53 protein-coding genes, 17 tRNA genes, 3 rRNA genes, 4 pseudogenes and 1 riboswitch (2 of these 78 only partly in view) are annotated in these 56354 nt (G+C 44.0%); of the genes and pseudogenes, 17 read left to right on the top strand and 60 right to left on the bottom strand.

Going from position 1 to position 56354, the window contains the following annotated elements; all coding sequences use genetic code 11:
- Positions 1–829, top strand: the 3' portion of a protein-coding gene (locus KXZ66_RS05005) for an RluA family pseudouridine synthase (RefSeq protein ID WP_124048251.1). The gene continues 80 nt to the left of window position 1, outside the view; the window shows 829 of its 909 coding nt (coding positions 81–909); its start codon lies beyond the left edge, outside the window; the stop codon is at positions 827–829.
- 29 nt (positions 830–858) lie between these two features.
- Here KXZ66_RS05005 and srtA read toward each other — a convergent pair whose 3' ends face one another.
- Both srtA and yhcR read right to left on the bottom strand, forming a co-directional pair.
- Complete coding sequence (srtA, locus tag KXZ66_RS05000) at positions 859–1455, bottom strand: sortase SrtA (protein WP_141949374.1); 597 nt, start codon at positions 1453–1455, stop codon at positions 859–861.
- A complete protein-coding gene (gene yhcR / locus KXZ66_RS04995; RefSeq protein WP_219144834.1) occupies positions 1452–5108 on the bottom strand; it encodes a sortase-dependent nonspecific endonuclease YhcR in 3657 nt (1218 codons plus the stop codon). The genes srtA and yhcR overlap by 4 nt, the downstream gene beginning before the upstream one ends.
- An 82-nt stretch (positions 5109–5190) precedes the next feature.
- Between yhcR and KXZ66_RS04990 the strand changes: the two genes are divergently transcribed.
- Positions 5191–5844, top strand: a complete 654-nt coding sequence (locus KXZ66_RS04990; RefSeq protein WP_120027925.1) for a spore coat protein — start codon at positions 5191–5193, stop codon at positions 5842–5844.
- On the opposite strand, the gene KXZ66_RS04985 is transcribed toward KXZ66_RS04990, so the two are convergent.
- Together KXZ66_RS04985 and KXZ66_RS04980 are read right to left on the bottom strand one after the other, a co-directional pair.
- Positions 5776–6744 (bottom strand): hypothetical protein, encoded by a 969-nt coding sequence (locus tag KXZ66_RS04985; protein WP_141949372.1) that lies wholly within the window; start codon positions 6742–6744, stop codon positions 5776–5778. The genes KXZ66_RS04990 and KXZ66_RS04985 overlap by 69 nt on opposite strands.
- Before the next feature lie 120 nt (positions 6745–6864).
- Complete coding sequence (locus KXZ66_RS04980) at positions 6865–7440, bottom strand: YhcN/YlaJ family sporulation lipoprotein (protein WP_219144833.1); 576 nt, start codon at positions 7438–7440, stop codon at positions 6865–6867.
- 149 nt (positions 7441–7589) lie between these two features.
- Here KXZ66_RS04980 and KXZ66_RS04975 point away from each other — a divergent pair, with 149 nt between their 5' ends.
- The 3 genes from KXZ66_RS04975 to KXZ66_RS04965 all read left to right on the top strand — a co-directional run bounded on the left by KXZ66_RS04975 (position 7590) and on the right by KXZ66_RS04965 (position 9292).
- Complete coding sequence (locus KXZ66_RS04975) at positions 7590–8036, top strand: hypothetical protein (protein WP_021479685.1); 447 nt, start codon at positions 7590–7592, stop codon at positions 8034–8036.
- Between the two features lie 382 nt (positions 8037–8418).
- Positions 8419–8736: a PadR family transcriptional regulator gene (locus KXZ66_RS04970; protein ID WP_021479686.1), complete on the top strand. Its 318-nt coding sequence runs from the start codon at positions 8419–8421 to the stop codon at positions 8734–8736.
- Complete coding sequence (locus KXZ66_RS04965; protein WP_041851042.1) at positions 8723–9292, top strand: DUF2812 domain-containing protein; 570 nt, start codon at positions 8723–8725, stop codon at positions 9290–9292. The genes KXZ66_RS04970 and KXZ66_RS04965 overlap by 14 nt, the downstream gene beginning before the upstream one ends.
- 104 nt (positions 9293–9396) lie before the next feature.
- On the opposite strand, the pseudogene KXZ66_RS22530 reads toward KXZ66_RS04965, so the two are convergent.
- Together KXZ66_RS22530 and tcyP are read right to left on the bottom strand one after the other, a co-directional pair.
- A pseudogene (locus KXZ66_RS22530) lies at positions 9397–9498 on the bottom strand (hypothetical protein); the annotation flags it as partial.
- Positions 9499–9588: 90 nt separating this feature from the next.
- Positions 9589–10980: an L-cystine transporter TcyP gene (gene tcyP, locus KXZ66_RS04955; RefSeq protein WP_141949371.1), complete on the bottom strand. Its 1392-nt coding sequence runs from the start codon at positions 10978–10980 to the stop codon at positions 9589–9591.
- A gap of 172 nt (positions 10981–11152) precedes the next feature.
- Between tcyP and dgcK the strand changes: the two genes are divergently transcribed.
- On the top strand, positions 11153–12232 hold the full coding sequence (dgcK, locus tag KXZ66_RS04950) for a diguanylate cyclase DgcK (RefSeq protein WP_021479688.1): 1080 nt from the start codon (positions 11153–11155) through the stop codon (positions 12230–12232).
- 2 nt (positions 12233–12234) lie between these two features.
- Here dgcK and KXZ66_RS04945 read toward each other — a convergent pair whose 3' ends face one another.
- The gene (locus KXZ66_RS04945; RefSeq protein ID WP_085186401.1) at positions 12235–13065 is read right to left on the bottom strand and encodes a MetQ/NlpA family ABC transporter substrate-binding protein; all 831 of its coding nucleotides are present in this window, start codon (positions 13063–13065) and stop codon (positions 12235–12237) included.
- A 435-nt stretch (positions 13066–13500) separates the two neighbouring features.
- Between KXZ66_RS04945 and cspB the strand changes: the two genes are divergently transcribed.
- Complete coding sequence (gene cspB, locus KXZ66_RS04940) at positions 13501–13704, top strand: cold shock-like protein CspB (protein WP_003224086.1); 204 nt, start codon at positions 13501–13503, stop codon at positions 13702–13704.
- Positions 13705–13795: 91 nt separating this feature from the next.
- Here the strand turns inward: cspB and KXZ66_RS04935 are convergent, their stop codons facing one another.
- The 19 genes from KXZ66_RS04935 to queG form a co-directional block, all read right to left on the bottom strand.
- Positions 13796–14737: an ABC transporter permease gene (locus tag KXZ66_RS04935; protein ID WP_024572924.1), complete on the bottom strand. Its 942-nt coding sequence runs from the start codon at positions 14735–14737 to the stop codon at positions 13796–13798.
- The gene (locus tag KXZ66_RS04930) at positions 14730–15647 is read right to left on the bottom strand and encodes an ABC transporter ATP-binding protein (protein ID WP_038829223.1); all 918 of its coding nucleotides are present in this window, start codon (positions 15645–15647) and stop codon (positions 14730–14732) included. The genes KXZ66_RS04935 and KXZ66_RS04930 overlap by 8 nt, the downstream gene beginning before the upstream one ends.
- Positions 15648–15663: 16 nt before the next feature.
- Complete coding sequence (locus tag KXZ66_RS04925; RefSeq protein WP_015252494.1) at positions 15664–16362, bottom strand: ABC transporter ATP-binding protein; 699 nt, start codon at positions 16360–16362, stop codon at positions 15664–15666.
- Position 16363: 1 nt separating this feature from the next.
- A complete protein-coding gene (locus KXZ66_RS04920) occupies positions 16364–16729 on the bottom strand; it encodes a GntR family transcriptional regulator (RefSeq protein WP_219144832.1) in 366 nt (121 codons plus the stop codon).
- A gap of 2 nt (positions 16730–16731) precedes the next feature.
- Positions 16732–17493: a hypothetical protein gene (locus KXZ66_RS04915; RefSeq protein WP_038829220.1), complete on the bottom strand. Its 762-nt coding sequence runs from the start codon at positions 17491–17493 to the stop codon at positions 16732–16734.
- 4 nt (positions 17494–17497) lie between these two features.
- Positions 17498–17653 carry a hypothetical protein gene (locus tag KXZ66_RS04910; RefSeq protein WP_003233426.1) on the bottom strand — a complete coding sequence of 52 codons (156 nt, stop codon included), beginning with the start codon at positions 17651–17653 and terminating at the stop codon, positions 17498–17500.
- On the bottom strand, positions 17653–18027 hold the full coding sequence (locus KXZ66_RS04905; protein ID WP_003233427.1) for a hypothetical protein: 375 nt from the start codon (positions 18025–18027) through the stop codon (positions 17653–17655). The genes KXZ66_RS04910 and KXZ66_RS04905 overlap by 1 nt, the downstream gene beginning before the upstream one ends.
- A gap of 12 nt (positions 18028–18039) precedes the next feature.
- Positions 18040–18570: an NAD(P)H-dependent oxidoreductase gene (locus KXZ66_RS04900; protein WP_003233428.1), complete on the bottom strand. Its 531-nt coding sequence runs from the start codon at positions 18568–18570 to the stop codon at positions 18040–18042.
- Between the two features lie 22 nt (positions 18571–18592).
- Entirely contained in the window at positions 18593–20191 is a 1599-nt protein-coding gene (locus tag KXZ66_RS04895; RefSeq protein WP_003233429.1) for an MFS transporter, read from the bottom strand.
- Between the two features lie 40 nt (positions 20192–20231).
- Complete coding sequence (locus KXZ66_RS04890) at positions 20232–20897, bottom strand: biotin/lipoyl-containing protein (RefSeq protein ID WP_014476241.1); 666 nt, start codon at positions 20895–20897, stop codon at positions 20232–20234.
- A gap of 35 nt (positions 20898–20932) precedes the next feature.
- Positions 20933–21397, bottom strand: coding sequence for a MarR family transcriptional regulator (locus tag KXZ66_RS04885; RefSeq protein WP_003233431.1), 465 nt, complete (start codon positions 21395–21397; stop codon positions 20933–20935).
- Between the two features lie 159 nt (positions 21398–21556).
- Positions 21557–22735 (bottom strand): sporulation protein YhbH, encoded by a 1179-nt coding sequence (yhbH, locus tag KXZ66_RS04880; protein WP_003233432.1) that lies wholly within the window; start codon positions 22733–22735, stop codon positions 21557–21559.
- A gap of 179 nt (positions 22736–22914) precedes the next feature.
- Positions 22915–24810 carry a serine/threonine protein kinase PrkA gene (gene prkA, locus KXZ66_RS04875; protein WP_003239626.1) on the bottom strand — a complete coding sequence of 632 codons (1896 nt, stop codon included), beginning with the start codon at positions 24808–24810 and terminating at the stop codon, positions 22915–22917.
- Positions 24811–25158: 348 nt separating this feature from the next.
- Positions 25159–25866 (bottom strand): hypothetical protein, encoded by a 708-nt coding sequence (locus tag KXZ66_RS04870; protein ID WP_124073070.1) that lies wholly within the window; start codon positions 25864–25866, stop codon positions 25159–25161.
- Between the two features lie 11 nt (positions 25867–25877).
- Positions 25878–26591, bottom strand: a complete 714-nt coding sequence (locus tag KXZ66_RS04865) for a bactofilin family protein (RefSeq protein ID WP_021479697.1) — start codon at positions 26589–26591, stop codon at positions 25878–25880.
- The gene (locus KXZ66_RS04860; RefSeq protein ID WP_003245603.1) at positions 26582–27223 is read right to left on the bottom strand and encodes a YhbD family protein; all 642 of its coding nucleotides are present in this window, start codon (positions 27221–27223) and stop codon (positions 26582–26584) included. The genes KXZ66_RS04865 and KXZ66_RS04860 overlap by 10 nt, the downstream gene beginning before the upstream one ends.
- 125 nt (positions 27224–27348) lie before the next feature.
- Positions 27349–27831: a tRNA (uridine(34)/cytosine(34)/5-carboxymethylaminomethyluridine(34)-2'-O)-methyltransferase TrmL gene (gene trmL / locus KXZ66_RS04855; RefSeq protein ID WP_010886453.1), complete on the bottom strand. Its 483-nt coding sequence runs from the start codon at positions 27829–27831 to the stop codon at positions 27349–27351.
- A 37-nt stretch (positions 27832–27868) separates the two neighbouring features.
- A complete protein-coding gene (locus KXZ66_RS04850) occupies positions 27869–28804 on the bottom strand; it encodes an amidase domain-containing protein (protein ID WP_010886452.1) in 936 nt (311 codons plus the stop codon).
- A 66-nt stretch (positions 28805–28870) separates the two neighbouring features.
- Positions 28871–30031, bottom strand: coding sequence for a tRNA epoxyqueuosine(34) reductase QueG (queG, locus tag KXZ66_RS04845; protein WP_151870318.1), 1161 nt, complete (start codon positions 30029–30031; stop codon positions 28871–28873).
- Positions 30032–30113: 82 nt separating this feature from the next.
- Between queG and KXZ66_RS04840 the strand changes: the two genes are divergently transcribed.
- On the top strand, positions 30114–30737 hold the full coding sequence (locus KXZ66_RS04840) for a B3/B4 domain-containing protein (RefSeq protein ID WP_003233449.1): 624 nt from the start codon (positions 30114–30116) through the stop codon (positions 30735–30737).
- Positions 30738–30827: 90 nt separating this feature from the next.
- Here the strand turns inward: KXZ66_RS04840 and KXZ66_RS04835 are convergent.
- Positions 30828–30901 (bottom strand) — tRNA-Gly (locus KXZ66_RS04835).
- Positions 30902–31094: 193 nt separating this feature from the next.
- On the opposite strand from KXZ66_RS04835, the gene KXZ66_RS04830 reads away from it, so the two are divergent.
- Positions 31095–31295: a helix-turn-helix transcriptional regulator gene (locus KXZ66_RS04830; RefSeq protein ID WP_009966860.1), complete on the top strand. Its 201-nt coding sequence runs from the start codon at positions 31095–31097 to the stop codon at positions 31293–31295.
- Between the two features lies 1 nt (position 31296).
- Positions 31297–31770, top strand: a complete 474-nt coding sequence (locus tag KXZ66_RS04825) for a hypothetical protein (RefSeq protein WP_141949365.1) — start codon at positions 31297–31299, stop codon at positions 31768–31770.
- Between the two features lie 17 nt (positions 31771–31787).
- Here the strand turns inward: KXZ66_RS04825 and rpsN are convergent, their stop codons facing one another.
- The 6 genes and pseudogenes from rpsN to KXZ66_RS04795 all read right to left on the bottom strand — a co-directional run bounded on the left by rpsN (position 31788) and on the right by KXZ66_RS04795 (position 36571).
- Positions 31788–32057, bottom strand: coding sequence for a 30S ribosomal protein S14 (rpsN, locus tag KXZ66_RS04820; RefSeq protein WP_003233455.1), 270 nt, complete (start codon positions 32055–32057; stop codon positions 31788–31790).
- Between the two features lie 111 nt (positions 32058–32168).
- A pseudogene (locus KXZ66_RS04815) lies at positions 32169–32704 on the bottom strand (hypothetical protein).
- Positions 32705–32807: 103 nt separating this feature from the next.
- Positions 32808–33938: an FMNH2-dependent alkanesulfonate monooxygenase gene (gene ssuD / locus KXZ66_RS04810; protein WP_101169432.1), complete on the bottom strand. Its 1131-nt coding sequence runs from the start codon at positions 33936–33938 to the stop codon at positions 32808–32810.
- Between the two features lie 22 nt (positions 33939–33960).
- Positions 33961–34791: an ABC transporter permease gene (locus KXZ66_RS04805; protein ID WP_010886451.1), complete on the bottom strand. Its 831-nt coding sequence runs from the start codon at positions 34789–34791 to the stop codon at positions 33961–33963.
- The gene (locus KXZ66_RS04800; RefSeq protein ID WP_038828317.1) at positions 34788–35786 is read right to left on the bottom strand and encodes an aliphatic sulfonate ABC transporter substrate-binding protein; all 999 of its coding nucleotides are present in this window, start codon (positions 35784–35786) and stop codon (positions 34788–34790) included. The genes KXZ66_RS04805 and KXZ66_RS04800 overlap by 4 nt, the downstream gene beginning before the upstream one ends.
- 17 nt (positions 35787–35803) lie before the next feature.
- Complete coding sequence (locus KXZ66_RS04795; RefSeq protein ID WP_021479704.1) at positions 35804–36571, bottom strand: ABC transporter ATP-binding protein; 768 nt, start codon at positions 36569–36571, stop codon at positions 35804–35806.
- A 407-nt stretch (positions 36572–36978) separates the two neighbouring features.
- On the opposite strand from KXZ66_RS04795, the gene katA reads away from it, so the two are divergent.
- Positions 36979–38430: a catalase KatA gene (gene katA / locus KXZ66_RS04790; protein WP_014476225.1), complete on the top strand. Its 1452-nt coding sequence runs from the start codon at positions 36979–36981 to the stop codon at positions 38428–38430.
- 26 nt (positions 38431–38456) lie between these two features.
- Here the strand turns inward: katA and senS are convergent, their stop codons facing one another.
- Positions 38457–38654: a transcriptional regulator SenS gene (senS, locus tag KXZ66_RS04785; protein ID WP_003245192.1), complete on the bottom strand. Its 198-nt coding sequence runs from the start codon at positions 38652–38654 to the stop codon at positions 38457–38459.
- Between the two features lie 312 nt (positions 38655–38966).
- Between senS and KXZ66_RS04780 the strand changes: the two are divergent.
- Positions 38967–39137: pseudogene (locus KXZ66_RS04780) on the top strand (BBE domain-containing protein); the annotation flags it as partial.
- Between the two features lie 37 nt (positions 39138–39174).
- On the opposite strand, the gene thiC reads toward KXZ66_RS04780, so the two are convergent.
- Both thiC and KXZ66_RS04770 read right to left on the bottom strand, forming a co-directional pair.
- On the bottom strand, positions 39175–40947 hold the full coding sequence (thiC, locus tag KXZ66_RS04775; RefSeq protein WP_017697515.1) for a phosphomethylpyrimidine synthase ThiC: 1773 nt from the start codon (positions 40945–40947) through the stop codon (positions 39175–39177).
- A gap of 132 nt (positions 40948–41079) precedes the next feature.
- Positions 41080–41187: riboswitch (TPP riboswitch) on the bottom strand.
- 69 nt (positions 41188–41256) lie between these two features.
- Positions 41257–41949, bottom strand: a complete 693-nt coding sequence (locus KXZ66_RS04770) for a Type 1 glutamine amidotransferase-like domain-containing protein (RefSeq protein WP_032725255.1) — start codon at positions 41947–41949, stop codon at positions 41257–41259.
- Positions 41950–41990: 41 nt separating this feature from the next.
- Here KXZ66_RS04770 and KXZ66_RS04765 point away from each other — a divergent pair, with 41 nt between their 5' ends.
- Complete coding sequence (locus KXZ66_RS04765) at positions 41991–42263, top strand: spore coat protein (protein ID WP_014479230.1); 273 nt, start codon at positions 41991–41993, stop codon at positions 42261–42263.
- An 88-nt stretch (positions 42264–42351) separates the two neighbouring features.
- On the opposite strand, the gene KXZ66_RS04760 is transcribed toward KXZ66_RS04765, so the two are convergent.
- Positions 42352–42555, bottom strand: a complete 204-nt coding sequence (locus tag KXZ66_RS04760; RefSeq protein ID WP_014479229.1) for a hypothetical protein — start codon at positions 42553–42555, stop codon at positions 42352–42354.
- Between the two features lie 141 nt (positions 42556–42696).
- On the opposite strand from KXZ66_RS04760, the pseudogene spo0M reads away from it, so the two are divergent.
- A pseudogene (gene spo0M / locus KXZ66_RS04755) lies at positions 42697–43457 on the top strand (sporulation control protein Spo0M).
- 78 nt (positions 43458–43535) lie between these two features.
- Here the strand turns inward: spo0M and KXZ66_RS04750 are convergent.
- From KXZ66_RS04750 to KXZ66_RS04655, 20 genes are all read right to left on the bottom strand, one after another.
- Positions 43536–43617: transfer RNA gene (locus KXZ66_RS04750), tRNA-Leu, on the bottom strand.
- A gap of 264 nt (positions 43618–43881) precedes the next feature.
- Positions 43882–43970: transfer RNA gene (locus KXZ66_RS04745), tRNA-Leu, on the bottom strand.
- Between the two features lie 7 nt (positions 43971–43977).
- A tRNA-Cys gene (locus tag KXZ66_RS04740) sits at positions 43978–44048 on the bottom strand.
- A gap of 5 nt (positions 44049–44053) precedes the next feature.
- Positions 44054–44128 (bottom strand) — tRNA-Gly (locus tag KXZ66_RS04735).
- Between the two features lie 49 nt (positions 44129–44177).
- Positions 44178–44249, bottom strand: a tRNA-Gln gene (locus KXZ66_RS04730).
- Between the two features lie 9 nt (positions 44250–44258).
- A tRNA-His gene (locus KXZ66_RS04725) sits at positions 44259–44334 on the bottom strand.
- A 24-nt stretch (positions 44335–44358) separates the two neighbouring features.
- Positions 44359–44432 (bottom strand) — tRNA-Trp (locus tag KXZ66_RS04720).
- A 5-nt stretch (positions 44433–44437) separates the two neighbouring features.
- Positions 44438–44522 (bottom strand) — tRNA-Tyr (locus KXZ66_RS04715).
- A gap of 22 nt (positions 44523–44544) precedes the next feature.
- A tRNA-Thr gene (locus KXZ66_RS04710) sits at positions 44545–44617 on the bottom strand.
- Between the two features lie 5 nt (positions 44618–44622).
- Positions 44623–44698, bottom strand: a tRNA-Phe gene (locus tag KXZ66_RS04705).
- Between the two features lie 12 nt (positions 44699–44710).
- Positions 44711–44787 (bottom strand) — tRNA-Asp (locus KXZ66_RS04700).
- 11 nt (positions 44788–44798) lie between these two features.
- Positions 44799–44875 (bottom strand) — tRNA-Met (locus tag KXZ66_RS04695).
- A 9-nt stretch (positions 44876–44884) separates the two neighbouring features.
- Positions 44885–44960, bottom strand: a tRNA-Val gene (locus KXZ66_RS04690).
- Between the two features lie 9 nt (positions 44961–44969).
- A tRNA-Glu gene (locus KXZ66_RS04685) sits at positions 44970–45041 on the bottom strand.
- 34 nt (positions 45042–45075) lie between these two features.
- A tRNA-Ser gene (locus tag KXZ66_RS04680) sits at positions 45076–45167 on the bottom strand.
- Positions 45168–45172: 5 nt separating this feature from the next.
- Positions 45173–45247 (bottom strand) — tRNA-Asn (locus KXZ66_RS04675).
- A 9-nt stretch (positions 45248–45256) separates the two neighbouring features.
- Positions 45257–45372, bottom strand: a 5S ribosomal RNA gene (gene rrf, locus KXZ66_RS04670).
- A 112-nt stretch (positions 45373–45484) separates the two neighbouring features.
- Positions 45485–48406, bottom strand: a 23S ribosomal RNA gene (locus KXZ66_RS04665).
- 170 nt (positions 48407–48576) lie between these two features.
- Positions 48577–50122: ribosomal RNA gene (locus KXZ66_RS04660) — 16S ribosomal RNA — on the bottom strand.
- The 16S, 23S and 5S rRNA genes sit together here with 16 tRNA genes alongside, the layout of an rRNA operon.
- Positions 50123–50416: 294 nt before the next feature.
- The gene (locus tag KXZ66_RS04655) at positions 50417–51301 is read right to left on the bottom strand and encodes a nucleotidyltransferase-like protein (RefSeq protein WP_003243727.1); all 885 of its coding nucleotides are present in this window, start codon (positions 51299–51301) and stop codon (positions 50417–50419) included.
- A gap of 207 nt (positions 51302–51508) precedes the next feature.
- On the opposite strand from KXZ66_RS04655, the gene KXZ66_RS04650 reads away from it, so the two are divergent.
- Positions 51509–51862 carry a YgzB family protein gene (locus KXZ66_RS04650; RefSeq protein WP_014113119.1) on the top strand — a complete coding sequence of 118 codons (354 nt, stop codon included), beginning with the start codon at positions 51509–51511 and terminating at the stop codon, positions 51860–51862.
- 34 nt (positions 51863–51896) lie between these two features.
- Here the strand turns inward: KXZ66_RS04650 and perR are convergent, their stop codons facing one another.
- Together perR and bcp are read right to left on the bottom strand one after the other, a co-directional pair.
- Positions 51897–52334, bottom strand: a complete 438-nt coding sequence (perR, locus tag KXZ66_RS04645) for a peroxide-responsive transcriptional repressor PerR (RefSeq protein WP_003223285.1) — start codon at positions 52332–52334, stop codon at positions 51897–51899.
- A gap of 122 nt (positions 52335–52456) precedes the next feature.
- Positions 52457–52930: a thioredoxin-dependent thiol peroxidase gene (gene bcp, locus KXZ66_RS04640; RefSeq protein ID WP_003233532.1), complete on the bottom strand. Its 474-nt coding sequence runs from the start codon at positions 52928–52930 to the stop codon at positions 52457–52459.
- A gap of 152 nt (positions 52931–53082) precedes the next feature.
- On the opposite strand from bcp, the gene KXZ66_RS04635 reads away from it, so the two are divergent.
- Together KXZ66_RS04635 and KXZ66_RS04630 are read left to right on the top strand one after the other, a co-directional pair.
- On the top strand, positions 53083–54372 hold the full coding sequence (locus KXZ66_RS04635) for a glutamate-1-semialdehyde 2,1-aminomutase (protein WP_015715541.1): 1290 nt from the start codon (positions 53083–53085) through the stop codon (positions 54370–54372).
- A 219-nt stretch (positions 54373–54591) separates the two neighbouring features.
- Positions 54592–55653 carry an aromatic acid exporter family protein gene (locus KXZ66_RS04630; RefSeq protein WP_003233537.1) on the top strand — a complete coding sequence of 354 codons (1062 nt, stop codon included), beginning with the start codon at positions 54592–54594 and terminating at the stop codon, positions 55651–55653.
- Between the two features lie 77 nt (positions 55654–55730).
- On the opposite strand, the gene KXZ66_RS04625 is transcribed toward KXZ66_RS04630, so the two are convergent.
- A protein-coding gene (locus KXZ66_RS04625; protein WP_009966836.1) for an ABC transporter ATP-binding protein crosses the window boundary here: on the bottom strand, positions 55731–56354 show its 3' portion. 1119 nt of this gene lie beyond the right edge of the window; the window shows 624 of its 1743 coding nt (coding positions 1120–1743); its start codon lies off the right edge, out of view; it ends in the stop codon at positions 55731–55733.

The following is a 56354-nucleotide window of genomic DNA, read 5'->3' as shown; positions in this document are numbered from 1 at the left end:
AGCGCTCAAAGCTTCTAAACCAGTGATACAAGACTGGATGTCCCATCAACAGATAAAGGTCAATCACGAATCCGTCTTAAACAATATGATTGTAAAAAAGGGAGACCGTGTGTTCATTGATCTTCAGGAAAGTGAAGCATCTTCGGTCATTCCGGAGTATGGCGAGCTTGATATTTTATATGAGGACAATCATATGCTCATCGTCAATAAACCCGCTGGCATCGCGACGCATCCGAATGAGGATGGGCAAACCGGCACACTGGCTAATTTGATCGCTTATCATTATCAGATAAATGGTGAAACATGTAAGGTGCGCCACGTCCATCGTCTTGATCAGGATACATCTGGCGCTATCGTTTTTGCCAAGCATCGTTTGGCACACGCCATCTTAGACCAGCAGTTAGAGAAAAAGACGCTGAAGCGTACGTATACCGCCATCGCTGAAGGTAAGCTACGGACGAAAAAAGGGACAATTAATTCACCAATCGGCAGAGACCGTTCACACCCGACAAGACGCCGGGTTTCACCAGGCGGGCAAACAGCTGTCACTCATTTCAAGGTAATGGCCAGCAATGCGAAAGAACGGCTGTCACTCGTTGAATTAGAGCTGGAAACAGGCAGAACACACCAAATCCGTGTTCATCTGGCGAGCCTCGGCCATCCGTTGACAGGAGACTCGCTTTACGGAGGCGGGAGCAAGCTGCTAAACAGGCAGGCACTGCACGCCAATAAAGTACAAGCGGTTCATCCGATAACAGACGAGCTCATAGTTGCTGAAGCCCCTTTCCCTGCTGATATGAAAAACCTTTGCCACACATATTTTTCATGAAGAAAAGCCGCAGGCACTGCCTCGGCTTTTTAAGTCACTCGTTTTCCATATATAATATAGCGCTTCGGGGCATTTCCGACGTATGAAAACGGATAACAGGTCGTCAGAATCAGCTCTTCCTTTTCATGCTGGAGCGTGATAATAGATGTGTCATCCTTATCGACAATTTTTGTTTTTACAATTTCATATCTGAATTCTCCATATGACAGGAGAATGCGGAGCCGATCCCCCTTTTTCAGCTCTCCCGTCCGGCGAAACACGGTATCCCGATGCCCCGACAGCACAATTTGTCCGTTTTCATCAGGATAATAGCTGTCCTTGTAATGCCCGACACCTTTTTCTAAATCATCAGCATCGGTGCCCTCCACGATCGGAAGCTCTGCATTGATTTTCGGTATTTCCAAAATGCCGCTCGCTTGGCCGGTCTCAGGCTTAAATGATGCTTTGTTCTTTGCTTGATCTGTGCTATTTTTCGTCCCCAAAAGTTCCTGCGGCTTTTCAGCCGCCAGTTTTGCTTCTTTTAATGTCTGTTCCGTTTTCATATTCGTATCGATCAATTTAAAGCCTCCATAGCCTGCGATCACTAGGCCGGCAGCAATGATGAATAGTGGAATAATTTTTTTCACGTTCTGGAGGCGCTCCTTTTTCTTCTGACATATAGATAAGTTCCTGACAATGTCACCGCCGCACCGATTATCATAAAGTTATAGTAGTTTGCTGATGTATCTGGAAGCGGATGCTCAGACCCGCTTTCCCCGCCCTCGTTTCGTAACGGCAATGTGCTGATGCTATTAGCAGTATCAGCGTTTTTTGTGTTGTTGATTGGTATTTCATTGAATCTCGAAATGGCTGAAGGCGGCAGCTGATGAACCGGTGCTGTTCCCGGAGTTTCTTTTATATCAGGCAAATCTTCACCTGGCCTTGGATCCTCTTTAATCGGATCCTCCGTCACCGGATCATCTCCAGGCTCTTCCGTAATAGGGTCTTCTGTTACAGGGTCTTCAATATCACTGGCTTCAGCAAGCTTAATTCTTCCCTCTTTTGTATACGCAATTGGCTCATCAAAACTTTTCACGTACTCAACTGTCGCTTCCAAATCCTCAGGCCCTGTCACCGGATTTTTTCCCAGCAGTCCGATTGGCTGATATTTGGTCCCTGTCGCCGTCGCCATAAAGTTGTTGACAGTCAATGTATATGTGGCATCGGGCTGGATCTCGGTGCCATCTGCCATTTTTAAATCAACTGCTTTTCCGGTTTCTTTATCCCACGTATACGTAAACCCGCTGATGCTGTAGTCAGGCCCAAAAACCGGCGAGATTTGAGCATTGATAATCTCTCTTAAATCTTTTCCTTTAATCTCAAGCTTCGTTAACACATTTCCAAATGGCTGAATATTGTAAAGATCTCCCCACGTAATTGGGCCCTTCTTCAGCGCTTCACGTATGCCGCCGCCATTCATAAGGGCAAAATCCGTTTTCATGGCAGTTCTCATACCATCCGCAATCAGGTTTCCAAGAGGTGTATCGCCGTCATTTGAATACCCCCCTTCCATATCAACAGCGGCTTCGCCGACTACCTCGCTGATAATCGGTTCCGCAATTGTTTCGTATTTCTTTAAAATGTCTGACGCGCTGACATCCGGTTCGATTTTACTTTGATCAACATATACGATTTCCGCGGACTTTTTGACAATGTCTTTTGTCGTTTTATCGATCTCTACATCAACGACACCTATCGCTTTTCCATATTCAAACGCTTGAACAATCAGTTTTCCATTCACTTCACCGTTAACAACCTGATGATTATGCGCGGCAAAAATCACGTCAATTTCAGAATCTGTTTTGTTTGCAAGATCAGCGGACTCACCGGTAATGGCGTTGCCGTTTTGTTCAGCTGACATATGTGCGAGAACCGCGATGGCCTTCACGCCTTTTTTCTTCAGCTCTTTGGCCGCCTTATTCACCGCTGTTGCTTCATCTGTAAACTTGATATTTTTTATTCCTTCAGGCATAACCATGCCAGCTGCCGACTGTGTGACAACTCCGATAAAAGCAACGGGTACGCCCTCCACATTTATGATGTCATAAGCCGGCAAAAAGGGCTCTCCAGTTGATTTCATTTTACAATTGGCACATACAAGGGGAAAGTTCTGTCCATCATAACCGCTTGTGCCTTTCGGATGATCACCGCCATTTAAGATCCTCAGCAGTTCATCCGTGCCTTCATCAAATTCGTGGTTTCCCACGGTTCCGACATCAAATCCGATGTCCTCCATCAGTTCTACAGTCGGTTCATCCTGAAGAAGAGAGGAAACTGGAGAGCTTCCGCCGATCATATCTCCTGCGTGCACAATCAGCGAGTTTTTCTTTTCAGCCTTTTTTTCTTTTAAATATGCGGCGGCATAATCCATGCGTCCAAACGTGCCGTCTACAGTTCCATTTCCATCAAGATCAAGCTCATATTGCTGATCAATTTTGCCATGCAAATCATTCATGCTGAGAATTCTAAGCGGCACATGTTCTTGAGGTGCCGTTTGCCTTTTTTTATATCCCGCGCTCTCCGCTTCACTTGCTGAAGCGAAGAAAATTCTGTTTTCCACAGCTACCTTCTTCCAGTCAGCTGGCTGCACATATGTTTTATTCGACGAATCCCCTACATATCTTGTCAAGCCTTTCCTTTGCTCTCTGGCTCTGAATTCAAACGGCATTTCCATGAGCGGATCGTTTTCATTCCAGATTCCTTTTTGGTCTTTTTTTGCAGTGGCTACTGCGGCCTGAAACTGCTGGTAATCCTCTTCATTGTCAACCGGCCAAATAAAATACGTCGGAGCATATCCATTTTTCACAAGCTCTAAGTTCACGTTTGATCCTGATTCGGTTATGACTTGTCCGAGAAGTCTGCCATAGCTGTCCTTGGCTTCACTTCCGACCTTGACAGTAATTTTATCACCTGGGGACAGAACCGTTTTTAGATAGTCAGATGCTTTTTTGCCAAATCTTAATTGATTTTCATCTGCGTCATTTTTTGGTGTGTGATATGTTTCGGGTGTATCTACATTTACAAACCGGATTTTTGTCGTGCCAAGCACCGGAGATTTGAGATGAATGGTATCGCCGTCAACGACCCGGTCAACAATCCCTTCATATTCTCCCTCCGCAGACGGAGGTGCAGGCTGCTCTTCAAGCAGCTTCAGGTCAGCCGATTTTCGCGGAAGCAGCTGAAAGGTTTGGTATCTGCTTAACACACCGGTAAAGTCATACCATTTGCCCTCATCAAGCTCGTCTATCACCCCTGTTTCATTCATAACCCGGAGCGTCATTGCATGATGGTCGTCATCAATCATTGTTACATTGTAACCGCCGCCGGCAGGAGAACTTGGAATTGAGGAAACAAAAGCGGTTAGTTTCACAAGGCGTCCTTCATACTGATCACCTAGGCTGCCGTTAATAAGTTCATTGATTGTTAAGTGTTTGGGGGCGGGGAGGGATTGATTTGACTGGTTGATTTTGATGCCTGATGAGCTTGGAACGATTTCTTTCAGCCCCTGGTAAGACGTGATTTTCCCTGTCACCGTGACATCCATACCCTCTTTTAATTCGGGAAATTGTTCAGGGGATGGCGAATAAATGTTAATGCCTCCGGTTTCATCTTGCAAAAAGGTCGACAGCTTCCCGCCTCCGATTGCGTTTTGATCAGCTGTAATGATCCCTTTTATCGTTACTTCTTCATTCAGCCTTCCCCGTGCTTCATTTATGGTCACTGGCTGTTCAGCCGGCGGAGTTTTCGTGTCATCGGTTACGTTCATCGACTGAACGTTTTTAAGTCCTGTCGTGTTAAAGTAATTTTCAAGCTTTCCTTGAACCGTTATCTTTTTCCCAAGAAGAAGCGGATTGGTTTGCAGCCCAAATTGGCTTCTGAAGGCGGAGGGGATTTGCACAGGAAGGATGTGATCAGGCGATGTCTCGTTTTTACGGTCTGCCAGCGCGACATTATAATCATTTGAAAAAGGACTTGTCAACTTATAATGCAGTGGGGAAACAGCCTGGCCGACTGCATATCCTTCGATAAGCGCCTGTCCTTCTTTTTGCTGTATTGCCTTCTCAACTGATATAGGCTGCTGCGGTTCAGCTGCTTTTACAGCTTCGCACGTGTACATTACATTTAAGAACATCAATGCCGTGATCAACACAATATGCAGAATACGCTTCATCATATTTCCTCCCTTAATATACACATAATGACAATGACTTTGTCTGTCTATCATTTCGACAGACAGCATATAATTCCTTTCAGGCTTCTGCATAATAAGCGGCAGACTGACACAAAATACAGCTGATCTGAAAAAAAAGGAGGAATTCGGTTTGGATCAGTTCAATCAGCAGCAGCAATCCCAAATGAACAAAGGTATTCCTGGCAAACCGCATAAAAACCATGGCGGACATGAAATGTTTGATATGCATGAGGTGCTTTCCGGAACACTTACTGTGCTTGATCAGTTTATGATGCTGAGACAATTCTGTAAGGATCAAGAATTATTAAACATCCTTGATCGTCAACATCAATTCATCACATCTCAATACAATATAACTGCAGAATGCTTCAAAACAGGAAGCGAACCTTCACAAAAAACAGCAACTTATATGATGAAGGAAGACAATCAGACTGTTTACGGCATGCAGCCGTCACAGCCTAAAAAACCTGTTCAATCCATGAATGATATTGATGACAGCATCATCAGCCGACAAATGCTTTGCGCGATTAAAGCACAAGCTTCTATGCTGACGATGGCTTCTCTGGAAATGACAAATCCGGCCGTAAGACGCGTACTGTCTGCGCAAATTCAGGAGTATGTTGAAATGGCATTTGAAATTTTCCTATACCAAAACAAACACGGCTATTACCAGGTTCCTCAGCTTGATGCGCAGGATATGGAACAGCTGAGAAATTCATTCGCCCCTGCCCAAGGACAAATACCTCCGACACAAGGCGGAATGGGTCAGCAAGGACTTCACTAATAACAAAGGCATTGGATAGATACTATCCAATGCCGCACTGTTTTTTTCGAATTTTTTCTTAAAATCTTTTTCAAATTGATCAAGACTTTCCTTTGTTGCTGATTTAAACCCTTTTTCAAAGTCCCCTTTTTTTGCTGTTTCCTTAATCATTTCTGAAATAATGTCTTTCCCATATTTGCCGGTCAGCTCATCGATCATATAAAAGCTTTGCAAATAGACATCAGTGTCATATTCGGCTCTGGCTTCCTGCCAGTCTCGATCAGTCTGCAAACGGTCAAAGGGCACGACAGAAAACGTGATCGGATCTATGAGCAATTCATAGTTCGCAATCCACTCGCTTAACCCTTCATGAAACCATAACGGAAACTCATCGGGATCCGTCTCAAGCTCCTTCAATTTCTGATGAAACGCATGGTGCGAGTATTCATGAATCAACAATCTCTGGTACAAATAAACCGCTACCTCGTCCCCTTCTAACAGTTTCTTTTTCTCTTCAGGCAACAGTCCAATCAACTGCTCCCGCTCAGAATAAAAACCGACTACATCCAATAAACCGGAGTAAGCCTCCATCTGTTTTTCATTAGGAAAAAAAATAATGTCAATAGGCTTTTGATTCGAATATCCAATCATAATCTGATTAATACTGACCGCATATTCAAGCGTTTCTTTCGTCAATGGCAGTAAGGACTTTTCCTTAGAAGTGTAATAAATATCGGCCTGTTTGAATGACTCTTTCTTCATGTGCTTCGTCACTTGTTCTTTTGTTATTCCAGATGCCTGACCTGGAAAAGACAGGATATACATCGCGCTTGATACGATGGCTGAGCTTACAGCCAGCATCACAAGGACTCCGCACAGGAATAGAGCGGATGCCGCACGCTTTCCTATGCCATCCCGCAAACGTCTCCCTCCCTGAGCCGGTCCGTCTTGTACCTTTTTATTTTTACTCTATGCAGCCTGAGTTCGCAGTGTGTCATTAACGCAAAGAAAAAGCCGCACAAATTGTGCGGCTTTTTTTATTTATTCAGCGTTAGGGAATACGCGCTGTACAGTTTGTTTAAATTCATCAAATAATCCGGCGATTGGGTCACCATTTTGAATGCGCTTTCCATATCCTTGCATACGCTCTACAAAATCAGGGTTAGCTGAAACGTAAACATTATCAATGTTTTTGTCAGTAGATCTTACCTTTTTGGCTATTTTTTTCTTCAAATTGTCTTCTACTGCACCTTTATTTCCATTAGTTAAAACGACTGCAACGTAAGCTTGATTTCCAGCAACAATGACATCGGCATGTTTTACTTCTTTTAGGTCTGTTACTTTATCAGCTGCTTCATCAGCAACCTCGAGTTTCCGGTCGTTGTTATTATCGTCATTTACACGATTGTTATTGTTATTGACATTATCAGTAACATTGTTGTCAACATTATCCCGGTTGTTTACATTGCGCATATCGTCATTGGCCGGATTTCGATAATTTACATTTCTTACATCATTATTATCACGTCTGCCCTCACCTTGGTCGGCCACACCGCAGCCAGTCATAAGCAAAGGGATAAGAAGCACAGACGCAAGAACTTGTTTTTTTCCAAGCATGTGAATTCCTCCTTTATCACTTTACGTATAGGTTTTTCTAACTGGCTTTAATTATGCATGCAAATCTGGAGGAAATGCTTTCCCGGGAAATATAACGGTTAATTTGTCTAATGAGGGGGAAAATATGAATACATTGCAAAGGAGGGATCATGTTGTTCAACCAGCGAAGAGGAATCAGCCCCACAGCATTGATCATAGGATCAACTATGCTTATTGCTGCATTATCACCTCAGATCCGCCACAGAATCAGCGGGTTTATCACAGGACAAATGAACAGACGAAATTCAGAAAATAACACGTTTGATGCTTCTAATGTAGGAAACATAGTCAAACAAGCATTTGGCGGCGGCAGCGGTGATAACCAGGACCGTTCGCAGCATCAAAGCCAGCGGCAAAATGGCCGTCAGCACCAGCACGCAGAACAGCAGCAACCACAGCATCAGCATACACAGTCTCAAACTAGGCAAACTGAGACAGCCGCGAAAAAAAGACAGCCGCATTATGCTGAACCCATCCATTTTGAACAAAGCGCAATGAATGTCATGGACGACAACACGATGATGGAAATGCTGGAGGACTTAGAACCCGGCCGTTAAAAAAACGTGTAATCCTGTCGGATTGCATAAGGGCTCAAATAGATATTGCCTTTAAGGTGTTTTTTTCTAAACTTCTTGTTTTCTATATTTTTCCGCCTATTTGGAGTACAATTGATGAGCTAAAAAAATCCTTCTTTCGTTCAATGAGAACGTTTGAAGGATTTTTTTGTTTGTGCTGCCACTCTATCCGAAGCAATCTTTATTGATTCATTACTCATCTAAAGCTGAAAAAGGCAGAATACTTTTCATTTTGTTTCTTGCTTCAACACTCAACATTAAGAATTTACTCGAGCGTTGTAAAATGCTATTGACTATTCAGTTGAACTGTATTACATTATTATTAAGTTGAACTATATAGTCGAACTGAATAGAGGGTGCAGATATGAAACACAAATTATTACCATTGTCTGAAACCATGCATTATATTTTATTAGCTCTGCGTGAGCCGCTCCATGGCTATGCCGTAATGCAGAAGATAGAAAAGATAAGTAACGGTACTGTTATTTTAGCAGCGGGTACATTATACGGTGCAATTGAAAACTTGAATAAGCATGGTTGGATTGAACCTGTTGGAGAGTCAGGCCGGAGAAAAGTTTACATGATAACTGAAGAAGGAAGCGCCATTTTAAAAATGGAACAAGATAGGTTATTGCATATTTTATCCTTGTACGAAGGAAGTGAATCGAATGAAGAAATTTAAGATGTTTTTTGATATTGAAAAAGAGGAACAATGGCTGAATGAGCAATTACAAAAAGGCTATCGTTGTACAAATATTAGTGGATTAGGAATATACACTTTCGTAAAAACCGACAAGAGATATGTGATCAGACTGGATTACCAAGATATTTTACCAAAGAAAAAGTTCAAAGATTACAAAGCGATATATGAAGACTTCGGTTGGAATTATATAAATGGCCCTTGGCTTAGTGGGATTCGATATTGGCAAAAAGAAGATGATGGTCAAAATGAAATCTTCTCGGATCGCCAATCAAAGAGTAATTATTATAAAAGATTGATGAATTATTCTTCTGGTTTAGGTTTCATGTGTTTGTTTTTTTCTTATATGATCTATAAGGATTCAGGTTTATATTTAACTGAAGGTCTTTGGAGTATGAAAGGTGAATGGTTTTGGAAAGCATTTTTATTTGAAACTCCATTTGCTCTTTTGAGGTCGCTTCCCGCCCTTATGGTTGTTTTATTTGCGGCCAGTTTCTATAAAGTGTATCGAAAGTATTCAATGTTAATAGAAAAATAATGCGAAGAGGTTCATTATGAACTTTTTTAATTCAATGAAGCACGATTGAATTAGATTTGGATACTCATCGTCTAGCAGGAATCTTTTATGTGTGCCTCAGATTAGTTGGCGTCTTCCAAGATACCATGAATACTCGTTAAAAAAGCAATTTTCATTTCAATTAAATCAATCCATTGATCAGCAATGCCGGCTGATCTTCCCCAAAAATGAGAAAAAGAAACCCATGAAACCTTTATATTACAAGGTTCATGGGTCTTATTAACGTGTAATCCTGTCGGATTACACGTTTTCATATGTTACGCTTCTTCAGCTTCAATCACTCTGGATTGATCATGAAATGCCCCTTGATCAATTTCCTTTGTGACCTTACTTGTAATAAGACCGGATGTCATGCTTCCGCTGACATTCAAAGCAGTACGCCCCATGTCGATTAACGGTTCAATTGAGATTAACAAACCAGCAAGCGCGACAGGCATGTTTAATGATGATAAAACAAGAAGCGCCGCGAATGTCGCTCCGCCGCCGACTCCGGCAACACCGAAGGAGCTGATGGCAACGACTGCGATAACAGTGATAATAAACACCGGGTCAAATGGATTTTGGCCGACAGTCGGAGCAATCATCATCGCCAGCATCGCAGGATAAATGCCGGCACATCCATTTTGGCCGATCGAAAGACCGAACGAACCGGCAAAGTTTGCGATTCCCTCCGGTACACCCATGCTTCTCTGTGTTTTAATATTCAGCGGTAAAGCACCTGCGCTAGACCTTGACGTAAATGCAAATACAAGTACAGGCACCGCTTTTTTCAAATAAATCACCGGATTCAAGCCGCTGAACGTCAGCAGCAGCAAATGAATGATAAACATAGTGATTAACGCGGCATATGAAGCAATCACGAACATGCCCAGTTTTAGAATGCTGTCAAGATCACTCGTGGCAATTGTTTTTGTCATGATGGCCAGCACCCCATAAGGCGTCAGTCTCAAAATGAGTGTGACAACACGCATGATAATGGCATAAACGGCATCAACCAGTTTTTTAAATGTTTCTGCCTGTTCCGGCTGTTTGTGTTTTACTCCGAGGAATGCCACTCCAAGGAAAGCGGCAAAAATAACGACAGCGATTGTTGAAGTCGGTCTAGCTCCCGTGAAATCTAAAAACGGGTTTCCAGGCAGCAGTTCAACAATCTGCTGCGGCAGCGTTTTCGCTGTCATATCCTCTGATTTCTGCTGAAGCTCCTGCCCCCGTGAAAGCTCTGTACTTCCTTGGTCAACCTGAATCGCCTGCAGATCAAATGAAAGCGCGGACGCGATACCGACAGCTGCAGCAACAGCTGTTGTTGCTACTAAAATCCCGATAATCAAACCGCTGATTTTCCCAAGATTTTTTGTCAGCTTCAGCTTTGTAAATGCGCCGAGAATCGAAATAAAGACGAGCGGCATGACAACCATCTGAAGCAATTTGACATATCCGCCCCCGGCAATATTAAACCAGTCGGCTGTTTGAATGACTATATTTGAAGTCGGGCCGTAAATCAGCTGAAGCGCAAATCCGAATACAATCCCCAGCCCCAGCGCAGTAAATACACGTTTAGAGAAGGAAACATGTTTTTTCTGCATAACAAAGAGCCCTAAGATAAGTAAAAATAAAATAAATACATGTAATACAACCAGTAAAGTCTCCAAAGCAGGTAAACTCTCCCTTCAAATTTTCTCATTTACTATATTACACTAATTCCGATGGGTCAAGTGCGAATTATTTTAACTTGTCAATTCAAGTAAAAAAACCTTATATAATGCCTTTTTTGTTCTTTTCTTTCCCTTCCATCTTTAGTACCTTATATAAGGGTGATAATATTTGCTGAAAGAACTGTTTGTAAATTTGACCATTTTAATCACATTTAATTATCTCTTCACCCACCTGTTTAAAGAAAGGCTAGTACATAAAAAAGACAGCATATCCTTTCAAGCTGTTAAAGGACTGGCCTGCGGTTTGCTCGGGGTTATTCTGATGGTTTTTGGATTTACCTATCAGCATTCAATTATTGATCTTCGAAATATCCCTATTATGATTGCCGCTCTTTATGGAGGCTGGGTTTCAACGGCAACGGCCCTGGCCATGATCACTGCAGGCCGCTTGCTGATTACGATGAACACATCTGCACTATACTCGGTTATTATCATTTGTATCGCTGCCATTCCGTCACTCATTGTTTCTAGAAGAAAAAAAGTTCAACTAAAACATGCTTTCTATCTTTTAATAATCACAAATAGCTTGATCTCCTTTTCCTTTTATTTTCTTATAGATTTACATTCATACGAACTTCATTTGTATTTTTGGATCATATCAATAGCGGGCGGCATGCTCAGTTTATATATTATTGATCATGAAACAAATGCACATCTTCTTTTTAAACAATATAAGTTTCAGGCGCACTTTGACTTTTTAACAGGCGTGTATAACCGAAGAAAGTTTGAAGAAACCACAAAAGCTCTGTATCAGCAGGCGGCCGATACCCCGCATTTTCAATTTGCACTGATTTATATGGATATCGATCATTTTAAGACCATCAATGACCAATATGGCCATCATGAAGGAGATCAGGTGCTCAAAGAGCTGGGGTTACGTCTGAAGCAGAGCATCCGAAATACAGATCCTGCCGCTCGGATCGGCGGTGAAGAATTTGCCGTTCTCCTGCCGAACTGTTCTCTTGATAAAGCAGCCCGAATCGCTGAACGGATCAGGAGCGCTGTAAGCGATGCACCGATTGTATTAACAAACGGCGAAGAGCTTTCAGTTACGATATCACTAGGAGCCGCTCATTACCCCAATAATACGGAACAGCCAGGATCCTTGCCCATTCTTGCCGATCAAATGCTTTACAAAGCGAAAGAAACGGGACGGAACAGAGTGTGTTTTTCAGAAAAAAAAGAATGAATTCAATGTTCGAATTCATTCTTCCAATCTGAAAGACGTTTCAAAGGCAGAAAAGCCGGGACAAGATCTCCCTGATATTCTTTTTCTATAAATGCCGCTGTATCATCAGCTTGATAAAGCTCAAGAATGGTTTGCAGCGCTTCCCGGTCTTGATCCTCCGCTCTGACAACAATCAAATTCATCTCTTCCTCAGACATGAGTCCGCCGCTCTTTAGCGTATGCTTTTTCGGGTTCAGGCCCGCTTTTTTTGCTTCTGATGGTTTCATGACAAACACGTCGGCACCGCTCACTGCATCCTGTTGCCGGACAGCTTTTAATTTCAGGTGTCTCGGATTATCTTTAATCATATCAACTGAACCTGTTCCGTTAAATCCGTTTTTCAGCGTTAGCAAACCCGCTTCCTGGAGCACCGTAAGCGCCCTGCCAAAATCGAACGCTCTATCCGGAACAGAAACGACAGCTCCTCGCGGTATATCTCGGATTCGGTCATATCGTTTTGAATAAATGCCCATGGGCGTTATGTATGTCGTTCCGAGCGGTGCCAAATTAAGTTTGTATTTTTGAGTGAACGACTGAAAATATGAAATGGTTTGAAAGGCGTTGGCATCAATTTCTTTGTTAGCAAGTGCGATATCAGACTCCGCATAATCAGAAAAAGGGATCAGCTGAATATCCAGCCCTGCCTCTTCAGCCTTTTGAGCAATATAGTTCCATATTGCCCCGTCAGACTCAGCAATCCCGATTTTTATCGATTCATGTTCTGCAGACGGTGAACATGCAGTAAATGAAACGAGAAGAACAAGGACGAAACTGCATATAAGCCACTTTTTCATTGTGACCATACTCCTATCTATGTATTAGAGCATGCAAGCAATATCAGACATAAAAATCATACGCTCTCTTAGTTGATAAACGTTGTCATTTGTAATATTGATTAACTTTTACCTTACTCATATCCAATAAGGTTGTCAATTCCTATTACTTATCTTCCCAAAATGAAGGAATACTAAGGCAAACGTATGATCACATATCGAGAAAGCAGATGAATTTCCGCAAATAAATATCAAATTGAAAAATAAATATGGTATTTTCCGAAAAAAGTTTCAATAAGCAGTTGTTTTTTCCGAAGATTACTGGTAGAGTAAAGGTAATTATTTTTGTTCGAACTATCTTTAAGAAGAAAGTTTTGTAAGAGTTTTCGTCTTGAAAGTTTGTTAAGAGCAAGAATAGTGAATTTAAGCGTTATGATCGCTTTAGGAGGAAATTTCATGTTAGAAGGTAAAGTAAAATGGTTCAACTCTGAAAAAGGTTTCGGATTCATCGAAGTAGAAGGTCAAGACGATGTATTCGTTCATTTCTCTGCTATTCAAGGCGAAGGCTTCAAAACTTTAGAAGAAGGCCAAGCTGTTTCTTTTGAAATCGTTGAAGGAAACCGCGGACCACAAGCTGCTAACGTTACTAAAGAAGCGTAAGCATAAATTGATATGAAAAACTGCAGGTGCAAACCTGCAGTTTTTATTTTGACAAAAAAGCTGTTTTGCTTATGCAAAACAGCTTTCTTTATTAGTTTGCAATATCCCGCTTCATGAAGATTCCGAAAGCAAGCAACAAGAAGATGATAAAGTAGATCGCCAGCATGACGATAGAAAACGTCATAGTCATCCCTTTTATTAACGGTGTGCCATCCACATACTGAGTCAAGTCGACATTAGCAAACAATATATACTTTGCCCAGTCAAATTTCGCTGCAATAAATGCAGTTGCAGTCGTACCGGCAACCAATAAGAAGATGGAAAAACCAACCGCAAGAGAGCTGTTTCTGAATACCGCAGACAGCATAAATGCCATCGTCGCCACCATTAAAGCCGAGACGGATTCAGAAAGATACGTTGTGGCCAAATGCCCCATCATGTTTTGCTCAATGACATGGCCATCCTTATAGATTAAATGAATATTCGCGGCGGTTTCACCACCCGTCCCGAAGAAGATCAACCCTAATAAAGTAGAACCGATAAATAAAATCAACAGCAACAGGAGCCCAAACAGGAGAACTGTAATATATTTGGACATCAAAATTTGAAAACGGCTGAGCGGCCGAATCATTAATAGCTTAATCGTTCCCCAATTAAATTCGTTCGCGACAATTCCGGCCGCGATGATAATAGTAAACAGACCGGTAAGGATGGTAAAGTTTGCTGAATCCGTTACATAAGACCATACCGTATAGCCCGTGTCACTAGGGATATTATGCTCGATGCGATAGTCGTTGAGTGTGATTGTTTCTTTATACCCATCTTTCAGTGAAGGATCTTCTTTGATTTCTTTCTTTAATTCGGCGTTTTGTGCTTGAAGTTCTTGTTTCCAATGGGAATTTGATTCACCAGCAGAAAAATGATTCGCCAAAAATGCAAATCCAACCATTGTCAGCCCCAGAATTCCGATCATCACCCATGTTCCGGCACGGCTGAAAATTTTGAGCCACTCATTATAAATCAAATTAAGCATGTTGAACCTCCTCTTTTGTTTCACCTGTCATTTCTAAGAAACGGTCCTCTAATGATTTTGTTATAACCTTGACCTCATAAATACGGATTTGCTGCATCACCAGCAATTCAATAACCGCAGGGACTTCGTCTTTAGCCAGTTTGATTTCTACACCATTTGTCTTACTCAGCAAATCGTACTGATTTAAAACAGCAGCGGCTTCATTCGGCTGCTCAACCTGGAAGAAATATGTATCGTTCTCATCAATGTTTTCATCTTTTACATTTTGAATATCGATCAGCTTTCCTTTTTGCAGAATCGCAATTCGATCACACATCAGTTCCATTTCTGACAGCAGGTGGCTTGAAACGATGACAGCCATTCCTCTTTCTCGGGTCAGCTTCTTTAAATGATCTCTGATTTCTCTGATCCCCGCCGGATCAAGGCCGTTTGTCGGTTCATCCAAAATCAGCACTTTCGGATCGTGCAGAAGGCATTGTGCCAAGCCAAGACGCTGTCTCATCCCCAGAGAATATGTTTTCACCTTGTCGTGGATTCTGTCTGTTAAACCGACCAGTTCAACAACTTCATCAATTTTTTCCTTCGTGACACCCTTGACCATCCTTGCGTATTGCTGGAGATTTTTATATCCGCTCAAAAATTTATACAGCTCGGGATTCTCAACGATCGCTCCAATATGCTTAATCGCCTTGCCATATTCTTTCGTAATTGATTGGCCGCAAATGAGGACATCACCTTTCGACAGCTTCATTAACCCCACCATCATCCGGATGGTTGTCGTTTTCCCCGCTCCGTTTGGTCCCAAAAAACCGAATACCTCGCCTTCACGAATCGTAAAACTGAGATCATCAATGATCGTTCGGCCTCTGATGTTTTTAGTCACGTTTTTCAATTCCAACACTGTTTTCATCATATTCCTCCTCTTTCTAGCAAACTTCCATTTTTGATTTAAACCATTGCAACACAGACATGCCTTCCTGTTCACGAATATCTTCTACTTCACGCTGCGCAACTTTTTCTCCATTGGCGAGGATGATTACTTCGTCTAACAAAGTCTCAATTTCATCAATTTCATGTGTCGCGATCACGACAATCTGCTGCTCAAAATCAATGTACGACACAAGGCTGTTTACGATGGAATCCCTGACCATCGGATCAAGCCCGGAAAAAGGTTCATCAAGCAAGATGACGTCTGCCCGTCTCGCTAAAGCAAGAACGATTTTCAGCCGGCCACGATTTCCTTTTGATAGCTTTTTGATCTTTTTTTCCGGATTCAGCTGCATCTCATTCAATAGCTTATAAGCCTGTTCTGTTTGAAAATCAGGAAACTGCGACTGATAAAAATTCACCATATCTTTAACAGTGAAATGCGGATAAAACATATCAAGCTCAGTAAGATAAGCCGTTTGACGCACCATTTCTCTCGTAACCTGCTCTTCATCAACTTTCACAAATCCTGAAGTCGGAAACAGAAGGCCAGCCATCATTTTCAGGGTCGTTGACTTGCCGCTGCCGTTCGGTCCGATCAGGCCATAAATCCGTCCGGATGATAGGGTGATTGACACATCATTGACGGCCGTATGGCGGCCGTATTTTTTTGATACATGTTCTAGCTTGATTTCCATTTTAGCCTCCCTCTGTGAATGTTTTAATCCCTTCTAACATTTCCTCTTTCGTTAGCCCTAGCTCTTTCATTTGCTTGACAAAGCCTTCCAGCACCTCTCGTGTCAGCTTGTCTTTCAGCTCGTCTACGATTTCTGCTTTTTCCGCAATAAACGTCCCTTGACCTCTTCTTGTCTCCACAATACCCAGCCTTTCCATCTCACTGTACGTTCTTTGAATTGTATTGGGATTTACCTTAGTTTGAATCGCCATTTCTCTTACTGAAGGAAGCTTGTCTCCTGGGAGCAGCTCCTTCCTGACCAGCCTATAAAAGATCTGATCAGCGATCTGCAGATAAATCGGTTTCGAGGATTTGAATTGATTGTCCATATTTACACCTCTACTTTACGATCAAGCAGTTTTGAAGCCATGATGAGCAGCAAGAACGTGATGACTATAGCAATAGGAAACCCTAGCACAGACAGATGGATAGGTTTTAGTTCCAATCTCCAAACATTGTGGAAGTGGAAATCAAAATTGCAATAGACTGTTACAGGCCAGAAATGCTTTTGAGATTCAACCAAAGGGCTTATGATGTATTCATCGAAGAATAACCACACTGCAACCAACAGAACCATCGCAGCCCACCGCATTCCGCGCCAATTTCTGAGAGAGTGAAAAACAGTCCAAAATACAATGACTGTTACTGACATATCTAACGAAGAAATAAGCCCATACATATTCAGCAAAGCCACTGTACTCGTTATATCAACTTGATGCTCCAGCAGATTTTTTACAGAGAGCATATGATACATCCATATGCCATAGGCTGTTAATGCCAACTGAATCACAAATTGATAGAGCAAAGATGCTGCCAATTTAGAAGAAAACAGCCATAAGCCGCCATTTGGATTGTACAGCCAAAGCTGTGATTTCCCTTCCTTGCGAAGGTGATAAAACACAAAAACAGGAGATAAGAAAAGCAGAAAAAAAGCAACTGCAACAAAAAAACCAAAAATGACTAGAGGTTCTTTCGTGCGAGAAGCTATAATATGGCCTGTCCCCAATAAGAAAATGATTCCGCATATCCATACTAGCAGCCACATTCTTGAAAGCTTGATATCTTTCTTTAATAAACCTAAAAAAGAATTCATGTCTTTACCTCCCGGAAAAAATCCTCGGTGTATGAGTAACATAGTACACTAGATCAAGGTGGAATACAACATATTCCATGGATTTATTTGATAAAAACATAATTGATGGAAACAGCAAAAAAGGCAAACCCGCATGAGTAAACGGATTTGCCTTTTTCATTACTTTTTCTTATTTTTCATAGAGAGCAGCGCATCACGATAGCTGCGGTCCTGCATTTTGTCACTTTCCTCAGTGACCTCTTCTTCTGCATGAACTTCATCAGAATGCTTAAACTTTTGCAGCGCCTGCCTGTAAATATCATCACCCATTGTGTCACGCTTCTCTTTTGGAGAATCGTTTTTGACAACGGATGGCGTATGCTCGGCTGCCCTTGCTTCAGCAGGGTAATGCGCTTCGTTTTTTTCCTCTTCTGGAGGTGCGATTCTATCGGTTGCTTCTTGCTTCTCAGGTCCAGGTGAGGCGTTGCGGACGTTAAATGTAATAAGGGCCGCAATGACAATGACAGCAGCAATTATTGCTATAATAATGGCCATTTCAACCTCTCCTTACTGTCCTGCTGTTAGGTTTCCTGTGACTTGGCTGACACGTCTTCCCAACGCGCGTCCAAGCTGAATACCTTCCTCAGACATTAACTCATCACTGTCTACCGGACAAGTGACACCTGCTCCGTAATAAGAGCCATAAAGTGCGTTTTCAGGCACGTTGCCAGGCAGTCCGACAACAATCATGCCTTGGTGGAACATCGGCGTGATTAAATTGTGCATTGTCATTTCCAAGCCGCCGTGTGTTGTTGCCGTTGTGCAGAAGACAGCACCGACTTTGTTGATCAGCTCGCCTTCAGCCCACAAGTAGCCAAGTCTGTCGATCCAAGTTTTAAGACCGGAGCTGATTGTTCCGAAATGCCCTGGGCATCCCCAAATAATCGCATCCATATCTTTAAGCTTGCGGATATCAGCCTGATCTACATGGTCGATGAACACTTCAGCCGCGTCGTTTTCTCGCGCGCCTTCAGCAATCGCTTCTGCAAGCACTTTAGTATGTTCGCCTTCACTATCATACACTACATAAATTTTCATTCAGGAAACCTCCCTGTACAGATTAAGATTCCTTAGCTTCTTTTGGAGCAGGAAGTAATGAAAGCTCCTCTTTTTTCTTCTTACGCAATTTATCTTTTCTGACGTCACGCAGGAAGATACTTAAAATCAAACCTGCTACACAGAATAAGGTTGCCCACATAAAGGCATCATTTATCCCCATGACATTGGAATCGAGTGACGCGTGTTTATAAATATGTGAGTACACATATGTTTTCGCCGTATCATAAGACACATTCATATTCACCATTAAATTCGAAACTGCATTTTGGAACGCATGGAGGAAGTTCGGGTCCGCCGTGCTTGTTTTATCTGCAATTTGTGAATAATGGAATGTCGTCCGGTTTGTATAAATCGTCGTAATTAAACTTGTTCCGATTGATCCGCTGATTTGGCGAAGCGTGTTGCTCATCGCCGTTCCGTGGCTGTTCAGACGGGCAGGAAGCTGGTTCATCCCGGCTGTCATGACTGGCATCATTAAGAGAGACATACCAAATGCACGAATTGAATAGATCAGCATGATGTGTGTATATGGTGTATCAATTGTCAATTGCGTGTATTGATATGTTGTTACCACTGTCACGAGAAGCCCGATAATCGCAAGCGGTCTCGGTCCGAATTTATCGAACAATATACCTGAGATCGGTGACATAATCAGCATAACGATCGCACCCGGAAGCAGAAGCAGACCGGATTGAAGCGCCGTAAAGCCGACCAGGTTTTGCAGATAGATCGGTAAAAGGAACATACCAGTGTAAAGTGCCACTGTTATAATGATATTAATGACACTCGAGAGTGAGAAAATGTCATATTTAAACACTCTGAAATCAAGCATCGGATCATCATGACGCAATTGCTGAACAACAAAAGCAACAATTGCAATGGCTCCGATAATAACTGTAGACAATACAATCGGGTCGGTCCAGCCGTCAGACCCGGCTTCACTGACTCCGTATAATAAGGAGGCGAATCCGACAATCGATAGGATTGCGCCAAGAGTATCGAGTTTGATTTTTTGCGGCTCCACCATATTTTTAAAGATGAAGAAAGCCACAATGATAACAATTGCGCCGATCGGCACAAGTCCGTAAAACATAATGCGCCATGTATAATGCTCAATAATCCACCCGGAAAGAGTCGGGCCGACCGCTGGAGCAAACATCATCGCTAGCCCGAAAATCCCCATTCCTTTCCCCCTGCTTTCAGGCGGGAAAATTAACAGAATGGTTGTCATAACGAGCGGCTGCAAGATACCTCCGCCCACGGCCTGAATCAAACGGCCGATCAGCATTGTAGAGAAGTTAGGTGCGATACCGCAGACTAACGTACCGAGCGTAAAACAAAACATCGCGACGAGAAAGAGACTCCGCTGGCCAAATCGTGTAATCAGGAAAGCAGATAACGGAATCAATACACCGTTAACAAGCATGTAACCTGTTGTCAGCCACTGAATCGTCGTTGCACTTACGCCAAATTCAGTCATTAAGTGCGGCATTGCAACATTAAGCAGTGTTTGGTTTAGAATTGCCAAAAATAAACCCGCCATTAGCACAATCAGCAATGACATAGGGTTTTTTGCATTTTTTTCTTTGCCTGTAGCCATCTAAGACAACCTCCTTTCATGGTTTGATGACTGATCTGTTTTACTCAGAAATTTTAACAGATGCATTCATTCCAGGAAGCACCTTATCAGATGGGTTTTTGATTGAAATTTTCACAGGAATTTTTTGTGTTACTTTTGTGTAGTTTCCGCTTGAATTTGTAGAAGGAAGCATATCAAAAGTTGAGTTAGTCGCATAACCAATTTCTTCTACAGTACCGTCAAATGTAGTATCAGGGTCTCCGTCAACTACTACGTCTACACTATTTCCTACTTCAATATCCGCAATATCTGTTTCTTTAATATTTGCTGTGATGTATAGGTTGTCCATGTCAATCGTTTGTGCAATTGTTGTACCAGCTTGTACGGTTTGTCCGTTTTTCACTTCGTTTTTCACAATTGTTCCATCCATAATGGATTTTACGTCAACAGTTTGTTCGCCTTTGATTTTTGCAACTGTGTCGCCTTTTTTCACTGTTTTTCCTTCGTCCAGATCCCAGTCAGATACTTTACCTGCTGCTGGAGCAGTAATAGCAGCCATATCGCCCGCTACTTTTGCTTCATCTGTTTTTACGTAGTTTGTGCTTTGATAATAGTAGTAAGCACCTCCAGCTATAATTGCAAGAACAACAATCAAACCGATAATGTTGGTCAGAATTAAACGTCCTCTGTTCATTTTGTTTTCTCCTTTCGTTTCATCCTCTATCATTTTGCGGAAAGCTGGTGAAAATATGTGAGAAGTTTTTAATTACCGCTTTTTTCTGAACAGCCTTCAGCAAGCTTCGTTAAGCTTCCGGCTAGTTTGCGCAAATACTGCAGCTGGGAGGTATCAAGCTTTTGGTACAAGCCAGCACCCATTTTTGCATATTGCACAGCGGCTTTTTCTATCAGTTCTTCCCCCTCTTCGGTTAACTGAATCATGACGATACGGCGGTCATCCGGACTGTCATATCGATTCATCAATTGGCGCTTATACAGAATATCTGTCATCCGCGTCACAGAAGCAGGCTTAAGATCAAGCGACATTGCCAGCTTGCTTAGCGGGGTGCTTCCGCTTTGATGAATTTTAAACATCAGCAAATATTGAAGGACTGTAATATCAAAAGGCTCAAGCACAATCTCCAATATCTTCTTCTGTTTTTTATATATCGCCCGAGACGTATCGAAGAGCTGTTCAAAAGTGAGCAAAGCACGTTCTGATTCAGTCAACTCCTTTTCACCTCATTCCTCAATAATAGTTCACAAGATAAAATATTAATAAATGAAAGAAGATTTGTCAAAGGAAAAATTTCTTTTTCTCCCGTATTTTTTTCGCAAGCGTTTTCTTGCTTTTATTAAATAAAAAAAAGCCCTGAAATGGGCTTTTCATTACGAAAATTGATGGCTTACACCAGACTCTTCATTTCTGAAAAAGTTCTTTAGAGCCTGAAAAACATCAGATTTCTGTTTTAAAATATAGTACTTAAATTTCTCATCTTTTACATTTTTATATGCAGACATTAACGTTGAATGCCTGTTGTACTGATTGACCTCGCCGTAGCAGAATAGATTGGCCTTCTTCATAATATCATTGACCAGTTTCACACAGCGCGCGTTATCAGATGTCAGGTTGTCACCGTCAGAAAAATGAAACGGGTAAATGTTATAGCGGGCGGGATTGTACTTTTCATCAATAAGCTCAAGCGACTTCCGATATACGGAAGAACAAATGGTTCCGCCGCTTTCTCCCTTTGAGAAAAAATCCTCCTCCGAGACCACTCTTGCTTCTGTATGATGGGCAATAAATTCAATTTCCACAGTCTCGTATTTTGTCCGCAAAAAACGGGTCATCCAGAAAAAGAAGCTTCTGGCCATGTATTTTTCCCAAACCCCCATACTGCCGCTTGTATCCATCATGGCTAAAACGACGGCTTTTGATTCGGGCTTTGTGATGTCATTCCACGTCTTATATTTCAGGTCCTCCGGATAAATTGGGTAGAACGACGGTTTTCCTGACATTGCGTTTCGTTTAAAGGCTGACATCATCGTTCTTTTCTTATCAATATTACCGGTTAACCCTGTTTTACGGATATCATTAAACTCGATATCTGTATGAATGATATTGTCCCGCTCTTTTTGTTGGAGATTCGGAAGCTCTAATTCTTTAAAAAGCGCTTCTTCTAAATCCATTAATGAAACTTCCGCTTCATAATAATCCTCGCCTGCCTGATCACCGGCACCCTGCCCTTTTCCAGGCCCTTGTTTTTTGTCTGATCCATCCCGGGCCACAACATCTCCAACCTGGCTCTCGCCGTCTCCTTGCCCTACATGTTTATTTTTATCATAGTTATAACGGATTTTATACTCATCAAGTGAACGGATTGGGATCTTCACTACATCTTTTCCATTAGACATAATAATGCTTTCCTCAGTTACGAGGTCCGGAAGATTGTTTTTGATCGCTTCCTGCACTTTTTTCTGGTGGCGCTGCTGGTCATCGAAGCCTTTGCGATGGAGGGACCAGTTTTCCTCAGAAATCAAAAAATGGCCGCTGTCATTTTGGGACATGAATTCCCCTCCTTAACCATTTGTGGTCGTGATACATACGTATTCCGGCTTGTGCCAGATTATGAAACAAGTCTTTTGAAAAGATTTATATTCATCATATGCACATATGCACGTTTAATTGACAAACTATTTAGAAAATGGGACAAAATAACCCGCCCTATTCGGACGGGTCACGTTGCTTATCGGTTCAGCAGGCTGCCGACATATTTCAGCAGCTCATTGGCGCTCGTCGAGTTGTAGCCGTGCTCATCAATTAAACGGGCCACGACTTCATTTACCTTTTTCAGCTGCTGCTCATCCGGCGTTTTTGTTGAGGTCGTAATTTTAACGACATCCTTCAGATCAGCAAACAGCTTTTTCTGAATAGCTTCACGCAGTCTTTCATGGGAATTGTAATCAAACCGCTTGCCTTTTCTCGCATAGGCCGAGATGCGGATTAAAATTTCTTCGCGGAACGCTTTTTTGGCGTTTTCCGAAATGCCGATCTGCTCTTCGATGGATCTCATCAGCTTTTCGTCAGGGTTCATTTCCTCTCCTGTCAAAGGATCACGAAGCTTATTTTTATTGCAATAAGCCTCTACGTTATCGAGGTAATTGTCCATAAGTGTTTTTGCTGATTCTTCATACGAATACACAAACGCTTTTTGAACTTCCTTTTTCGCAATGTCGTCATATTCCTTGCGGGCGGCAGAAATAAAATTCAAATACCGCTCTCTGTCCTCGCTTGAAATTGATGGGTGCTGATCAAGACCTTCTTTTAAGGAACGAAGGACATCGAGAGAATTAATCGATTCCATATTTTTTCTGATAATCGTTGAAGAAATCCGGTTGATCACGTACCTCGGATCAATGCCGCTCATACCTTCATCATTATATTCTTTTTTCATATCCTCAACGTCGACAGAATTATATCCTTCCACACTTTCTCCATCATACAGTCTCATTTTCTTGACCAGATCAATATCCGACCGTTTCGGCTCTTTTAACCGGGTAAGGATTGAGAACATCGCGGCGACCTTCAACGTATGCGGGGCAATATGAACATCCGCCACATCGCTTTCTGCGATCATTTTTTCATAAATTCTCTCTTCCTCAGACACTTTTAAATTATAAGGAACTGGCATCACGATGATTCTTGAGTGCAGGGCTTCATTCTTTTTATTAGAAATAAATGAGCGATACTCCGTTTCATTCGTGTGAGCCACGATCAGCTCATCAGCAGAAATTAACGCAAACCGCCCAGCTTTAAAATTCCCTTCCTGTGTCAAGGAAAGCAAATGCCAGAGAAATTTCTCATCACATTTCAGCATCTCCTGAAACTCCATCATCCCGCGGTTCGCTTTATTCAGCTCTCCGTCAAACCGGTAAGCACGCGGATCTGATTCTGAACCGTACTCGGCGATTGTTGAGAAATCAATACTCCCCGTCAAATCGGCAATATCCTGAGATTTCGGATCAGAGGGACTGAATGTTCCAATTCCCGTACGCTTATCTTCTGAAAAGAAGATGCGCTCCACCTTCACATCCTCAATTCTTCCTCCGTACTCTTCCTCCAGCCTCATGACATTTAAAGGAGAAAGACTTCCTTCTATTCTAATGCCGTATTCCCTGTAAAAGTCATCGCGTAAATGATGGGGGATTAAATGTAGAGGGTCCTCGTGCATCGGGCAGCCTTTAATCGCATATACAGCGCCATTATCTGTCAGCGTGTACGCTTCGAGACCTTTTTTAAGCATTGTGACCAGCGTGGATTTACCGCCGCTCACAGGCCCCATCAGCAATAGAATCCGCTTTCTGACATCTAGACGTTTGGCAGCCGGATGAAAATACTCTTCCACAAGACGCTCCAGAGATTCTTCAAGCCCGAACAGCTCGCGGTCAAAAAAACTGTACTTCTTGCGCCCGTCAATCTCCTCTATCCCGCTGTCTTTTATCATATTAAAAACTCGAGAATGAGCAGATTGCGCGACCATCGGATTTTCTTTAATAATCTCCAAATAATCGGCAAAAGTTCCTTCCCATTTCAGCCGCTGCTCTTCCTCTCTGTACTGTTCAATTTTCTTTAATATATCCATAAGGACCTCCTCTATCATGTTTGATACACTATGCAAATAAGGTACTTTGATACAATCTATGCCGCCATCCCGTGATACATGCTTTGGTTTCTTAAAAATAAAGATACTTATACATCGTTGACAAGGCAGACCGCGACCGTTCATAATAAAGAAAAATACAGAATCATCCAGACTCGGACAGCACGGAAAAATTGAAGAGGGGGAGAGACGGTGAAAACAATCATCATGATGGGTGTCATTGTCACTTTTTTAGTATCAATTTTTACCGCAGGATACGATAGCAAGCCTGGAAAAGAATAAAAAAGGGTGCTCCTGAAAGAGCACCTTTTTGTATAACAGAACAATGTTTTACAGTTTTGTTTTTTCTTTAATCTGTGAATGCGGATCGCATTCACATTTGTTTTCGTACTCAATCGTTCCGATGCTGCATCCCGGCCCGATGATCACTTCTTTTCCCCTGACAACTGCCGCTTCGGTATTCTCCAAATAAACCCGATCTCCTTCTATGACATCGGCGATCAGCTTCCCTTTCTTCCGGCTAAAAAAACTCGCGCGTCTTTTCACTGTAATTGTTGTTCCGCCGATTTCCTGCACATGGCTTATATCATGGCTCAATCCCAGCTTGATCTCACCCGAATTTAATAACCCCGATACATCAACACAGCCTGTGACATGGAACATTTCTGTTTCACAATCACCTATTACGCTAAGCTTCCCTTTCACATCGCAGGATTCTCCAGTCATATTCCCGCCAATTTCAGTCTGGCCTTTCAGATTGAATCGATCAAATTGAAGTGAGCCGCTGACTTTCATTGTCCCATATATATTGATTTTGCCGGCTGTCAGATCGCCTTTACATTCACTTTCTCCGAGCACACGCAGCCGCTCAGTCTCTGCTTTTCCGAGAAAAAGGCCCGTTCCGTATATGCGGCAGCCTACAGCAGACAGCCCTTCTCCAACTACACCTTCTCCTTTGATGCTGACATTGTGATACGCGCCTCCTGCGGCATGCCCAGCGCCATATAATTTTAAATTTCCCAGTTTTGTTGTCTCCATTACGATCCTCCTTACAACTTTGTGGATGTTTCAACCGACGCGCTTGGATCACAGGTATAGTCCCCGCTGTATTCGACGGTTTCAATCTGGCAATCCGGGCCGATGACCACTTTATTTCCGCGCACGGTTTTCGCCTTTGTATTTGTCAATTCAATCACGTCACCTTCGATCAGCTCTGCTGTTAGAACAGGCTGCGGCATTAATCTGAGCAATGTCAGCATTCCTTTTCTGCAGGTCACTTGAAGATGGCGGCAGCCGATCTCCCGCACATAGCTTTCCCCTGCAGAAAGCTTAATGATCACCTGGTCTGCATTTAAAAGCCCGCTGATTTTGCATTTCCCTTCTGATTGAAAGGTTTCTGTTTCACAATCTGCTTCCATGACAGCTTTTCCGCTAATGTCAATGCCATCAGCCTTGACAGTGCCGCCAAATGTTGATGATCCAGCGATTTTCAATTGTTTTGCAGATACCTCTCCTTGAATAAAACCAGTGCCATTCATCCGGATAGATTCTGCTTCAACGTCTCCATGTATCTTTCCTGAACCGCTGATGGTTACCGCTTTCGCTTTGACGCTGCCGTCGGCTTTTCCGTTTCCATTAAAAGAAAAAGTGTCACACTCCACGTCCCCGGCCACTGTCCCGCTGCCATTAATCTCAACAGATTGAAATGTTCCTCCCTTTGAACTTCCTGATCCGTTTATCACCAGCTTTTCCACTACATCCATTGATGGCCCTCCTGCATAAATGTTGTTTTTAATTCCTCTGAAGCTTTTAATAAATCTACCCGTTCCACAACCTTTACGGATGATTCAAACAAAATGCTGTCCGCCGCAGCCGCTATAAAACAAGTTGTGACACCGAGCTTGCGGAGCACAATCAGCTCCGTCTGTTTTTCAATCTCTTCAGTATCATGCTTCTTTAATACCTCTGCAGCCATTTTTGCTTCTGCAAGGCTGACATTTCCAGACTGCAGCAGGCCCTCAAGCACAAACAGCGAAAGCAAATCGCTGGATGAAAAAACCGGACTTCCTCCGTCTTCTGAATAGGCTTCAAGAGCAGGCCTTGAAACCAAACCTTTATGAAGCAATTCATCAGCGGTCATGCTGACATCCTTCATTTTCGGCGACAGCATTTCCCTCATTTCATCCAAAGACAAATTTTCTTTCATCTTTTGAATCATTGATATACGTTTTAAAATCTCCTCTCTCGGAAAAAACGTCTCTTGCCCTGTAAATGTGGATTTACGAATAAACCATTCCTCAGGTATTAAGTTTTTCCGCTTCCATCGATACAGCTGACCGTATGAAATCGATGTTCTTTCAAGTAATTCTTTTTTAGAGATTAATTGTTCTTCCATAAGTCCAGCTCCTTTGATGGGTACATTGTAACATAACACTGTTACGTTGTTAAGCCCAAAAACGAAACAAAGCATTTCAACATCCGCAAAAAAACCCGCCCATCATCGATGAGCGGGTTTTTTCACTATTTTAAATCACGGTAATTTTGCTGGCGCAGCGCTTCATAAACAAGAATCGCGGCAGTATTGGACAGATTTAACGATCTGACGTGCTCTGTCATCGGAAGACGCAGGCAGCGGTCCATATTATTTTGAATTAAATCCTTTGGCAAACCGCTTGTTTCTCTTCCGAACACGAAGAAATAATCCTCGTCAAGATCAGTGTAATCAAATGATGTATGAGGCTGCTGGCCAAATTTTGTAATAAAGAAAAACTTGCCTTTTTTATATGCCTCAAACAATTCTTCTAACGAATCATGATACACAACGTTAACAAACTCCCAATAATCGAGTCCCGCACGCTTCAGCATTTTATCATCCGTTGAAAAGCCGAGCGGACGAATCAGGTGTAGCGTTGTATTGGTTGCTGCACAAGTACGTGCAATATTCCCTGTGTTAGCGGGAATTTCTGGTTGATATAAAACGACATGTAATGCCACAATGTTCACCTCTGTTTTTCTTATCCGCCCATCATTATAACATTAATTACTCTTTTGTCGTATCATCAACGATATGAAAAAAGGCATATCGTATTGACGGCGTGTATGCCGTAGAATCCTCATATGACCAATACCTCATCCGGCTGTCATAGGTCTGGGCGTTGACAAGCGGCATATTGCCTTTGTCCTTTGCCACGACAATCGTTGTATGATTAAACCGGCCGTCTCCTTCGAAGTCATAGCAAATCACATCGCCCGGCATCAGTTCTTCCGCTGATTTCACCCGCACCGCACGCAGTCCGGCCTTTGAATTCGACAAATACATTTTCATAGAGTGAGCCACCGTCCAGCTGTAGCTCCATGAGCTTTGTTTCATCCACCAGCCTGATCCCCTGTTCGGATGACCGCGCATCGGCGCGCCTCCTGCATGAAGACACTGAGAAATAAAATTTGTACAGTTATCGCTGAAATTTTTATAAGCAGGATTGCGCTTGTTCCAAAATTTCTCGGCATATTGGACAGCGCCGAGACGATCGTATTGAAAAGCCCTGCCAAACGCTTCTCTTTCCTCTTCAGCTTCAGAATAGTCAATAATACTGGTCCCTTCATGAAATCCAGCCGGCTTTTTCGCAATTTCCTGATCACTAATCAAAATGTGATCATACAGGAAAGCCATTCGCTCCTCTATGTGCTCTTCTATATACAAGCTGTCATCTTGTTCCTTACACACGTATTCGTAATGGATGGTATACGAAAGGCAGGTCGTTCCGTCATCCTCAACCCGCACATGATTAATCACGGCCTTTGCTTTCGCTTTTATGATGTCAACTTTACGTTTTTCCAGAAGCTTTTTCTTACGCTCCATGACTTTAAGGTCTCCGACTTGAGACTCCTGTCTCATAGCATGCCCGTTAACCAGAAAGCCCAGCCGCTCCTCCGCTAATTGTTCTAAAATGTACTTCAAGCTCACCCCACCCGCCATACTTTTTTATAGAGAAAAAACACTTGGATGATCTCAAGTGTTTTTTCCTTCTGCTCTATACGTATGTCAGGACAGGCCTTGTTTAGTCATGCCTGAAGCTTTTAGCAACTCAATTCCTTTTTCAATTTCCAGCTTTGCCTCTTCATCCTTCTCTTTTTCCAGCGCTTTTTCAAGCTCTTCCGCGTAGGCGGGGTCTCCGATTTTTCCGATTGCCCATGCGGCTGTCCCCCTGATGACAGGACGCGGATCCTTGTGCATCAGTTCCGTCAATTCAGGCAGTGCGGAAGCATCCTTAAAATGCGCAAGCGCGAGAATGGCGTTTCGCTGAATCGGTTTTTTCCCGCGCCAAGAACCTGAGACATGCCCGAATTTCTCCTTAAATTCCCCATTACTGATGGTCAAAAGCGGCTTCAATAACGGTTTGGCAATCTCAGGATCAGGCTCCATTTCCGGATGAAGATGAAAATCCTTCCCTTTATTGAGAGGGCATACCGTTTGGCACGTATCGCACCCGTACAGGCGGTTTCCGATTTTTGTCCGGAATTCATCAGGTAAAAATCCTTTTGTCTGGGTCAGAAAAGAGATGCAGCGCTGCGCATTAAGCTGCCCGGGATTAACCAGTGCTCCCGTCGGACAGGCGTCCAAGCATTTCGTGCAGGACCCGCACATATCTTCAATCGGCACATCAGGCTCAAAAGGGATATTTGTGATCATTTCCGCCAAATACACATAAGAGCCATACTCGGGTGTTGTGATCATACAGTTTTTCGCACTGAATCCAATTCCGGCACGTTCCGCAACGGCGCGATCAGACAATTCACCTGTATCAACCATTGACTTCGTTCTGATATCCTCATGCTTGCTTTTTAGAAAATCCTCCAGCAGATCAAGCTTTTCCCTCAACACATCATGATAGTCTTTTCCCCAGGAAGCTCTGCAAAAAATGCCCCTGCGCTCAGTTCTCGTGCTTCTCGGCGCATCCTTCATTCTGGAAGGATATGCGAGAGCAATTGCCACTATTGATTTCGCTTTCGGCAAAAGAAGCTTCGGCGTCACCCTTTTTTCGATATCTGGCTCTTCAAAGCCGGAGAGATAGCCGAGTGATTCTTGAAGAATCAAACGGTCTTTTAAACTGTCAAAAGTATCAGCGGTCGTAAAACCAATCTTGTCCACGCCAATGCTTTTCGCGTATTCAATTAATTCTTCTTTGAGCTGATAAACGTTCATGTTTTGCACAGCCTCCTTTCTTTGTGATAAAACGATACAGCGTTTATAATAGGTTGATATCACGTAACTGGAGTGAATGCTAGTGAATATCAAACTTGATTCTGTTATTACTGAACGTGCGGCCGGCTTACATGCAGCTGCTGTCATTTATGAGAATATCGAAGTCGGCTCCTCACCGCAAATGCTGAAAGGCAGACTCCGCCTGTTTCAAGAATCCTTGTTTTTCGACTATGCGGACGGCGGTATATCCGATGAATCCTTCGTCAAGGAATGGCAGGAACTCTTTAAACAGCTTAACCCTTCATTTGAGGGAGAAACAACCCCAATGGAGGACATGCTGGTCCCGATATCCAAGGAACAATTCATGGAAAGTAAAGACTCGGCCCATGACACAATCGATTTTTTCGCATTAAAATATTCTCTGCCTATTATGATTTATGATGCCGGAAAGCTTCATGAGCCGGTCCGGATCTCATTGGGAGAAAAAGAAAACATACTGCTTTTCTCTGATGAAAACGGCATTTTTGGCGATTTCAAAAACAACGTCAACCACTATCCCGTTTCAAACGAGACTAAGAATATGCTGCAAATCATTTTTTTCCCGCCATCGATTGAGAAAAGCAGCGCTGTTAACCTCTTATCATCATTAACGAAAATGTTTGAACAAATTCACGGCGGCACCCATACAGTACATTGGCTTACGTAAAAGAACACGAATACCGTGTTCTTTTTTACATAAAAAAACGCAATACTTCGTTTATCTGAGAAACGAAACACTGCGTTAATAACGTATGTATGGAGCGGGTGATGAGAATCGAACTCACGACATCAGCTTGGAAGGCTGAGGTTTTACCACTAAACTACACCCGCATTTGTGATTGTCAGCAACAGTACCGCTCTGACTTTTTTTATATTACATGTTTATTTATTTTTCGTCAAGGGAATATAAAAATTTTGTCGAAAAAAAGTTATCTTTTTGTAAAGTTGTTAAGTTCCATTTACATAATGTTAAGTATACTATACAATATAATCAATCGAGATTGTGAAGGGGACAGACGTCATGATGAAAAATAAAGTAAAAGAGCTGAGGGCACGCTTCGGCTATTCTCAGGAAAAACTAGGAGAAACAGTCGGCGTCACAAGACAGACTGTGGCTGCTATCGAAAAAGGCGATTATGTTCCCTCACTGCTGTTAGCACTGAAAATCTGCAAAGCCTTCTCCATGAAAATGGAGGATGTCTTTTGGTTAGAGGAGGAAAACTAAGATGAGCATGAAAACAAAAGCAGCTTTTCACCTTGTGTTATTTGGCCTTGCATGCTGGACGCTGATTGCATACTTTGAAGCCTCAGAAGGAATTGCATCTTTTTTCGACACAAAGAGCGGCGGGATGGTGTTTGAATTAAACCTCACCCCCTTTATTCTGTTTGTTGCGGCGTCTGCGGTTTATTTGTACTTACAGAAAAAAAGCCGCCCTGCCAGAAAACAGCTTCTTCTGCCTGATGAGTTTGAAGAGCAGGATGAAAGAGAGCAGATGATGACGGCAAAAGCATGTCGCGCGTCATATATCGCTGTCTACTTCTCGCTGCCTGCCGCAGCGGTTCTTCTCATTTTTTATCCGCTATTTCAATCGCGCATTCCGTTTTTCCCTATTATTATTGTGTTTATCATCATGATCATCCAGCACCTTTCCTACGTCATCTCTTTCAAGAAAAACGAAAAAAACTCCGGCGCGCTGTAATCGGCCGGAGTTTTTTCTTACCAGCTTGCTTTTTTCACACCGGGAATCTGGCCTTTATGGGCCAGCTCCCTGAAAGCGATTCTGGACATTTTAAACTTCCTCATATATGCTCTCGGGCGCCCCGTTACCATGCAGCGGTTGTGAAGCCTTCCCGGTGCTGAATCTCTTGGCAGCTTGCTGAGTGCCTCGTAATCTCCTTTTTCCTTCAACTCGCGTCTAATACCAGCGTATTGCTCAACAAGCTGTTGGCGTTTTAACTCTTTTGCCACTTTTGATTTTTTAGCCAAGTCACATAGCCTCCCTTTAAATCGAAATTGTTACGATTTAAAATGTATCATGCACCATTCAAAAAAGCAAGCATACCGCTTTGTAAAACAGACGGCTTGAAGCCGCCCACTCTAATGATGCAATTCCACATAATACAGTAACGCATCTTGATGCTTAATGAGCTCTTTTTTATGTTCAGAGGTGTGATTGTCTCGTCAGTCCCTCTAATACTGCTGCCGATCAAAGCAGGCTTCTCGAAAGTAATCGGTTCCGGCGATGAAATATTCTGAGTCATTTCCTGTGTTGTGCTATCGTCGCGTTTCACCGATGAATCAGCCGCTATATTTCCCTGTTTATCCACAATGCCAAAATGAATGGTGGTATGTTTATTCTTTCCTTCCCCCTCTTCATTCTCAAAATAAACAAATTGTATGGTATCGGGTTTTTCCTCTGAATAATCTGCACGAACCGGTCCAAACCTCTCAACAAGCTTTCCCTTTTGATAATGTTCGATGTACATGTCAGCTGAAGAAATACCTTCACCGATATTGACGGCTTCGGCAGTGAATGCCTGTGAAGCTGCGACATCCATTCTGTTTTTTTCAAGATCTGATATGTCCGCCGCTTTGATTTCCATCTGTTTTGAATGTCCGCATGCTGACAGCATAGCTATGAGGCAAATGACTGCCGCGCTTCTCAATGTTTTCAGAAAAAAAGCCCCCTTTTTTTGAATATCATACCATGTTCGGGGGGCTGTATTTTAGTTAAACTCATGCATTTTTCTCTTTGACAAAATAAGTGTTTCCTACCGCTTCTCCCCTTTTGTTCTGAAGCTTTCTCGTCCGATCATTTTCAAACGGCAAAAGCGGAAATACAAGCTCTGCAAAATAATACGCTTCTTCTAAATGCGGATAGCCGGAGAATATAAACGATTCTATGCCGAGTGCCTGGTACTCCGCTATCCGGTCGGCAATCGTCTGCGGATCACCGACAAGAGCTGTTCCTGCCCCTCCTCTGACCAGGCCGATCCCCGCCCACAGATTCGGGCTGATTTCAAGCTTCGTCCGATCGCCTTGATGAAGGACGGCCATCCGCTGCTGGCCTGAAGAGTCGTAACGGCTCAAAGCTGCCTGCGCTTTGGCAATGGTGTCATCATCCAAGTGGCTGATCAAGCGCTCTGCCGCTTCCCACGCCTCTCGTTCAGTTTCACGGGCAATGACATGCAACCTAATGCCAAATCGAACGGATCTCCCTTCTTTTGCCGCTTGCTTTTTGACTCTCTCTATCTTTTCTTTTACTTGTTCAGGCGGCTCACCCCATGTCAAGTATACGTCTGTATGCTTTGCGGCAGCTTCAATCCCAGCCTGTGACGAACCACCGAAATAGATGGGCGGATGCGGCTCTTGCTGCGGCGGGAAAAGCAGATTGCTGTTTTCCACTTTTATATGCTTTCCTTCATAGGAAACCGTTTCTCCCTGCAAAAGTCTCCGCCAAACGGTTAAAAATTCGTCTGTTGCTTCATAGCGCTCATCATGGCTGATAAACAGGCCATCGCCTGCCAGCTCATACGGATCGCCCCCTGCCACAACGTTGATCAGCAGCCGGCCGTCTGAAATGCGGTCTAGGGTGGATGTCATTCTGGCTGCCAGAGAAGGCTGCATTAAACCAGGTCTTACCGCAACTAAAAACTTTAAGTCCTTTGTTTCTCCTGCCAGCGCCGACGCTGTAAGCCACGGGTCCTCGCACGATCTTCCCGTCGGCAGAAGAACTCCTGTATATCCCAGCCTGTCTGCCGCCTGCGCGACTTGTTTAAAGTAAAGATGATCCGCAGTCCGTCCATCACTTTCAGATCCTAAATATCTCGCGTCTCCATGAGTCGGTATAAACCAAAGAATTTCCATATTCATCTCCCCTTTATATCTTTTATCCTTCGTAGCTGTTTCTCCACTTTAACAGCTTTCGTTCCAGCAGCCTGACGAAGGAATCCGTCAGCTTTCCAACCACTGCAAAAATGATAATCCCTGCAAAGACTTTATTCGTTTGTGAAAACTGTCTCGCATCCATGATCATATAGCCGACTCCCGAGCTTGAGCCCATCAGCTCTGCCACAACGAGCCCGAGCCATGCAATGCCGAGCGATAAGCGAATGCCTAGCAATATATTGGGCAGGGCTGCCGGCAATATCACTTTGGATATCTGCTGATGCCATTTAAATTCAAGCACCCGGGCGACTTCAAACAGCTTCGCGTCAACCCCGCGGATGCCGTTAAACGTATTGATATAGACAGGAAAGAAGGCACCGAGCGCAATCAGCAAAATTTTAGATACTTCGTCAAATCCGAACCATAAAATAAACAGCGGCGTGACGGCCAGATGAGGTACGGTTCTAAGCATTTGCAACGACGGATCAAGATACAGCTCCGTCCGTTTGGAGAATCCGGCCAAAATCCCGATCATCAATCCAAGCCCCGCGCCAAGCAAAAAACCAAGCGCCGCCCGATAAATGCTGATTTGCAGATGGCCGAACAGTTCGCCGGACAAAATAAGCTCCTTAAAGGTCAGAACAATCGTAACAGGTGTAGGCAGCACTGTAGCGGACACAACCCCCAGCCCGCCGATGACCTGCCAGATGGCAATGATGACAGCGGGCAGTAAAAGCCCCTTCATCCAGCCGTATCTCTTCCTTCCGGGCTTTTTTCGCACCGCTTCCGCATTCGTTTTGGGCAGCGAGCCCGCAGCCTCTGCTTTCATCATTGATCACCTCCTGAGGAATGTTCCTTTAATGCTTTTTTGATAAAAGTGTTATCGACAACATCCTTCACATCAATCTTCTTATCTATCGCCTTTGTTCGAAATTGAAAATCTGCTGTTTCCTGCTGCGCTTTCACAATGTCGTCACTGATGACCTCATTCAGAGGTTCAGTATTTTTCAGCACATTTTCGACGACCTTTTTATCGAGATCTTTAATGTCAGAATACAAGTCCGCTGCTTCATCCAGATGTTCCTTTTGCCATACAACGGCTTTATTAAACACCTTCAGAAAACGGACCACTTCGTCTGGATGCTCTTCTGAAAACTTTGTTCTTACTAAAGTAAAACCCGGTGAATATAAATCTGTGCTTTCTCCGTTCACAAGGATTTTTGCTCCGTGTTTCATTGTTTCTAAGGACAAGTACGGCTCCCAAATGGACCAGGCATCAACAGATCCATTTTCAAATGCGGAAGCTGCTTCATCAGGCTGAAGCTGAATAATTGTCACATCGTTAGCTAACAACCCCACTTGATCAAGCGCTTTATACAAAAAATCAAACCCGCTGCTGCCTTTGGCGACTGCAATTTTCTTTCCCTTTAAGTCCTTAACGTCTTGAATGCCGCTGTTTTGATTGACAAGGATGCCGTTTGCTTTCAAACCGTCCTGAGACAAACCGATTTCTTTAAAGTCAATGCCTGCCGCCTGTCCAGCAATCACAGGCGAATTACCGACTTGAGAAAAATCAAGTTTGTCTGCCGCAAGGCCTTCAAATTGGGGCGGACCGCTTTGAAACTCCACCCATTTCACTTTGATGCCTTCTTTTTCAAATGCATCTTCGAACCAGCCTTTTTCTTTTGCGATCAAAAGCGGGCTTAAGCTTTGCTGAATACCAATACGAATTTCCTTCAATTGTTTGTGGTCACCGCTGGCTCCATTTGCTCCACAGCCTGCGAGCAGAAAAATAACGGCAACCAATACAATGAGTCCTTTTTTCATTTCCGCTTCCGCCCTTTCTATATCCCTGATCCTTCTGCGTACTCCAAATCTTCTGTTTTCTCGAATTCCGACAGCACTCTCTGTCTGATCGCTTGGAAATCCGGAGTCGTCCGGTTCCGCGGATACGCCAGGTGAATGGGCATCAGCTTATGGATTTTCCCCGGTTTGGCCTTAAGGATCGCAAGCTCATTTCCTAAATAAACAGATTCATCTATATCATGAGTCACGAGAATCATCGTTGTTTTTTTCCTCCTCCATATATCCAGCAGCACGTCCTGCAGGTGTTTTCTTGTAAAAGCGTCGAGTGCACCAAACGGTTCATCTAAAAGCAGCACCTCAGGCTCCCGCAGAAGGGCCCGGGCGATGGCTACTCTTTGTGACATGCCGCCTGACAGCTCGCGCGGATATGCTTTTTCCGATCCTTTCAATCTGACAATCTCGATCAGTTCATCCACCTTTTGTTTGACTTTTGGGTCCTTCAAATTCAAGTCGGCTGCAATATTCTGCTCAACAGTCAGCCAAGGAAAGAGGCGGTGTTCCTGAAAAATAAATCCTTGCTGAATACCCGGAGCTGTTACGCTGCGGCCGTTAATTTCCACACTCCCGTCATATTCAGAATCAAGCCCTGCAATAATCTTTAACAGGGTGCTTTTTCCACACCCGCTCGGTCCGATAAGCGTTAGAAATTCGCCTGGTGCGATTGATAATTCTATGTTCTCTAAGACCGTGTTTTTGCGGCCCTCTTGAACAAATGCCTTTTCTTTGATGCTGATGGTCACAGCCACTTTTATCCCTCTCTTTCTGCCAACCCCGCCTTCAAAAAAACAAAAAGGCCCCCATCTCTGTTCTTGTAGAGATGAGAGCCTTCGGCGGTCCGATCAGCTGCCCAATTGTTTTTTTTGTTTGAATAACATGTTAATTCAAATTATTCCGATATGTCAACTCTTTTTTAAATACGATTTTTGATATCCTTGTTTATCACTTACTCTGCTTGTTTCGCAAATAGAGAAGGAAAAATTATTTCTCCAAAAATTATTAAGTGTCATAAAAAGCTGTTACAACAAGGTTTTTCAACACTTTCGATACTAGATATCGATTAATAGAGATAACTATTTTATAATAATTATAAAATAATATTGACTTTTTACTTAGAGATGATATTATGTTCTTATAAATTCCAAGAGGTGATAACATGAGTTCAAATAAACTGACAACTAGCTGGGGCGCTCCGGTTGGAGATAATCAAAACTCAATGACTGCCGGTTCTCGCGGACCAACTTTAATTCAAGATGTACATTTACTCGAAAAATTGGCCCATTTCAACCGAGAACGTGTTCCTGAACGTGTTGTTCACGCCAAAGGAGCAGGCGCACACGGATATTTTGAAGTGACAAACGACGTAACAAAATACACGAAAGCCGCTTTCCTTTCTGAAGTCGGCAAACGCACACCGTTGTTCATCCGTTTCTCAACAGTTGCCGGTGAACTTGGCTCTGCTGACACAGTTCGCGATCCGCGCGGATTTGCTGTTAAATTTTATACTGAAGAAGGAAACTACGACATCGTCGGCAACAATACGCCTGTATTCTTTATCCGCGATGCGATTAAGTTCCCTGATTTCATCCATACACAAAAAAGAGATCCAAAAACACACCTGAAAAACCCTACGGCTGTATGGGATTTCTGGTCACTTTCACCAGAGTCACTGCACCAAGTGACAATCCTGATGTCTGACCGCGGAATTCCTGCAACACTTCGCCACATGCACGGCTTCGGAAGCCATACATTCAAATGGACAAATGCCGAAGGCGAAGGCGTATGGATTAAATATCACTTTAAAACAGAACAAGGCGTGAAAAACCTTGATGTCAATACGGCAGCAAAAATTGCCGGTGAAAACCCTGATTACCATACAGAAGACCTTTTCAACGCAATCGAAAACGGTGATTATCCTGCATGGAAACTATATGTGCAAATCATGCCTTTAGAAGATGCAAATACGTACCGTTTCGATCCGTTTGATGTCACAAAAGTTTGGTCTCAAAAAGACTACCCGTTAATCGAGGTCGGACGCATGGTTCTAGACAGAAATCCGGAAAACTACTTTGCAGAGGTAGAACAAGCGACATTTTCACCTGGAACCCTCGTGCCTGGTATTGATGTTTCACCGGATAAAATGCTTCAAGGCCGACTTTTTGCTTATCATGATGCACACCGCTACCGTGTCGGTGCAAACCATCAAGCGCTGCCAATCAACCGCGCACGCAACAAAGTAAACAATTATCAGCGTGATGGGCAAATGCGTTTTGATGATAACGGCGGCGGATCTGTGTATTACGAGCCTAACAGCTTCGGCGGTCCAAAAGAGTCACCTGAGGATAAGCAAGCAGCATATCCGGTACAAGGTATCGCTGACAGCGTAAGCTACGATCACAACGATCACTACACTCAAGCTGGTGATCTGTATCGTTTAATGAGTGAAGATGAACGTACCCGCCTTGTTGAAAATATCGTTAATGCTATGAAGCCGGTAGAAAAAGAAGAAATCAAGCTGCGCCAAATCGAGCACTTCTACAAAGCGGATCCTGAATACGGAAAACGCGTGGCAGAAGGCCTTGGATTGCCGATTAAAAAAGATGCTTAATGGAGAAATGCAAAAACCCGCTGTAGTCAGCGGGTTTTTTTATATTTAGTTACACATTGCGTATGCTTCTCATCAATCTTCATATAAATTTCTTCCATGAGTTCCGCGCTGTTTATAATCTCTCGTTTGTTTTTTTCAATCAGCAGCTCAAGCGGCAAAATCTGATTCCCGTAGGTTTTTCGCTTCCTGAATCGTTTTCTCCCCTTTTCTTTTTTGACTCCCATCAATAATCCCTCCTTTTTCATACAAAAAAGGCCCTTATCTAAAAGATAAGAGCCTTCGGTGTCCCGATCAGCGCGATAAATTTGAAAAATTTGTACTGACCATGTTAATTCATACAATACCGACCTGTCAACTATTTTTTGAGGGTATTGATACTATATCAGATTGCATCCCCGCTTTTTCCTTATACACTCTTATCCCCTGACGCATAAGCTAGAGAAACTAGAATACGAGAGAAAGAGATGTGGGTGTGTGGAAAAGACAAAATTGACCGGACGTATCGTGACACGGGATGATCCGGACTTTCGAGTTAAACGATGGGAGACTACGTAAATTGGCCAGATATCAAAATCAGAAACTGGCCAAGAACATATTACGGCGAAAACGTTGAACGACTCCGCCGTGTCAAAACGAAATATGATCCAGAAAATGTTTTCCGCTTTGAACAGAGTATTCCTCCGCTTCGACGCTCTCTGTTTTTCTAAAAAAATGAAGATGGAGCATTCTCCATCTTCATCTTATTTATTGATATAAATTGCTTCCCGTATCGACAAACTCTTTTGCTTTTTCTTTTAATCCTTTATTTATGGCTTCTGCTTCACTGAGATCGTTTTTCTTTGCATAATCCCGAATATCCTGTGAAATTCTCATGCTGCAAAATTTCGGGCCGCACATGGAACAAAAGTGAGCGGTTTTTGCTCCTTCAGCAGGCAGGGTTTCATCATGGTATTCAAGGGCTCTCTCCGGATCAAGAGATAAATTAAACTGATCCCGCCAGCGGAATTCAAAACGGGCTTTCGATAACGCATCATCCCGGATTTGCGCTCCGGGATGCCCTTTTGCAAGGTCTGCCGCATGCGCAGCGATCTTATATGTAATGACTCCTTCACGAACATCATCACGGTTTGGCAGCCCCAAATGCTCCTTCGGCGTTACATAACAAAGCATTGCTGTCCCATACCAGCCGATCATCGCCGCTCCGATCGCTGAAGTAATATGGTCATATCCCGGAGCAATATCCGTTGTCAACGGCCCCAATGTGTAAAAAGGCGCTTCTTTACAAATGTCCATTTGTTTATCGACGTTCTCTTTGATTTTATGCATCGGAACATGTCCAGGACCCTCAATCATCACCTGAACATCATGCTTCCAGGCAATTTGCGTCAGCTCTCCAAGCGTCTCTAATTCAGCAAACTGCGCTTCGTCATTGGCATCAGCAATTGATCCGGGACGCAAACCATCCCCAAGTGAGAAAGCAATATCATACATTTTCATAATCTCACATATTTCTTCAAAATGTGTGTATAAAAAGCTTTCTTGATGATGAGCCAGACACCACTGCGCCATAATCGCTCCCCCGCGTGACACAATACCAGTTGTCCGTTTGGCAGTCAGCGGTACATACCTAAGCAAAACACCCGCGTGAATCGTAAAATAATCCACTCCCTGCTCTGCCTGCTCGATTAGCGTATCACGATAAATCTCCCACGTTAAATCCTCCGCTACGCCGTTTACTTTTTCAAGCGCCTGATAAATCGGAACAGTTCCCACAGGCACGGGGCAATTGCGGATAATCCATTCACGCGTCGTATGAATATCTTTTCCGGTAGAGAGATCCATCATCGTATCCGCTCCCCAGCGGATGGCCCACGTCATTTTTTCCACTTCTTCTTCAATGGATGACGTAACCGCTGAATTCCCGATATTCGCATTAATCTTCACATGAAAATTCCGGCCGATAATCATTGGCTCACTTTCAGGGTGATTAATGTTTGAAGGAATAATCGCCCGGCCGCTGGCTACCTCGTCTCTGACGAATTCAGGAGACACATGCTCACGAATGGCGATAAATTCCATCTCAGGTGTAATGATCCCCTTTTTTGCATAGTGCATTTGTGTGACATTTTGACCTGCCTTCGCCCTCAGCGGTTTCCGCTTTAATCCTGGGTAGCTTACGTTTGGATTTGCTTTTTTATAACCGTTATCTTCTGGTTTTATAGCCCGACCTTCATACTCTTCCACGTCACCGCGCTCTGTGATCCATTTTTGGCGGAGCGGCTTTAATCCTTCTTGAATATTAATGGTTACTTCAGGGTCCGTATACGGTCCGCTTGTATCATAGACACGCACAGGCGCGTTTTCCTCTTCGCCGAACGATCCCGTCGTCGGACTCAATAGGATCTCCCTCATCGGCACTTGGATGTCCGAAGAAGAACCCTCCACGTATACCTTCTTGCTGCCTGAAAAACTTGACATAATGGAAATGTTGGCTTGCTGCACTGAATTGTTTTGCATTACTTTTCCTTCCCCTCTCTACGTTTGAAAGGACAAAATCAAGCCCATAACCAGCACAAAAAACCGGATTCATATAAATGAACCCGGTTACAGTCAGAAAGAAACATATTATTGCCCAGCAAGACAATAACAAAAACAATTCCTCTACTTCCCCACGCTGGTACGAACCAGATCAGGTCCAAAGGGTTAAGAAGCTTACCTTCTCTCTCAGCCCGAAAGCGGGCACCCCCAGTAACTATTGATTTCGCACTCATCTTATCATAAAATCAATCTGAAAAAAAGAGGAATATAGATAATATTCAGCCAATTTCACCCTAAATATTTGACCGGCAACGGAATTTCAGCTATTTCATGTTCAGCCATCATCACCCGATATGCCTTTCCTTCCGACCTTGAACTCACAGTCTGAAACAGCTGATCATTTATGAAATGGAGAGCAGCCCCATCATCCGCTGCATAGCCACTGCATAAGAACTTGTTAGATATCAGCTGGTGGTATGCCGGTCTCCGATCCTTTTCCCCGTCATAATGGGGACAAAAGCTCCCTTGCAAAAAACCTAAACTTTTCAAACTTGTCAGCGGTCCGGCTGAATCCGTCACCCCTTCTTCAAACCAGCAGATCGCACCGGCACTTAATCCAGCTAAAACCACACCGTTCTTCCATGCTTCCCTAAGAATCTGGTCAAGCCCCCACTCTTTCCATAACACAAGTAAATTCCGCGTATTTCCCCCGCCAACATAAATCACGTCCATTTCCATAACAAAAGAAGTTAAATCTGTTGATGGCGGCTTAAACAAAGATAAGTGAGACGGCACACAATCCAGTGTTTGAAATGCATGATAAAACCGCTGAATATAGTTTTGGGAATCTCCGCTCGCCGTCGGCAAAAAACAAATACGAGGCTGCTCTCGTTTTGATTGATTGAGGATATATTGATCGAGGGACAAATTATCCGGCTCCATCGAAAAACCCCCGCCCCCCATCGCAATAATCTGCTTCATCATCACACCCCCCAACAAAATTTGTTGCTTATTATAGCATTTTGTATAGAAGCAAGAAACAAAGCCAAATACTTTCTTATCAGGAGCTGCTAAAAAAACAAAGGGGGTGGTTTCCCATTGAACAAAGTCTTTGTCCCAAAGATATTCTTGATTTGTTAACAACAATAAAAACCAGCATTAACAAATACACTGTCGCAATAACAGAAGCCGAAAATCCCCACATCAGAATAGCATTGCATGATCAATTAGATACAACTGTTTATCTCCATGATGAACTGTCAGATCTTCTGTTAGAAAAGGGATGGCTCGGGTGAGCAATTCCAAATCAAATCGATTAGATTTATCTTACAGCAAAGACCACAAAAAGAGACGGGATCTCAAAGATGAGATGCCGTCTCTTTTTTATTGCTCCACTCTTCTTAAAGCCTCATTTACCGTTTCTTTTATAAACGCGTCTTCACCGCTTAATCGGTCTAAACTGAGATCGCCGTTTCTCAGCCTTTCGGAAATATTGTTTATATCCTCCTCTACTGTGATTTGCAGCTCACCAGCCAAAAACATTCTGTGTAATTCATCTGCAACCAAACTTTCTTTATTCACTTCCATCCACTCCTTTATTTTCAATATTATTCTTAGTCTGTCCCTAGGCCGAGACGAATAATAGGAAAAAAGTATGAATCAAACGAATCTTTTTTCCTCCTTCTTGCGTATATCTGTTGAGAAAAAAGAAAAAGGGGAAGATCTAACATGTCATTTTTTAAGAAACTTGCGGCAAGTGCCGGAATTGGAGCTGCAAAAGTAGATACAATTTTAGAAAAAGACGCATATTTTCCAGGAGAAGAAGTACAGGGAACGGTACATGTCAAAGGCGGAAAAATCGCTCAGGACATCCGTTATATCGATTTACAGCTTAGCACACGGTATGTCATTGTAAAAGACGATGAAGAGCACCGGAAATACGCTACAATTCATTCTTTCCGGGTCACTGGTTCATTTACCATACAGCCTGGTGAAGAGCATCAATTTCCGTTTACATTCACTCTGCCTCTAGATACGCCGATGACTGTAGGGAAAGTAGAGGTTGCCGTGGTGACAGACCTTGACATTCAAGGCGGTATCGATAAATCCGATCATGACCGCATTTTCGGATTGAAAATGTGCTGGAAGCAATCGAAAACCTGGGCTTCCGTCTTAACGAAGCAGACTGTGAACAAGCGCCCTACTTCCGACGCCGCCTTCCGTTCGTTCAAGAATTCGAATTCGTTCCGACTTCCGGATATTATCGTCAGATGCTTGATGAATTAGAGCTCATTTTCCTTTTAGACGAAGACGGTTTGGAAATCATTTTCGAAGTCGACCGCAGGGCAAGAGGACTGCGAGGATGGCTGGAAGAGATGTATAATGACGGAGAACAGCTTGTACGCGTCCGTTTCAGCCAATCAGAGCTTGAAGATGCAGAAGAGCTTGAAGAGGTGTTAGAAGAGATCTTAGACCAATACGCTGAGTAAGTATAAAAAGGAGCCTCGGCTCCTTTTCTTTAATAAAAAATAAAAACCCGTGTCTATTAAGAAACGGGTTTTTCAGTATACCGGTGGTCGGGGTCGAACCGACACTCCAGAAGGAACACGATTTTGAGTCGTGCGCGTCTGCCAATTCCGCCACACCGGCAAGTTTTACGTCGTATCTAACCGACGAATATAACTATATCATGGATCTCATAAAGTGTCAACGTATTTCAAAAAAGTTTTTTTGGAAATAAAAATAAAAGTGTTGAAAGACTAGCTATACAGCCGCTTTATAATAGGCCTCGGAACTTAACTTGTTATGATAAAACAAAGCATTAAAAAAATGATCTACTTATGTAGATCATTAATATGATTAGTTATAATGATAAAACACAAACACCAATTCAACTTACCATGTAAGTAAAATTGGTGCCGAGGGCCGGACTTGAACCGGCACGGTAGTCACCTACCGCAGGATTTTAAGTCCTGTGTGTCTGCCAATTCCACCACCCCGGCAATAAGAAGGCGACACCCGGATTCGAACCGGGGATAAAGGTTTTGCAGACCTCTGCCTTACCACTTGGCTATGCCGCCGTAATTGGAGCGGAAGACGGGATTCGAACCCGCGACCCCCACCTTGGCAAGGTGGTGTTCTACCACTGAACTACTTCCGCATTTTAAATGGACTTAATACATTATATGCAGTTGATATAAAAAGTGAGACTGGGCTAGCTGGATTCGAACCAACGCATGACGGAGTCAAAGTCCGTTGCCTTACCGCTTGGCTATAGCCCAATGATAATATGGGGCGATTGATGGGAATCGAACCCACGAGTGCCAGAGCCACAATCTGGTGCGTTAACCACTTCGCCACAACCGCCATAATCTCAAGATGTCATAAATTTGGCAGGGGCAGTAGGAATCGAACCCACACCGGAGGTTTTGGAGACCTCTGTTCTACCGTTAAACTATGCCCCTATAAATGGTGGAGGGGGGCAGATTCGAACTGCCGAACCCTGAGGGAGCGGATTTACAGTCCGCCGCGTTTAGCCACTTCGCTACCCCTCCACATTAAATTTTGAAAAAACAGTGCCGGCAAGAGGACTTGAACCCCCAACCTACTGATTACAAGTCAGTTGCTCTACCAATTGAGCTACACCGGCATAGGTGGTGGCTCGGGACGGAATCGAACCGCCGACACACGGATTTTCAGTCCGTTGCTCTACCAACTGAGCTACCGAGCCTAAGTATTTAAATGGCGGTCCGGACGGGACTCGAACCCGCGACCTCCTGCGTGACAGGCAGGCATTCTAACCAACTGAACTACCGGACCATTTTGAAATTTGGTTGCGGGGGCAGGATTTGAACCTGCGACCTTCGGGTTATGAGCCCGACGAGCTACCGAACTGCTCCACCCCGCGATGATATAATGGTGGAGGATGACGGGCTCGAACCGCCGACCCTCTGCTTGTAAGGCAGATGCTCTCCCAGCTGAGCTAATCCTCCATCATATAATGACCCGTACGGGATTCGAACCCGTGTTACCGCCGTGAAAGGGCGGTGTCTTAACCGCTTGACCAACGGGCCCAGACTTTCAATTGTAATTATGTATAAGTATCAGTGGCGGAGAGCAAGGGATTCGAACCCTTGAGACGGAGTTGACCGCCTACACGATTTCCAATCGTGCTCCTTCGACCACTCGGACAGCTCTCCAATAATGGCTCCGCAGGTAGGATTCGAACCTACGACCGATCGGTTAACAGCCGATAGCTCTACCACTGAGCTACTGCGGAATGAAGTCTGCCTGGCGATGTCCTACTCTCACAGGGGGAAACCCCCGACTACCATCGGCGCTGAAGAGCTTAACTTCCGTGTTCGGCATGGGAACGGGTGTGACCTCTTCGCCATCATCACCAGACAATTTCAGTGACATTTAACATTATACTATGTATTCTTGAGAAAATCAAGTGTTTTTTCGAAAAAACTTATTCTCTCAAAACTAGATAACAGGTGTGCCATCATTCAAAAATATGGTTAAGTCCTCGATCGATTAGTATCTGTCAGCTCCATGTGTCGCCACACTTCCACCTCAGACCTATCAACCTGATCATCTTTCAGGGATCTTACTTCCTTGCGGAATGGGAAATCTCATCTTGAGGGGGGCTTCATGCTTAGATGCTTTCAGCACTTATCCCGTCCGCACATAGCTACCCAGCGATGCCCTTGGCAGAACAACTGGTACACCAGCGGTGCGTCCATCCCGGTCCTCTCGTACTAAGGACAGCTCCTCTCAAATTTCCTGCGCCCGCGACGGATAGGGACCGAACTGTCTCACGACGTTCTGAACCCAGCTCGCGTACCGCTTTAATGGGCGAACAGCCCAACCCTTGGGACCGACTACAGCCCCAGGATGCGATGAGCCGACATCGAGGTGCCAAACCTCCCCGTCGATGTGGACTCTTGGGGGAGATAAGCCTGTTATCCCCGGGGTAGCTTTTATCCGTTGAGCGATGGCCCTTCCATGCGGAACCACCGGATCACTAAGCCCGACTTTCGTCCCTGCTCGACTTGTAGGTCTCGCAGTCAAGCTCCCTTGTGCCTTTACACTCTGCGAATGATTTCCAACCATTCTGAGGGAACCTTTGGGCGCCTCCGTTACCTTTTAGGAGGCGACCGCCCCAGTCAAACTGCCCACCTGACACTGTCTCCCCGCCCGATAAGGGCGGCGGGTTAGAAGGTCAATACAGCCAGGGTAGTATCCCACCGATGCCTCCACCGAAGCTGGCGCTCCGGTTTCCAAGGCTCCTACCTATCCTGTACAAGCTGTACCAACATTCAATATCAGGCTGCAGTAAAGCTCCACGGGGTCTTTCCGTCCTGTCGCGGGTAACCTGCATCTTCACAGGTACTATAATTTCACCGAGTCTCTCGTTGAGACAGTGCCCAGATCGTTGCGCCTTTCGTGCGGGTCGGAACTTACCCGACAAGGAATTTCGCTACCTTAGGACCGTTATAGTTACGTACGCCGTTTACTGGGGCTTCAATTCGCACCTTCGCTTACGCTAAGCGCTCCTCTTAACCTTCCAGCACCGGGCAGGCGTCAGCCCCTATACTTCGCCTTACGGCTTCGCAGAGACCTGTGTTTTTGCTAAACAGTCGCCTGGCATATTCACTGCGGCTCTCTCGGGCTTGCACCCTAACAGAGCACCCCTTCTCCCGAAGTTACGGGGTCATTTTGCCGAGTTCCTTAACGAGAGTTCTCTCGATCACCTTAGGATTCTCTCCTCGCCTACCTGTGTCGGTTTGCGGTACGGGCACCTCTCACCTCGCTAGAGGCTTTTCTTGGCAGTGTGGAATCAGGAACTTCGCTACTATATTTCGCTCGCCATCACAGCTCAGCCTTATGGGAAACGGATTTGCCTATTTCCCAGCCTAACTGCTTGGACGCGGATATCCAATACCGCGCTTACCCTATCCTCCTGCGTCCCCCCATTGCTCAAATGGTGAGGAGGTGGTACAGGAATATCAACCTGTTGTCCATCGCCTACGCCTTTCGTACTCGGCTTAGGTCCCGACTAACCCTGAGCGGACGAGCCTTCCTCAGGAAACCTTAGGCATTCGGTGGAGGGGATTCTCACCCCTCTTTCGCTACTCATACCGGCATTCTCACTTCTAAGCGCTCCACCAGTCCTTCCGGTCTGGCTTCACAGCCCTTAGAACGCTCTCCTACCACTGTTCGAAGAACAGTCCGCAGCTTCGGTGATACGTTTAGCCCCGGTACATTTTCGGCGCAGAGTCACTCGACCAGTGAGCTATTACGCACTCTTTAAATGGTGGCTGCTTCTAAGCCAACATCCTGGTTGTCTAAGCAACTCCACATCCTTTTCCACTTAACGTATACTTTGGGACCTTAGCTGGCGGTCTGGGCTGTTTCCCTTTCGACTACGGATCTTATCACTCGCAGTCTGACTCCCAAGGATAAGTCATTGGCATTCGGAGTTTGACTGAATTCGGTAACCCGGTAGGGACCCTAGTCCAATCAGTGCTCTACCTCCAAGACTCTTACCTTGAGGCTAGCCCTAAAGCTATTTCGGAGAGAACCAGCTATCTCCAGGTTCGATTGGCATTTCACCCCTACCCACACCTCATCCCCGCACTTTTCAACGTGCGTGGGTTCGGCCTCCATTCAGTGTTACCTGAACTTCACCCTGGACATGGGTAGATCACCTGGTTTCGGGTCTACGACCACGTACTCATGCGCCCTATTCAGACTCGCTTTCGCTGCGGCTCCGCATCTTCTGCTTAACCTTGCACGGGATCGTAACTCGCCGGTTCATTCTACAAAGGCACGCCATCACCCGTTAACGGGCTCTGACTACTTGTAGGCACACGGTTTCAGGATCTCTTTCACTCCCCTTCCGGGGTGCTTTTCACCTTTCCCTCACGGTACTGGTTCACTATCGGTCACTAGGGAGTATTTAGCCTTGGGAGATGGTCCTCCCGGATTCCGACGGAATTTCACGTGTTCCGCCGTACTCAGGATCCACTCAGGAGAGAACGAAGTTTTGACTACAGGGCTGTTACCTCCTATGGCGGCTTTCCAGACCTCTTCATCTACCTCGTTCCTTTGTAACTCCGTACAGAGTGTCCTACAACCCCAAGAGGCAAGCCTCTTGGTTTGGGCTAATCCCGTTTCGCTCGCCGCTACTCAGGGAATCGCATTTGCTTTCTCTTCCTCCGGGTACTTAGATGTTTCAGTTCCCCGGGTCTGCCTTCTCATATCCTATGAATTCAGATATGGATACCACTCCATTACGAGTGGTGGGTTTCCCCATTCGGAAATCTCCGGATCAAAGCTTGCTTACAGCTCCCCGAAGCATATCGGTGTTCGTCCCGTCCTTCATCGGCTCCTAGTGCCAAGGCATCCACCGTGCGCCCTTTCTAACTTAACCGTTAAAAAGAATCACTATGTGATATCTTGTGTTACTAATTGAATGTGATGTCTACTGTTATCTAGTTTTCAAAGAACACGTTTCGAAGGAATGATCCTTCAAAACTAAACAAGACAGGGAACGTTCTGTTTATAAGACCCAAGGTCTTATATTCCGTATAATATCCTTAGAAAGGAGGTGATCCAGCCGCACCTTCCGATACGGCTACCTTGTTACGACTTCACCCCAATCATCTGTCCCACCTTCGGCGGCTGGCTCCTAAAAGGTTACCTCACCGACTTCGGGTGTTACAAACTCTCGTGGTGTGACGGGCGGTGTGTACAAGCTCGGGAACGTATTCACCGCGGCATGCTGATCCGCGATTACTAGCGATTCCAGCTTCACGCAGTCGAGTTGCAGACTGCGATCCGAACTGAGAACAGATTTGTGGGATTGGCTTAACCTCGCGGTTTCGCTGCCCTTTGTTCTGTCCATTGTAGCACGTGTGTAGCCCAGGTCATAAGGGGCATGATGATTTGACGTCATCCCCACCTTCCTCCGGTTTGTCACCGGCAGTCACCTTAGAGTGCCCAACTGAATGCTGGCAACTAAGATCAAGGGTTGCGCTCGTTGCGGGACTTAACCCAACATCTCACGACACGAGCTGACGACAACCATGCACCACCTGTCACTCTGCCCCCGAAGGGGACGTCCTATCTCTAGGATTGTCAGAGGATGTCAAGACCTGGTAAGGTTCTTCGCGTTGCTTCGAATTAAACCACATGCTCCACCGCTTGTGCGGTACCGTCAATTCCTTTGAGTTTCAGTCTTGCGACCGTACTCCCCAGGCGGAGTGCTTAATGCGTTAGCTGCAGCACTAAGGGGCGGAAACCCCCTAACACTTAGCACTCATCGTTTACGGCGTGGACTACCAGGGTATCTAATCCTGTTCGCTCCCCACGCTTTCGCTCCTCAGCGTCAGTTACAGACCAGAGAGTCGCCTTCGCCACTGGTGTTCCTCCACATCTCTACGCATTTCACCGCTACACGTGGAATTCCACTCTCCTCTTCTGCACTCAAGTTCCCCAGTTTCCAATGACCCTCCCCGGTTGAGCCGGGGGCTTTCACATCAGACTTAAGAAACCGCCCGCGAGCCCTTTACGCCCAATAATTCCGGACAACGCTTGCCACCTACGTATTACCGCGGCTGCTGGCACGTAGTTAGCCGTGGCTTTCTGGTTAGGTACCGTCAAGGTACCGCCCTATTCGAACGGTACTTGTTCTTCCCTAACAACAGAGCTTTACGATCCGAAAACCTTCATCACTCACGCGGCGTTGCTCCGTCAGACTTTCGTCCATTGCGGAAGATTCCCTACTGCTGCCTCCCGTAGGAGTCTGGTAGTGTCTCAGTCCCAGTGTGGCCGATCACCCTCTCAGGTCGGCTACGCATCGTTGCCTTGGTGAGCCGTTACCTCACCAACTAGCTAATGCGCCGCGGGTCCATCTGTAAGTGGTAGCCGAAGCCACCTTTTATGTTTGAACCATGCGGTTCAAACAACCATCCGGTATTAGCCCCGGTTTCCCGGAGTTATCCCAGTCTTACAGGCAGGTTACCCACGTGTTACTCACCCGTCCGCCGCTAACATCAGGGAGCAAGCTCCCATCTGTCCGCTCGACTTGCATGTATTAGGCACGCCGCCAGCGTTCGTCCTGAGCCAGGATCAAACTCTCCGATAAATGGATCACAGGTTAAATTCACCGCTTCCTGCGGCGACACCTGTGTGACCTGCGTCGTGCAGGCCCTAGTTTGACTGACTACGCACATCGCTGTGCGATTTTTTTAAAAACTGAATTAACAGGTACGTTTTGTCTTGTTTAGTTTTCAAAGATCATTTTCACTTCTTGTTGAAGCGACTTTATTAATATAACATTTTGACTTTCTTTTGTCAAATGTTTTTTTGATTTATTTTCCCGCCGCTGTGAGCTTGTTTTCTCAGAAGCGCATCAGCGACGTTTAATAATATAACACGGTCAAGAATCAGAGTCAACACCTTTTTTAAAAGAATATCCTCGGTGATAGACAGCCTGTCCTTTCGTTTCTATCTGGCAGACGTTGATAAGTCCCTTTTCTGTCAAGTAATCAAGCATAACGCCAAGATCTTGGGTAAAGTGCTTTAGGTCATGATGTTGAAGAAGCTCACCGAATTGCCAAATGTCTTTTTCTTTCATTACTTCGAAAAGATGCGCCGAACCGATCTCGGCTTTGGAATGGATGAGAAAATCATTTGCTAAGAATAATAATTCAAGTCTTTTTTCCAGGCTCTCGTGACTTTCAATCAGCTCGGAATATAACTTGTACACTTGCGGCTCCATCTGGCGCACTTGGCTCCACACCGTGGTTTCGGGATGGAATCCTCTGTCGATTACTTCAATACGTGCTAAATGATGCAGCGCATGAACAACGGCGTTGTAGGCATCTAAAAATTGATTGGCTTCAAAAAAAGCTTTCCCTTCAACATACCTTCTGATTAATTTGCCGTATTCGAGTCCGATCTTCAGTTTACGTTCGGCAAACGGAAATGTATTCAGCCTGTCAATCAGTTCAACTACGTATTCATTACGGTCAAACAAAACTCTGCCATTTACAATCCAATCTATGATTCTTCTATTTGTTCCGAGCAAAATCCATTCTTGAATCTGAGAATCTGTTACCACATGCAAAGAAGCTGTTTGATGATCAAATTCATAATGCTTTATAAAAACTGGCTCATCAGCATCCTTTACAATCACCAGCAAAGCTGCATCAAAGTTATCTGTTAAGGAAGATGTTTTGTTTCTTCTCTCAATCATAATGACAGCCAATGTGTTGGGATGACTTGCTCTTTCTTGGTAAATTGGACGGAGAAGATTTTCCATCACTATTCCTCCAATGCAATTGTTCAAATTTTTTTATTCTCTATTTGATTCAATTCTATGGTTAAAACGAAATTCCTTTTTTCTAAACACATTGAACTATTATAAACAATTTCACAGTAACTCTCCATATGTAAATTCCAGTTCAACCGAAAACATGAAGAAAATCCCATCGGGTTTGTGCTATAGTTAAATCAGAGGGGGATGGACATGGCGAAATACTCCAGCAAAATTAATAAAATCAGAACATTTGCGTTAAGTTTGGTTTTCGTTGGGTTTATCATTATGTACATCGGGATCTTTTTCAAAGAGTCAGTTTTGCTATCTAGTTTGTTTATGATACTTGGACTTTTATCCATCGGTCTCAGCACGGTTGTTTACTTTTGGATCGGAATGCTTTCGACCAAAGCGGTTCGCGTCATTTGTCCGGGCTGTGAAAAAGAGACAAAGGTTTTAGGAAGAGTCGATATGTGCATGCATTGCCGAGAGCCGCTGACTTTAGATAAGGGATTAGAAGGAAAAGAATTTGATGAGTCTTATAATAAAAAGAAAATGTCGAAATAAAATAAGCTGACCGTTTCGTGCGGTCAGCTTATTTTTAATGATTTTCTTTTTTCGAACACTCTTGGCAGACGCCGTAAATTTCTAAACGGTGGTGGCTTACCTTGAAGCCCGTGACGTGGGCAGCGAGCTGCTCCACTTCATCAAGGCCCGGGTAGTGGAAGTCCACAATTTTACCGCAGTTTTCGCAAATCGCGTGATAGTGATCAGATGTCACAAAATCGAATCTGCTGGAAGCATCACCGTATGTGAGCTCTTTTACCAAACCTGATTCCCGGAACACACGCAAATTGTTATATACTGTCGCTACGCTCATGTTAGGAAATTTCCCTTCCAGAGCTTTATATATATCGTCCGCTGTTGGATGAGCCATAGAGTTAACGAGATATTCCAGAATCGCATGACGTTGAGGAGTAATGCGAACTCCGGTTTCCTTCAACGTTTCTAAGGCTTCTTTTAGTTCATGTGCAGCCATCCGTCATGCACCTCTCTTCTAAAAAAAATTCTTACATTGTAATGTTTATAATTAGTGTAACTCTTTCTACGATAATTTGTCAATTGATATCAGGGTAAAAGTAAGCATAGCATCATAGAGACTTACTTTTCCGACATATCTTTGAGGGTTTGAAGCGCTTCGGCTACATGGTCCTTTACTTTTACTTTTCTCCATTCTTTAATGAGCCGGCCTTCTTTATCAATTAAAAAAGTGGAACGCTCGATTCCCATATACTCTTTTCCGAAGTTTTTCTTCAGCTTCCACACATCAAACGCTTCCGCCAGCTTATGCTCGTCATCAACAAGAAGCAGAAATGGAAGGTTATGCTTCTCTTTAAATTTTCCGTGTTTTTCCTGGCTGTCCGGGCTGACGCCGATAATGACGGCATCCAGTTCGGCGAAGCTTTCGTGACTGTCCCGAAAATCGCATGCTTCAGTTGTACATCCCGGTGTCATGTCCTTTGGATAAAAATAAAGCACGATGTACTTTCCTTTATAATCCGATAATTTTACTGTTTCCCCATGATCGCCTTTTAACTCAAGATCAGGCGCTTTTTGTCCGATTTCTATAGTCATTACGTTACCTCCGGATGTTTTTTTATTAAGCGTATCCAATTCTTGTCCAGATTACAACCATCTCAGCTGAATCTGAAGCCCGAAGCCATTGTTCTTGTTCGGAAGCATGCTACAATAGAAAGGACGCATGGAGATATAGGAGGTTTTTATTCTTGCATACAAAATCAATTGAACTTCACAATGAGGCATTACAGCACATTGTCGGCGGGGTAAACAGCCCGTCTAGATCATATAAAGCAGTCGGCGGCGGTTCTCCTGTTGCAATGGAGAAAGCAAGCGGCGCTTATTTTTGGGATGTGGACGGCAACAAATACATCGATTATTTAGCGGCGTACGGTCCGATTATTACAGGACATGCCCACCCGCATATTACAGAAGCGATTAAAAAAGCGGCAGAGAACGGTGTATTGTATGGAACACCAACGAAACACGAGGTTACATTTGCAAAGATGCTCAAAGAAGCCATTCCCGCTATGGACAAAGTAAGATTCGTCAATTCGGGTACAGAAGCCGTTATGACGACCATCCGCGTGGCTCGCGCATATACAGGCCGGACAAAAATCATTAAATTTGCGGGCTGCTATCACGGGCATTCGGACCTTGTGCTTGTCGCCGCAGGCTCCGGCCCGTCTACTCTCGGCACACCAGACTCAGCCGGTGTACCGAAAAGCATTGCAAACGAAGTGATCACAGTACCATTTAATGATATCGATAGCTATAAAGCAGCTCTTGATAAATGGGGCAGTGAAATCGCGGCGGTTCTCGTTGAACCGATTGTCGGCAACTTCGGTATCGTCGAGCCGAAAGAGGGCTTCTTAGAAAAAGTAAATGAATTGACACATAATGCAGGCGCTCTCGTTATTTACGATGAAGTCATTACGGCTTTCCGCTTTATGTATGGCGGCGCTCAGGATCTCTTACAGGTGAAACCAGATTTAACAGCACTCGGGAAAATTATCGGCGGCGGACTTCCGATTGGCGCCTATGGCGGCAAACAAGAAATCATGGAGCAGGTAGCTCCGCTAGGGCCTGCTTATCAGGCAGGAACAATGGCAGGGAACCCCGCTTCCATCCTATCAGGCATCGCTTGTCTGGAAGTGCTCAAAGAAAAAGGCGTGTATGAAAAGCTTGATCACCTTGGCGCTATGCTTGAGGAGGGTATTTTGAAGCACGCAGAAACACACGGCATCACCATTACGGTCAACCGGTTAAAAGGTGCGCTCACGGTATACTTCTCTGATGAGAAAGTGGAAAATTACGAGCAGGCTGAACGGAGTGACGGAGAAACATTCGCTACGTTTTTCAAGCTGATGCTGGAACGCGGAATTAATTTAGCACCTTCTAAGTATGAAGCTTGGTTTATTACCACAGCACATACAGAGCAGGATATTAAAGACACGCTTGCAGCGGTCGAGGATGCTTTTAAACATCTTAAAAACTAGAATCAGATACTTTGAACAGGAGCTTTGGGCTCCTGTTTTTTTATGGAATCAAACAACGTGTAAGATTTTGGTCTTTTTCTAGAAAAATAGCTTGAATATTTGTATCGATCCCTGTATATTACTTAATTGTTTAGCAAATAAACTAACCGGGAATTTTAAGGATTAGCCCATTTGCTATGTCACACAATTTACTATAGAAAGGAATGCACGCACAAACCAATGAAACTTGGTGCCCGCATTTTCAAAACCGGGATTGCGATTACACTTGCTCTTTATTTGGCTTCGTGGATCGGGCTTCCCGCGCCGATTTTCGCTGGAATTGCAGCGATATTTGCGATCCAGCCGTCGATTTACCGCTCTTTTCTCATTATTATTGACCAGGTTCAAGCAAATATCATCGGAGCTGTGATTGCCACAGTGTTCGGCCTTATTTTCGGACCCAGCCCGATTATGATCGGGTTAACAGCAGTTATTGTCATTACAATCATGCTGAAACTTAAAATTGAACATACAATTTCAATTGCTCTTGTAACAGTCATTGCGATATTAGAATCTGCCGGTGACGACTTTTTAATGTTCGCGCTGATCAGAACAAGCACAGTCATCTTAGGGGTGCTTTCTTCCTTTATCGTCAACCTTGTGTTTTTGCCTCCTAAGTACGAAACAAAACTGATTCATAATACCGTCGAAAACACCGAAGAAATTATGAAGTGGATCAGATTGTCCATGCGGCAGTCGACAGAGCATTCGATTTTGAAAGAGGATATTGAAAAACTGAAAGAAAAAATGATCAAGCTTGATCAGACATATCTTCTATATAAAGAAGAAAGAAGTTACTTTAAGAAAACGACTTATGTGAAATCAAGAAAGCTTGTCCTGTTCAGACAGGCCATTATTACTGCAAATCGGGCGCTTGATACATTGAAGAAGCTGCATCGTCTGGAAAACGAGATCTATCATATGCCGGAAGAGTTTCAGGAAACATTGACTGAAGAACTTGATTACCTGCTTTACTGGCACGAACGGATTTTGATGAGGTTTGTCGGAAAAATCAAGCCGCATGATGACGCGGTTGAAGAAGGCATCCGGTATAAGCAGCTTTTAACAAAGTCATTTTTAAAAAATCAGCAGAATACGGATGAGGAGCTTATTGATTACAACATGCTCAATATTATGGCAAGCGCCGTGGAATATCGCGAGCAGCTTGAACATTTAGAAACACTTATCACAAGTTTTCAAACGTATCATCCGAAAGACTGCGAAATAGAAACAGAAGAGTAACCCGGTTAAACAGCCGGGTTTTTTTTATATACAAAAAAATCTTATATCCTTCGTTAAAAGGATATAAGATTGATGTTTTAGTTCAAATTTTGAATGGTAAATAAGTGCTTGTACTGGCTCTCATAGTCCATGAGTTCATCATGGGTTCCGATTTCAATGATTGTGCCGTTTTCCATGACAACAATCTTATCCGCATGGGTGATTGTCGATAAACGGTGGGCGACAACAAAAGTTGTTCTATCCTTCGCCAGTTTGTCCATTGCTTCTTGAATGTAATGCTCACTTTCCAAATCCAGAGCTGATGTAGCTTCATCTAAAATGAGGAGCGGCGGATTTTTCAGGAATACCCGCGCAATTGAGATCCGCTGCTTTTGTCCGCCTGAAAGCTTAACGCCACGTTCTCCCACCCGGGTCTCATATCCTTCTGGAAAACTCATGATAAATTCATGGGCATTTGCAGCTTTGGCGGCTTCGATTATCTCTTCAAGTGTGGCATCAGGCTTGCCGATCGCGATATTTTCCCGAATCGTTTCACTAAATAAAAAGGTATCCTGAAGCACCATACCAACCTGGTTGCGAAGGCTTCTTGCTTCATAATCGCGAATATCCGTCCCATCAATCAGCAGTCTGCCGCTTGTTACATCATAAAATCTTGGGATCAGGCTGACGAGCGTTGATTTTCCTCCTCCGCTCATGCCGAC

Source organism: Bacillus sp. LJBS17 (assembly GCF_019334685.1).
GTDB lineage: Bacteria > Bacillota > Bacilli > Bacillales > Bacillaceae > Bacillus > Bacillus subtilis.
The sequence above is the reverse complement of the archived record's forward strand: the minus strand, read 5'-3'. Positions and strand labels throughout refer to the sequence as shown.

Bases quoted from the DNA above. Each gene is read 5' to 3' on its own strand.
- yhcR (WP_219144834.1), bottom strand. From the start codon at position 5,108: ATGCTGTCTGTCGAAATGATAGACAGACAAAGTCATTGTCATTATGTG.
- KXZ66_RS04980 (WP_219144833.1), bottom strand. From the start codon at position 7,440: ATGCTTGGAAAAAAACAAGTTCTTGCGTCTGTGCTTCTTATCCCTTTG.
- KXZ66_RS04975 (WP_021479685.1), top strand. From the start codon at position 7,590: ATGTTGTTCAACCAGCGAAGAGGAATCAGCCCCACAGCATTGATCATA.
- KXZ66_RS04970 (WP_021479686.1), top strand. From the start codon at position 8,419: ATGAAACACAAATTATTACCATTGTCTGAAACCATGCATTATATTTTA.
- KXZ66_RS04965 (WP_041851042.1), top strand. From the start codon at position 8,723: ATGAAGAAATTTAAGATGTTTTTTGATATTGAAAAAGAGGAACAATGG.
- KXZ66_RS04945 (WP_085186401.1), bottom strand. From the start codon at position 13,065: ATGAAAAAGTGGCTTATATGCAGTTTCGTCCTTGTTCTTCTCGTTTCA.
- cspB (WP_003224086.1), top strand. From the start codon at position 13,501: ATGTTAGAAGGTAAAGTAAAATGGTTCAACTCTGAAAAAGGTTTCGGA.
- KXZ66_RS04935 (WP_024572924.1), bottom strand. From the start codon at position 14,737: ATGCTTAATTTGATTTATAATGAGTGGCTCAAAATTTTCAGCCGTGCC.
- KXZ66_RS04930 (WP_038829223.1), bottom strand. From the start codon at position 15,647: ATGAAAACAGTGTTGGAATTGAAAAACGTGACTAAAAACATCAGAGGC.
- KXZ66_RS04925 (WP_015252494.1), bottom strand. From the start codon at position 16,362: ATGGAAATCAAGCTAGAACATGTATCAAAAAAATACGGCCGCCATACG.
- KXZ66_RS04920 (WP_219144832.1), bottom strand. From the start codon at position 16,729: ATGGACAATCAATTCAAATCCTCGAAACCGATTTATCTGCAGATCGCT.
- KXZ66_RS04915 (WP_038829220.1), bottom strand. From the start codon at position 17,493: ATGAATTCTTTTTTAGGTTTATTAAAGAAAGATATCAAGCTTTCAAGA.
- KXZ66_RS04910 (WP_003233426.1), bottom strand. From the start codon at position 17,653: ATGAAAAAGGCAAATCCGTTTACTCATGCGGGTTTGCCTTTTTTGCTG.
- KXZ66_RS04905 (WP_003233427.1), bottom strand. From the start codon at position 18,027: ATGGCCATTATTATAGCAATAATTGCTGCTGTCATTGTCATTGCGGCC.
- KXZ66_RS04900 (WP_003233428.1), bottom strand. From the start codon at position 18,570: ATGAAAATTTATGTAGTGTATGATAGTGAAGGCGAACATACTAAAGTG.
- KXZ66_RS04895 (WP_003233429.1), bottom strand. From the start codon at position 20,191: ATGGCTACAGGCAAAGAAAAAAATGCAAAAAACCCTATGTCATTGCTG.
- KXZ66_RS04890 (WP_014476241.1), bottom strand. From the start codon at position 20,897: ATGATAGAGGATGAAACGAAAGGAGAAAACAAAATGAACAGAGGACGT.
- yhbH (WP_003233432.1), bottom strand. From the start codon at position 22,735: ATGTCCCAAAATGACAGCGGCCATTTTTTGATTTCTGAGGAAAACTGG.
- prkA (WP_003239626.1), bottom strand. From the start codon at position 24,810: ATGGATATATTAAAGAAAATTGAACAGTACAGAGAGGAAGAGCAGCGG.
- KXZ66_RS04870 (WP_124073070.1), bottom strand. From the start codon at position 25,866: ATGGAGACAACAAAACTGGGAAATTTAAAATTATATGGCGCTGGGCAT.
- KXZ66_RS04865 (WP_021479697.1), bottom strand. From the start codon at position 26,591: ATGGATGTAGTGGAAAAGCTGGTGATAAACGGATCAGGAAGTTCAAAG.
- KXZ66_RS04860 (WP_003245603.1), bottom strand. From the start codon at position 27,223: ATGGAAGAACAATTAATCTCTAAAAAAGAATTACTTGAAAGAACATCG.
- KXZ66_RS04850 (WP_010886452.1), bottom strand. From the start codon at position 28,804: ATGGCGGGTGGGGTGAGCTTGAAGTACATTTTAGAACAATTAGCGGAG.
- queG (WP_151870318.1), bottom strand. From the start codon at position 30,031: ATGAACGTTTATCAGCTCAAAGAAGAATTAATTGAATACGCGAAAAGC.
- KXZ66_RS04830 (WP_009966860.1), top strand. From the start codon at position 31,095: ATGAAAAATAAAGTAAAAGAGCTGAGGGCACGCTTCGGCTATTCTCAG.
- KXZ66_RS04825 (WP_141949365.1), top strand. From the start codon at position 31,297: ATGAGCATGAAAACAAAAGCAGCTTTTCACCTTGTGTTATTTGGCCTT.
- ssuD (WP_101169432.1), bottom strand. From the start codon at position 33,938: ATGGAAATTCTTTGGTTTATACCGACTCATGGAGACGCGAGATATTTA.
- KXZ66_RS04805 (WP_010886451.1), bottom strand. From the start codon at position 34,791: ATGATGAAAGCAGAGGCTGCGGGCTCGCTGCCCAAAACGAATGCGGAA.
- KXZ66_RS04800 (WP_038828317.1), bottom strand. From the start codon at position 35,786: ATGAAAAAAGGACTCATTGTATTGGTTGCCGTTATTTTTCTGCTCGCA.
- katA (WP_014476225.1), top strand. From the start codon at position 36,979: ATGAGTTCAAATAAACTGACAACTAGCTGGGGCGCTCCGGTTGGAGAT.
- senS (WP_003245192.1), bottom strand. From the start codon at position 38,654: ATGGGAGTCAAAAAAGAAAAGGGGAGAAAACGATTCAGGAAGCGAAAA.
- thiC (WP_017697515.1), bottom strand. From the start codon at position 40,947: ATGCAAAACAATTCAGTGCAGCAAGCCAACATTTCCATTATGTCAAGT.
- KXZ66_RS04770 (WP_032725255.1), bottom strand. From the start codon at position 41,949: ATGAAGCAGATTATTGCGATGGGGGGCGGGGGTTTTTCGATGGAGCCG.
- KXZ66_RS04760 (WP_014479229.1), bottom strand. From the start codon at position 42,555: ATGGAAGTGAATAAAGAAAGTTTGGTTGCAGATGAATTACACAGAATG.
- KXZ66_RS04655 (WP_003243727.1), bottom strand. From the start codon at position 51,301: ATGGAAAATCTTCTCCGTCCAATTTACCAAGAAAGAGCAAGTCATCCC.
- KXZ66_RS04650 (WP_014113119.1), top strand. From the start codon at position 51,509: ATGGCGAAATACTCCAGCAAAATTAATAAAATCAGAACATTTGCGTTA.
- perR (WP_003223285.1), bottom strand. From the start codon at position 52,334: ATGGCTGCACATGAACTAAAAGAAGCCTTAGAAACGTTGAAGGAAACC.
- bcp (WP_003233532.1), bottom strand. From the start codon at position 52,930: ATGACTATAGAAATCGGACAAAAAGCGCCTGATCTTGAGTTAAAAGGC.
- KXZ66_RS04630 (WP_003233537.1), top strand. From the start codon at position 54,592: ATGAAACTTGGTGCCCGCATTTTCAAAACCGGGATTGCGATTACACTT.